The sequence below is a fragment of the Calothrix sp. NIES-2098 genome (assembly GCF_963875125.1).
Classification (GTDB): Bacteria; Cyanobacteriota; Cyanobacteriia; order Cyanobacteriales; family Nostocaceae; genus Aulosira.
The window spans coordinates 1,047,672-1,105,342 of sequence record NZ_CAWNKJ010000001.1 but is presented as its reverse complement, the minus strand read 5'-3'; the positions used below and the strand labels follow the sequence as shown (position 1 = coordinate 1,105,342).

39 protein-coding genes, 1 tRNA gene and 2 pseudogenes (2 of these 42 cut by a window edge) are annotated in these 57,671 nt (G+C 41.3%); 20 read left to right on the top strand and 22 right to left on the bottom strand.

What is annotated here, in order from left to right:
• Positions 1–76: the 3' portion of a hypothetical protein gene (locus tag AACU33_RS04595; RefSeq protein ID WP_096587249.1), read on the top strand. The gene continues 323 nt to the left of window position 1, outside the view; only the last 76 of its 399 coding nucleotides appear in the window; its start codon lies off the left edge, out of view; the stop codon is at positions 74–76.
• A 29-nt stretch (positions 77–105) separates the two neighbouring features.
• On the opposite strand, the gene AACU33_RS04590 is transcribed toward AACU33_RS04595, so the two are convergent.
• The 3 genes from AACU33_RS04590 to AACU33_RS04580 form a co-directional block, all read right to left on the bottom strand.
• Positions 106–981 (bottom strand): GNAT family N-acetyltransferase, encoded by an 876-nt coding sequence (locus AACU33_RS04590; protein ID WP_096587248.1) that lies wholly within the window; start codon positions 979–981, stop codon positions 106–108.
• Positions 982–1,021: 40 nt separating this feature from the next.
• On the bottom strand, positions 1,022–1,876 hold the full coding sequence (locus AACU33_RS04585) for a GNAT family N-acetyltransferase (RefSeq protein WP_339375763.1): 855 nt from the start codon (positions 1,874–1,876) through the stop codon (positions 1,022–1,024).
• Positions 1,877–1,948: 72 nt separating this feature from the next.
• A complete protein-coding gene (locus AACU33_RS04580; protein WP_096587246.1) occupies positions 1,949–3,700 on the bottom strand; it encodes a peroxidase family protein in 1,752 nt (583 codons plus the stop codon).
• A 903-nt stretch (positions 3,701–4,603) separates the two neighbouring features.
• Between AACU33_RS04580 and AACU33_RS04575 the strand changes: the two genes are divergently transcribed.
• From AACU33_RS04575 to AACU33_RS04565, 3 genes are read left to right on the top strand one after another with little or no spacing between them, the layout of a single operon-like run.
• On the top strand, positions 4,604–5,905 hold the full coding sequence (locus AACU33_RS04575; protein ID WP_096587245.1) for a cytochrome P450: 1,302 nt from the start codon (positions 4,604–4,606) through the stop codon (positions 5,903–5,905).
• Positions 5,906–5,924: 19 nt separating this feature from the next.
• A complete protein-coding gene (locus AACU33_RS04570) occupies positions 5,925–6,356 on the top strand; it encodes a hypothetical protein (protein WP_096587244.1) in 432 nt (143 codons plus the stop codon).
• A gap of 11 nt (positions 6,357–6,367) precedes the next feature.
• Positions 6,368–6,547 carry a hypothetical protein gene (locus AACU33_RS04565; RefSeq protein WP_339375762.1) on the top strand — a complete coding sequence of 60 codons (180 nt, stop codon included), beginning with the start codon at positions 6,368–6,370 and terminating at the stop codon, positions 6,545–6,547.
• 278 nt (positions 6,548–6,825) lie between these two features.
• Here the strand turns inward: AACU33_RS04565 and AACU33_RS04560 are convergent, their stop codons facing one another.
• Positions 6,826–7,908 carry a c-type heme family protein gene (locus AACU33_RS04560; RefSeq protein WP_339375761.1) on the bottom strand — a complete coding sequence of 361 codons (1,083 nt, stop codon included), beginning with the start codon at positions 7,906–7,908 and terminating at the stop codon, positions 6,826–6,828.
• Positions 7,909–8,079: 171 nt separating this feature from the next.
• On the opposite strand from AACU33_RS04560, the gene AACU33_RS04555 reads away from it, so the two are divergent.
• Entirely contained in the window at positions 8,080–8,688 is a 609-nt protein-coding gene (locus AACU33_RS04555; protein ID WP_096587242.1) for a YbhB/YbcL family Raf kinase inhibitor-like protein, read from the top strand.
• A 70-nt stretch (positions 8,689–8,758) separates the two neighbouring features.
• Here AACU33_RS04555 and hisG read toward each other — a convergent pair whose 3' ends face one another.
• Complete coding sequence (gene hisG, locus AACU33_RS04550; protein ID WP_096587241.1) at positions 8,759–9,403, bottom strand: ATP phosphoribosyltransferase; 645 nt, start codon at positions 9,401–9,403, stop codon at positions 8,759–8,761.
• Between the two features lie 77 nt (positions 9,404–9,480).
• Between hisG and rppA the strand changes: the two genes are divergently transcribed.
• Positions 9,481–10,170, top strand: a complete 690-nt coding sequence (rppA, locus tag AACU33_RS04545) for a two-component system response regulator RppA (protein ID WP_096587240.1) — start codon at positions 9,481–9,483, stop codon at positions 10,168–10,170.
• A gap of 69 nt (positions 10,171–10,239) precedes the next feature.
• Here the strand turns inward: rppA and AACU33_RS04540 are convergent, their stop codons facing one another.
• A complete protein-coding gene (locus AACU33_RS04540) occupies positions 10,240–11,271 on the bottom strand; it encodes a 1-acyl-sn-glycerol-3-phosphate acyltransferase (RefSeq protein WP_096587239.1) in 1,032 nt (343 codons plus the stop codon).
• A gap of 401 nt (positions 11,272–11,672) precedes the next feature.
• Positions 11,673–13,343 (bottom strand): dipeptide ABC transporter ATP-binding protein, encoded by a 1,671-nt coding sequence (locus tag AACU33_RS04535; RefSeq protein WP_096587238.1) that lies wholly within the window; start codon positions 13,341–13,343, stop codon positions 11,673–11,675.
• Positions 13,344–13,581: 238 nt separating this feature from the next.
• Between AACU33_RS04535 and AACU33_RS04530 the strand changes: the two genes are divergently transcribed.
• Both AACU33_RS04530 and pcrA read left to right on the top strand, forming a co-directional pair.
• Positions 13,582–15,942: a ComEC/Rec2 family competence protein gene (locus AACU33_RS04530; RefSeq protein ID WP_096587237.1), complete on the top strand. Its 2,361-nt coding sequence runs from the start codon at positions 13,582–13,584 to the stop codon at positions 15,940–15,942.
• Positions 15,943–16,098: 156 nt separating this feature from the next.
• The gene (gene pcrA / locus AACU33_RS04525) at positions 16,099–18,414 is read left to right on the top strand and encodes a DNA helicase PcrA (RefSeq protein ID WP_096587236.1); all 2,316 of its coding nucleotides are present in this window, start codon (positions 16,099–16,101) and stop codon (positions 18,412–18,414) included.
• Positions 18,415–18,456: 42 nt separating this feature from the next.
• On the opposite strand, the gene AACU33_RS04520 is transcribed toward pcrA, so the two are convergent.
• The 6 genes from AACU33_RS04520 to psbA form a co-directional block, all read right to left on the bottom strand.
• On the bottom strand, positions 18,457–18,750 hold the full coding sequence (locus AACU33_RS04520) for an antibiotic biosynthesis monooxygenase family protein (RefSeq protein ID WP_096587235.1): 294 nt from the start codon (positions 18,748–18,750) through the stop codon (positions 18,457–18,459).
• A gap of 66 nt (positions 18,751–18,816) precedes the next feature.
• Complete coding sequence (locus AACU33_RS04515; protein ID WP_096587234.1) at positions 18,817–19,467, bottom strand: retron system putative HNH endonuclease; 651 nt, start codon at positions 19,465–19,467, stop codon at positions 18,817–18,819.
• Positions 19,464–20,696, bottom strand: a complete 1,233-nt coding sequence (locus AACU33_RS04510) for an AAA family ATPase (protein WP_445291747.1) — start codon at positions 20,694–20,696, stop codon at positions 19,464–19,466. The genes AACU33_RS04515 and AACU33_RS04510 overlap by 4 nt, the downstream gene beginning before the upstream one ends.
• A 93-nt stretch (positions 20,697–20,789) precedes the next feature.
• Positions 20,790–21,704 carry a metallophosphoesterase family protein gene (locus AACU33_RS04505; protein WP_096587232.1) on the bottom strand — a complete coding sequence of 305 codons (915 nt, stop codon included), beginning with the start codon at positions 21,702–21,704 and terminating at the stop codon, positions 20,790–20,792.
• A gap of 135 nt (positions 21,705–21,839) precedes the next feature.
• The gene (locus tag AACU33_RS04500) at positions 21,840–23,231 is read right to left on the bottom strand and encodes a malic enzyme-like NAD(P)-binding protein (protein WP_096587231.1); all 1,392 of its coding nucleotides are present in this window, start codon (positions 23,229–23,231) and stop codon (positions 21,840–21,842) included.
• A 276-nt stretch (positions 23,232–23,507) separates the two neighbouring features.
• Entirely contained in the window at positions 23,508–24,590 is a 1,083-nt protein-coding gene (gene psbA, locus AACU33_RS04495) for a photosystem II q(b) protein (RefSeq protein WP_096587230.1), read from the bottom strand.
• A gap of 659 nt (positions 24,591–25,249) precedes the next feature.
• On the opposite strand from psbA, the pseudogene AACU33_RS04490 reads away from it, so the two are divergent.
• The 3 genes and pseudogenes from AACU33_RS04490 to AACU33_RS04480 all read left to right on the top strand — a co-directional run.
• Positions 25,250–29,587, top strand: a pseudogene (locus AACU33_RS04490) (amino acid adenylation domain-containing protein); the annotation flags it as partial.
• Between the two features lie 289 nt (positions 29,588–29,876).
• Complete coding sequence (locus tag AACU33_RS04485; RefSeq protein WP_096587228.1) at positions 29,877–32,543, top strand: hybrid sensor histidine kinase/response regulator; 2,667 nt, start codon at positions 29,877–29,879, stop codon at positions 32,541–32,543.
• Between the two features lie 162 nt (positions 32,544–32,705).
• A complete protein-coding gene (locus AACU33_RS04480) occupies positions 32,706–34,172 on the top strand; it encodes a hybrid sensor histidine kinase/response regulator (RefSeq protein ID WP_096587227.1) in 1,467 nt (488 codons plus the stop codon).
• 160 nt (positions 34,173–34,332) lie between these two features.
• Here AACU33_RS04480 and ftsE read toward each other — a convergent pair whose 3' ends face one another.
• Together ftsE and AACU33_RS04470 are read right to left on the bottom strand one after the other, a co-directional pair.
• Positions 34,333–35,076: a cell division ATP-binding protein FtsE gene (ftsE, locus tag AACU33_RS04475; RefSeq protein ID WP_096587226.1), complete on the bottom strand. Its 744-nt coding sequence runs from the start codon at positions 35,074–35,076 to the stop codon at positions 34,333–34,335.
• Between the two features lie 158 nt (positions 35,077–35,234).
• A complete protein-coding gene (locus tag AACU33_RS04470; RefSeq protein WP_096587225.1) occupies positions 35,235–35,990 on the bottom strand; it encodes a WecB/TagA/CpsF family glycosyltransferase in 756 nt (251 codons plus the stop codon).
• A 748-nt stretch (positions 35,991–36,738) separates the two neighbouring features.
• Between AACU33_RS04470 and AACU33_RS04465 the strand changes: the two genes are divergently transcribed.
• The 4 genes from AACU33_RS04465 to AACU33_RS04450 all read left to right on the top strand — a co-directional run bounded on the left by AACU33_RS04465 (position 36,739) and on the right by AACU33_RS04450 (position 40,202).
• Positions 36,739–37,455, top strand: coding sequence for a response regulator transcription factor (locus AACU33_RS04465; protein ID WP_096587224.1), 717 nt, complete (start codon positions 36,739–36,741; stop codon positions 37,453–37,455).
• A gap of 190 nt (positions 37,456–37,645) precedes the next feature.
• Positions 37,646–39,319, top strand: coding sequence for a SpoIIE family protein phosphatase (locus AACU33_RS04460; protein ID WP_096587223.1), 1,674 nt, complete (start codon positions 37,646–37,648; stop codon positions 39,317–39,319).
• A gap of 3 nt (positions 39,320–39,322) precedes the next feature.
• Positions 39,323–39,760 (top strand): ATP-binding protein, encoded by a 438-nt coding sequence (locus AACU33_RS04455; protein ID WP_096587222.1) that lies wholly within the window; start codon positions 39,323–39,325, stop codon positions 39,758–39,760.
• A 1-nt stretch (position 39,761) separates the two neighbouring features.
• Entirely contained in the window at positions 39,762–40,202 is a 441-nt protein-coding gene (locus tag AACU33_RS04450) for a hypothetical protein (RefSeq protein WP_096587221.1), read from the top strand.
• A 57-nt stretch (positions 40,203–40,259) separates the two neighbouring features.
• Here the strand turns inward: AACU33_RS04450 and AACU33_RS04445 are convergent, their stop codons facing one another.
• On the bottom strand, positions 40,260–40,706 hold the full coding sequence (locus AACU33_RS04445; protein WP_096587220.1) for a nuclear transport factor 2 family protein: 447 nt from the start codon (positions 40,704–40,706) through the stop codon (positions 40,260–40,262).
• A 344-nt stretch (positions 40,707–41,050) separates the two neighbouring features.
• On the opposite strand from AACU33_RS04445, the gene queG reads away from it, so the two are divergent.
• Both queG and AACU33_RS04435 read left to right on the top strand, forming a co-directional pair.
• Positions 41,051–42,025 carry a tRNA epoxyqueuosine(34) reductase QueG gene (queG, locus tag AACU33_RS04440; RefSeq protein WP_096587219.1) on the top strand — a complete coding sequence of 325 codons (975 nt, stop codon included), beginning with the start codon at positions 41,051–41,053 and terminating at the stop codon, positions 42,023–42,025.
• A complete protein-coding gene (locus tag AACU33_RS04435) occupies positions 42,000–42,635 on the top strand; it encodes an HAD-IA family hydrolase (RefSeq protein WP_096587218.1) in 636 nt (211 codons plus the stop codon). The genes queG and AACU33_RS04435 overlap by 26 nt, the downstream gene beginning before the upstream one ends.
• 60 nt (positions 42,636–42,695) lie before the next feature.
• On the opposite strand, the gene AACU33_RS04430 is transcribed toward AACU33_RS04435, so the two are convergent.
• Positions 42,696–43,070, bottom strand: a complete 375-nt coding sequence (locus AACU33_RS04430; protein ID WP_096587217.1) for a hypothetical protein — start codon at positions 43,068–43,070, stop codon at positions 42,696–42,698.
• 215 nt (positions 43,071–43,285) lie between these two features.
• On the opposite strand from AACU33_RS04430, the gene AACU33_RS04425 reads away from it, so the two are divergent.
• On the top strand, positions 43,286–43,816 hold the full coding sequence (locus tag AACU33_RS04425) for an orange carotenoid protein N-terminal domain-containing protein (RefSeq protein ID WP_096587216.1): 531 nt from the start codon (positions 43,286–43,288) through the stop codon (positions 43,814–43,816).
• A gap of 210 nt (positions 43,817–44,026) precedes the next feature.
• On the opposite strand, the gene AACU33_RS04420 is transcribed toward AACU33_RS04425, so the two are convergent.
• Together AACU33_RS04420 and AACU33_RS04415 are read right to left on the bottom strand one after the other, a co-directional pair.
• Positions 44,027–44,755: an ABC transporter ATP-binding protein gene (locus tag AACU33_RS04420; protein WP_096595132.1), complete on the bottom strand. Its 729-nt coding sequence runs from the start codon at positions 44,753–44,755 to the stop codon at positions 44,027–44,029.
• 312 nt (positions 44,756–45,067) lie between these two features.
• Positions 45,068–52,927, bottom strand: a complete 7,860-nt coding sequence (locus tag AACU33_RS04415; protein ID WP_339375760.1) for an SdiA-regulated domain-containing protein — start codon at positions 52,925–52,927, stop codon at positions 45,068–45,070.
• A 707-nt stretch (positions 52,928–53,634) separates the two neighbouring features.
• Between AACU33_RS04415 and AACU33_RS04410 the strand changes: the two genes are divergently transcribed.
• Complete coding sequence (locus tag AACU33_RS04410) at positions 53,635–54,204, top strand: hypothetical protein (RefSeq protein ID WP_096587215.1); 570 nt, start codon at positions 53,635–53,637, stop codon at positions 54,202–54,204.
• 119 nt (positions 54,205–54,323) lie between these two features.
• On the opposite strand, the gene ilvD is transcribed toward AACU33_RS04410, so the two are convergent.
• Positions 54,324–56,015 carry a dihydroxy-acid dehydratase gene (ilvD, locus tag AACU33_RS04405; RefSeq protein WP_096595131.1) on the bottom strand — a complete coding sequence of 564 codons (1,692 nt, stop codon included), beginning with the start codon at positions 56,013–56,015 and terminating at the stop codon, positions 54,324–54,326.
• A gap of 347 nt (positions 56,016–56,362) precedes the next feature.
• On the opposite strand from ilvD, the pseudogene AACU33_RS04400 reads away from it, so the two are divergent.
• Positions 56,363–57,003: pseudogene (locus AACU33_RS04400) on the top strand (Uma2 family endonuclease).
• 66 nt (positions 57,004–57,069) lie between these two features.
• Here AACU33_RS04400 and AACU33_RS04395 read toward each other — a convergent pair.
• Positions 57,070–57,154: transfer RNA gene (locus tag AACU33_RS04395), tRNA-Ser, on the bottom strand.
• Positions 57,155–57,310: 156 nt separating this feature from the next.
• Positions 57,311–57,671, bottom strand: the final stretch of a protein-coding gene (locus AACU33_RS04390; RefSeq protein WP_096587214.1) for a sensor histidine kinase. 1,364 nt of this gene lie beyond the right edge of the window; the window shows 361 of its 1,725 coding nt (coding positions 1,365–1,725); its start codon lies beyond the right edge, outside the window; it ends in the stop codon at positions 57,311–57,313.

Sequence of the window (57,671 nt, the reverse complement as noted above, 5' to 3'; positions counted from 1 at the left end):
TCCGATCGGTTTGGCGATTGGTACACTTTTAGGAATTGTTTTTGCTATAGGAATATGGAAATCTCAAAGTCGTTGATTAACTGTGGAAGCCTACAACAAATTTTCTTAACAACGCGCCGAACGAGGTAGCATAAACTTTTCCTTTTCTGCGGCAAATTTACCGCGTACCATCAACACAGCTTCATCAAGTACGTAAGGGAATGCTTGCAGATTCTCAAGATTGAGAAGTTCTGGACTAAAGTAAATCAACACCTCTTCAATGGGTTGAGGTATCCTATCGAGGATTTTCTGCAAAGGATATATCTGTGTTGTCACTAAATCAAAAAGATGAAGTCGAGTATCTTCAATTTCCATACAGGCAATTAAATCTAAATCTTTTGCATAATGCAAAGTACGACTTCCTTCATTCACAAAGAATACAGCTTTTTCTTTGACTACCCCAATTATGTGAGAAACGGGAACCCGCGTTTCCAAAAGTCTGTGCAGTAATCTCAAATCTGCGACATCTGCAACATCCAGGGTTCTCCAGCCATCAGTGCTACCTGTAGAACTACACTTCACTTTGAAGATATGTTCTTCAACTACGCGAAAACCAAAAGGTAGGTAAAATTCTGGTTGCGGTGTCGTCAATACTAAGGTTTCATAACGCCGATCGCAATATTCTAGTACTTCATTCATGACTTGGCGGTAATAACCTCGTCTGCGAAATTCCGGATGAGTAGCTACTCCATGAATTCCGCCTACAGTTACTCTCTGTCCCATAATTTGCAGAGGAATTTCTAACACTCCTACATGGGTAATGACTCGATCGTCATGAAAGCGAATAAACGGAGTCGAAGCAGCTTCCCAAGATGCACCCAGTTTTCTACCACATTCAGCTAAACTGCTGATGCCAGGGAATGTGATTTCCATTAACTCCATAAGCTTACTGCTGAGAGAAGGGTCAGTAGCAAATGATTGTTGGAAGCGATCGCAACTCATAGTTCAGATATGATGCAAGTGTTACAAAATTCATTCCAGGTTAGTTAAACAACACCAAGCCGAATTCCTCGCCAGTAGCTCGAAAACCAATACCGCGATAAGCTGCTTGTGCTGCCAAGTTTTCTCGTTGTGTAAATAAGATAGCCCGTTTTACTCCCTGCGATCGCGCTGCTAATAATGAACCAGCTACCACGCTTTTAGCATAGCCATTACCTCGTAAGGCTGGCGGTGTCCACACTCCACCAATCTGCACGATGTCGGGTAGGCGGGCGTTAAAGGCACTGTAAGCTACAGGAGTATTTTCTGCGACTAATACCCAATGCCTAGCTTTAGCTTGATACGCCTCGATTTCATCATAGAAAGATAAGCGCAAATCTGGTGTTTCTGCTTGTTTTAAAGCTTCCACATTATAAGCAGCGTACCATTCGCTGAGTAAATCAAATTCTTCTGGATGTGGCAATCGGCACTTTAATTTTCCCGAAGCTAAAGCTGGGGGTATCTGCAAATCTTGCAAATCTAAGGAAAATAATATTTCACTCTCATCTAGATGAGTTGGTCGATTGACAAGTCCCAAGACTTCCTTGGCGGCTGCGACTTGTGCAGCCGGGCCAGCGATTCCAGAAATGGCGCGATGAGATTGTGATACTGCTGCTTGCACTACTTCTTGGAGATACATTGGCGCTTGCACCACAACCATTCCATTCCAATAATGGGCAGCGACAGCAACTATCTCTGCATTTGCGATCGCTGCTACGTATGTTCCTTGAAACGTTGCGCCTTGGTCAAGCAACCCCGCCTCCCGCCAATTAGAACGCAGAAACATGGAAGTATCGATATGTTGCACCAGAAAATTCTCTAGCAACATTTCATCACCAGGTTGTAAGGTTCTTAGCATAGGCAGGGTGCAGGGTGCAGGGGGACAAGGAAGACAAGGGGGACAAGGAAGACAAATGACAAATGCCCAATACTAAACCCGACGCCAAGGGGCGAAACCATTTTTGACGCCAGATAAAGCAGGAGCCAAGCTAGGGAAGTGACGTTGCAGGACAGTTAATATACCGTTGTTGTCAATCCAGTCTAGACCGAACTGAGTATAAATTTCGGCGCGATAGTCTTTGGTAAAGAAGCGATCGCTCTTTAAGCGGCGAGAAGCCATTAAGATAAATACGCGAAATGCAGTATCGCTAAAGCCAAAGCCTTTGGGTAGGTCTTCGGCAAACATCCCTACAACTAAATCTACGCTGTTGATGTCATTGTTGTAGACTTCGCGCAGTTCTTTTGCCCAGGCTTGATTACTGGTAATCTCTTCAAAGGATTGGACTCGACCGCGACCAATGATTTCGCGGAAATCGTTGTAGCGAGGAACACCCCGTTCGCGATCGCGCAGAATATCAATCGCTGCTAAATCAAAAGTCTCGCCGTTGTCTCTGATGAGTTGCTGTAAGGCTTTGGGATAGTTATGTAAGGTAATTGCACCAGGATGGGCGATTCCTAAAGAATAAAATAAATCTGCTAATCCAATTTCTTCTACTACTCCCCTGGAACGTTTACCACCCACTTCAAAGAAATCGCCTTTGCGTCGCAATTTACCTGTTGTGTGCGAATAAAATTCAAATTCATCGGGAATTAGGGGATGTAACCGATAAACGGTGACAAATTCTTCGGTGATATAGTAGGGCGCTGTATGGTGATCGGTTGGGGAACCAATAATTCCACTGATTGTTTCATCATCGCTAACACGCCCAAACATCCGTTTGAAGTTTTGCCCAAGTAGTCCCCACCAATTAGCACTCATGGCAATTTGCAATGCTGGATGGGCGAGGATGCCAGGAGTCCATTCGACGGTATGAATTTTTGCCATCAATGCCGCGTTAATTAGTCGCGCATGGTCGAAGAGGTCGTCATCTTTCCATTCTGGGTATTGCTGCTTGAGGCGATCGCAGATGGTGTTATGCTCTCTGACAAACAGAGTATGCAATAAACTCAAGCCGATCCACCAGTTATCGTTGAAACCCGTGCGCTCGATACCAATTGCTGGATCGAGTGGTAATAGTCCATCATCACCAATAATTAGTTTGCCATCAACGTGCGATCGCAATTCATCGACCTTTTCGGGATGGCTACCATAGATTTGCGAACCATCCCACCAATGAGTCACTTTGTTAATAAATGTTGGCGGTTGTGCTTGCTCGCCTTCAGGACGGCTTTCATCTACTAGAGTTTCTTTAATTGCCATCGGTCGATGCTCTTGCGGCCAGGTATCATCCTCTGCAAGGGGAATGACGATTTTTTTATCTGGACGATTGTCGCCATGAGCAAACCAGTCATGGTTTTGGAACTGAATCCAAGCCGCAGCCAAGATATTTAAAGATGTTGCAGGAATAAATTCATTTCGCGTCATCAATCTCTGGCTGATGATGCGGGGATTGGGGTGAAGTAGATTTTTGCGATCGACTTTCACCTCTGTTAGTGGAACGTTTCGCCCTAAGCGAGTACCTACCATCCCCATTTCTGGATGCTTGAGGTCGTTAAAACTACCGTCTGCGGTGCGCGCCACCAAATGACGACCATCAGGGCTGGGTTGTGGATGTGGAAGTTTTTCTGTATCTGCAATTTGAGATGTATCGTGGAGGTTTTTTTGTCTCAGTTCTTTGCGAAACCCAGCTAATTTTATTAATGCTAATGGTGTAGGTAGGCGATGCCAGGGAATTCCAAACATTTTAACAAATTCCTTAAGTATGCTTTTAGACAATAATTTAAGATTTTGAGGCTATTATTACTTACACCTTAATTTCGTAATTTCCTTAAGGCGTAACTATTTTTTTAGATGCCGACTTCAGAAATATTAACTACTCCTGAGATTTATTAGTCCTCACAAGTGGAATTTATGCAACCTCAGATGCTAGAGCGTATCTACTCTATTTTGTTGCATTTTGTATAAATCAGTATTGACAGAGTTATGGGGTTTTATATCTATCACCCCTGTTTATCAAATTTATGCACAATTCTATAATTTTTTGAGAAAAATATTTTTTACTAACCGCCAAGTGCGCCAAGTGCGCCAAGGAGGAGACATAGAAGATTTGATGTATCTATGAGGAGTTATATATAGCAATCTTATAAGTGTTTTAAGCGCTATAGAAGGCTGCAAGCATTTATAGGCAGTACTTATAAACTGAACTGTTACTTACGAATGATTTAAAAATGCTATAGGTTAATATAGTTTTATTTTGAAAAAAGCTTGTGTCTATAGCAATTTACATAAAACCCTATTGGTAGGCAATGCTCGTGCTATCTGTATTTTTAGTCCTATCTAAAAGTTGGCATTATTAGGTGTTTGTAACAAAACAATAAGTTGATAATCTCATGAAGTTAGTTATCTTATAATACCTATCAAACTTACTCAAGTATCTTCAAATAGGAATATTACTCCTAGGGGTATTGTTAGATTATTCATCAGACTTAAGAATAGATTGTAGATAAAGATTCTGGCATTATTCCGCAATTGATATCATCAATAATTTCTGTATTAGAAATATAAAATCTGCGGAAAATGTTTTTCATGCTTTGTGTAATCAAATACTGTTTGCTACTATAACTACTTGCATCACACTAGCCTTATATGGACACATATCCTTCAACGAATGTCCTCGATATCTTGCGCCTCTTAGGAAATTTGACGGGTAAATTCCTCCAGAGTCCGCATCAGTTCAACGCCAAGGTGGTACTAACCAATTGGTTGAAAGGATTAACTATCAACTACAAAAGCGAGAACATCATTTTAGATTTTTTGCTCAAAAAAGTATTGCTGGTATCTGGGCGCGATTTATCAGCGCACATCCTCAAGGAAGCACCGTCTAGCAAAGGTTACATTGAAGGAACGCTGAAGAAAAAGGGGATGTCTTATCTCGCACCTGAGGCGTTGACAATCAGCCATGACGAACAATGGCAACGCTTACGTCCTTACAATGAAAAAGTGCTTTGCACAGGTGCCCAACATCATTATCAACAAGCTTTTCTCAATCAAATACATCGTGCTTTCTCTACGCCAGTATCCAGCATTGCGGAGATCAGGCAATGTATGGGAATGGCGATGTTGGGTATTGTATTTGGCGAGAATGTCGCGCCTGTGAGTTTAATCGAAGATATCCAAGTCTTGTTTAGCATGGTAGGCAACCCCATCAAAAGGATGCTGCGGGGAAAGCGCGAACAAGAACGACGGACAAAATTTTATGCTTGCTTAAGACAGCTATGGCAAGAAAGCGAACAATCTCATCAACCTTCACTACTGTCTATGGCACATCATATGCAACCCGAAGCTGATGAGGAAGAGTTGATAGAACAAATTCCCCACTGGATGTTTACGTTTACGGGTTCGGGTACGGATTTGTTGGTGAGGTCTTTGGCTTTGATTTGTTCTCATCCAGAAGTTTTACAGCGAGTGCAGGATGAAATCAATCGCCAGGGTTCCTTGGCGGAAACTTCGACAATTGCCCAATTAACTTATCTTGAAGCTTGCATACTAGAAACTGGTCGCCTTTATCCGCCGGTTACGCTGACGTTTCATCTTGCACCAGGCGGAGATGTTTTTAATAACCATCGGATTCCAGAAGGGATGGATATTCTGCACTTTTTCCCAATTATGCAACGGAATTTGGCTGGGAATCCAAGTGCTGATTTGTTTTTACCACAACGATGGCTAGATGCAACACATTCAGTTGATGCGCCTTATTCCAATTTATTTTTAAAAGGTGCGCGTAGCTGTCCCGGAAAAGATCTAATTCTGTTTGTATGTAAAAGTGCGATCGCAATTCTTCTGGAACAACAAAAACTCAGAGTTAGCAGCACTCAACTCTTGCAAAAACCTTTACCACTCTACTTTCCAGCGCAAGATATTCGCTTTCATACCCAGTTAAATCATTAATTTTATGAGGTTACAAGCAATGGCTATGACAACAGCAGACATGATGAATATGTCGCCTGCTGAATTAGACGAACTTTATCAAAACAGCCCTGTGGGCGAAATTCCCGACGGTCAAGGTAGAGGTACAGTTGTTTTTGTCACGGGAATTCCCAGCCGCAATATTTTGTCATGGCTTGTGAGGTTGCTGGCTTGGCAAGGAAAAGTGTTCGATCGCGATCGAGGTTACTTATTAAATCGCATCACTGCATTTGGCATGAAGTTAGTCAAAGCTAAAGTTTATCAGGGTGATAGTTGGTTTAGTAAAGGTGAAGCAATTATCCTAGATTATTCTCAAACCTCATTTATTGCGCAAAAAATCAGAGATGAAATCAGAGAAGTTTCTCCTGGGGTTTATCTCGGTCAAGCTTATTGGGGTAAGACGCGGGTGTTGTGTTTTGCATTGGAATTTTGAACTGTGATTTTATGCAAATATCCCAAGCTGAATTAGATGATTTGTACAAAAATAGTTCAGCAGGCGAAATCCCTGAAGGTTTTGGCAAGGAAATTGCTATCTTTACGGCTGGTGCTTGCTGGGGGAAGATTTTCTCGATCGCGCCACCTCAGAGTTACCATTTAAGCAATTGTGACAAGCGGACGTATTAACAATACAAGCCGATGTTTTAACATCACAGACCGACGCGTTAATATCACAGCCCGATGTTTTAACATCACAAGCCGACGCGTTAATATAACAACCCGATGTTTTAACATCACAGACCAACGCGTTAATATCACAGCCCGATGTTTTAACATCACAAGCCGACGCGTTAATATCACAGCCCGATGTTTTAAAATTGCCGTGCTGACCCTTGTCTTCCTTGTCTCCTTTGTCTCCTTTGTCTCCCTTGTCTCCCCACACTCCCCACACCCCCCACACTCCTCTACTCCTCCCTATCCCCCTCTCGCCTCATTTCCTTCGCCGCTTGCTGCAACTTCTGAAAATAATCGCTTTCAGCAATTTCCGCAACTTGGTGTATCCGTTTTGCTTGATCGATTTCCACGCGCAACTGTTCTACCTGCTCGGATAATTGCTGTTCGCGATCGCAAACTTCCCGTGCCATTTTTTGAAATACTCTTCCCAATTGTCCCAATTCATCAGTACGTTGGGCGATTTGGGAGAGTCCTTGCTGTTCCAAATCTCGGACTTCCGCAGCGCTAACCGTATCTCGGCTCATGGTTTGTGCAAGTTGAGCAATTGGTTTTAAAGGTTGAATAACTCTCCATTTAAGTAAGTAGTTGATGGAGATAATAACTAATGCAAAAATGCCAATAAATATGCTGATGAATAACAAAAGTGCTTTGCGCGCATTGGCAAACACTTCACTTGCAGGAATATAAATAATCTGAGTCCCAATAACTTGATTTAGCTTCCAGCCGTAACCGTTTTTTGTACCGTAGCGTTGAACGTGGCTTTGAGGCGCTATATCGGGGCTACTATGACACTTAAGGCAGCTAGAACTATTCACAACTAAAGGTTGAGCGCTGTAAAATAGCTGTTCCCCAGCTTGGTAGCGAAGATCGGATAAAGTTTTTAAAGTGCGATCGCTCTCAAAGCGTTCAACTAATTTTGCCTCAAATAAGTCAGCTTGGTCATTTAAATTTGTCGGGTTAAGCGTAGCTTGCTTATAAGTCAAATCTTTGTATTGCCAATTGACTTTAAAATTCTCCAATACCCTTCTCGCTGAAATGCTGGGTATAGTTTCGGGAATAAACTTAGTTTGAGAATCGGCAAGTTGCGTAATCAGTGGTGCAATATCATTGCTAGTATAACTGCTTACCGAATTAATAATATGCATTGCCATCTGTCCGCGTGCGTTCATCTCCACCAGCGCTTTTTGCTCCAGCGCTTTCGATAATGCAAATCCCCCAAGCCCAATTCCACTAATAAAAATTAGCGACAGTAGCAGTGTAAATTGAGACGCCAGTTTAAACCGAGCCAGCATTTGCGCAAATTCCATCAACATTCTTTTTTACCTATATATCTGGAGCCTATGAACTCAAGCAAATGTAGTAAGCATTATGAAAGCATTCACAGTTGCTACTCTGGGCAGATATACAGAAATCCTTATGCTAAAGCAGAATTATAAAATGAGAGATAATGCACAGTCTCAATCTCAAGATGGGGGTGCAGGATCGTGAGCAGCAGACGAGTTTTTCTGTTTCAAAGCTTCAGTATAATTTGGTTAGCAGAATTCTCTGCGATCGCTTGTAGTTCTGTTGGTAATAACAATACCCAAATTCCCCTCACCCCAAGCAATAAGTTACAAACGGAGGGAAAAAGCATGAAACTAGAAAGCAGCGTCTTTGCAGCTAATAGCTCCATTCCCGCTAAATATACTTGTGATGGCTCAGATATTTCCCCAAGTATAAGTTGGGATGAACCGCCCACTGGAACCGAAAGTTTAGCATTAATTGTTGACGATCCCGACGCACCGAGAGGCACGTTTGTACATTGGGTGCTTTATGATATACCTGCTACAGTGCGCCAATTACCAGAAAAAGTTGCTAGTACCAAAACTTTACCCAGCGGTGGAGTGCAGGGAAAGAATGATTTTGGCAAATTGGGTTATGGCGGCCCCTGTCCGCCTAGCGGTACGCATCGGTATTTTTTCAAACTTTATGCTCTAGATAAAAACTTAGGTTTGCAACCAGGCGCAACAAAACAGCAAATTTTGCAAGCTATGGACGGTCATGTTTTAGTAACAGCAGAGTTAATCGGACGCTACCAACGGCAGCAGAAATAGCTAAGAATTTTGCTAGAACATTCCCCTGAATCTGCTAATACTCAATTCAGGGGAGTAGATTAAAAGCTAATTAAACTGTAGCTAAAATATGCGATCGCACATCCTCTACCAATTTATGTAAATTATCTGTATTCAGGCGATAACTTAGTGGATGAGCAATCAACCTTGCTGTACTTTCATACAAAGTTGTAATTTCCACCAAACCATTTTCTCGCAACGTCCGCCCAGTAGACACCAAATCTACAATTGCTTCTGACATCCCGGTAATCGGCCCTAGTTCCACTGAACCATACAAAGGTACGATTTCTACAGGTAAATCCAAACTTTGGAAATATTCACGGGCGCAATTCACATATTTAGAAGCAACCCGACCATGAGCTGGTAAATCTAAAGGTGATTTATAAGGACTGGATGCTTTAACAGCTACAGACATCCGACAATATCCAAAATGTAAATCTACCAACTGTGCCACTCGCGGCTGTTTTTCGCGCAGCACATCGTAACCAATAATACCGAATTGTGCCTGACCATATTCTACATATACAGGCACATCCTGACCCCGCACCAACAGTCCTTTTGCTTGTCCGCTAGCATCAAGAATCTGAAGTTGGCGGTTCCCTGCGTCTAAAAAAGCGCTAAAATCCAATCCTACAGATTGCAGTAGGCGGATGCTATTCTTCAGTAGTTCCCCTTTCGGCAAAGCAACAGTCAACATGATCGTTCTTGGTATCCTTGGCATATCGGCGGTTCAATAATATTGAGAATATCTCGATATGCTGACCAATAAGCAGTATGAGAATTTTATTAGTTGATGACGAAGTAGAACTAACTGGCCCCTTAAGTCGCGTCTTAACCCGTGAAGGTTATAGCGTCGATGCAGCTTATGAAGGCATCAATGGCAGCAACCTGGCACAAACTGGCAGTTATGACCTGCTAATTTTAGATTGGATGCTACCTGGAAAAACAGGCTTAGAAATTTGTCAGGAATTACGCCGCCAAGGTAAAACCACTCCCGTGCTGTTTCTCACAGCCAAAGATACTCTCGATGACCGAGTTGAAGGTTTGGATGCAGGTGCGGATGATTATTTAGTTAAACCGTTTGAATTGCGGGAATTGCTAGCCAGAGTCCGCGCCTTGTTGCGTCGTTCTGGCGTGGAGATATACAGCGCAACACCAGGACGCCTGACTGTAGCTGATTTAGAACTAGATGTTGATAACCAAGTAGCTTATCGTCGAGAACGAGTGATTGAACTTTCTCAAAAAGAAAGCCAATTACTACAATACTTCATGGAACACTGCGGACAACTGCTGACGCACGCCCAGATTATGCAAAATCTTTGGCAAGATGAAGAACAGCCAAGTAGTAATGTAATTGCAGCCTTAATTCGCCTGCTGCGCCGTAAGATTGAAGGTGCTGGCGAAAGTCAATTGATTCACACCGTTTATGGCAAAGGCTACCGCTTTGGGAGTGGGGGAGAGTAGCGGGAGTGTGGGGAGTGTGGGGAGTGTGGGGAGTGTGGGGAGTGTGGGGAGAAATGAAATGACTGTTGACTATTGACTATTCAATAATCGATCGATTTGCAGTTGCAATTTTTCGCGAAATTTTTGAGCTTGTTGATAAACTGCTGTACGTCCTTTATCGGAATTTGTATCCAATCCTACTGGTTCCAACGGTTGAATAAAGTAACGCAGTCGAGTTTTCATTGCCCAAACTCCCATTGAAGGAAAGAGAATCAACAGCAGCATCAAAGGCGATAACGGTAAGAATGGTAATTTGAATAATCGTTGCAATTTTCTGAGATTTATCGTCCAAGGATGCAAATTCTCATTACCGATGCAAATGACTGGGAGAATGGGAACTTGATAGCGATCGCTCAACTGTATAAAACTGATATCAAACTTGTCTAATTGATAGCGTCTTCTCCAACCTTTCAACGGCCCGCGTAAACCTTCAGGTGCATACAGGACAATTTTACGCTGCTGCATCGCCGCTTCAAAAGCATCAAATTCTGCGCGCACACCACCTAAAACCCGCGACCATCCTGGCGGTAGCCACCAAACCATCCACGGATGCTCGAACAATGAAACGCCTGCTAGAGGTTGCACAGTCCATCCCCGTTCTTGACTTAATAGATAAGCCAAAGTCAAAAAATCCCAAGGAAAACTCATCCCTGCATGATTCATTGCCACAATAAATGGCCCTGTTGGCGGTAAATTTTCAATTTGCTGCAATTCGCCTTGAAAATAATGTTTCACAATAGGAGCTAGAACTTCTTCGCGAAAAGCTCGTTGATAATTTGGATCGAATTCGCCAACTTCTTTGCGTGGAGAACGACAGCCAAGACGCAACCACCGAATCAGCAGCGCTAGGTAAAATCCACCGGGCAACAAAAACAATATATATTCCAGCCAATTCCAACCATCTGGATCTTGATGGTAATGTTGCCAATGGCGATTAAATATAATTAACCAGCCTGGAGGATAACATAGGCAAAACCAATCAAACCAGCTAAATTTGTAGCCATCATTTGATGGCGTTTCTAGCTGAACATTGAGGATGTTCTCAGTGCTTTGGTTGCTCACAATTACTATGCAGTTAATTATTTAACAATGTATTTATAGCGTTTCTGATTCAGATACGGTACAAAATTCTATCGCGAGGTGTAGGGGCACGGCAGTGGAGCATACGTGTCAACTTAAGCTAAAAGCTATATACGGCGCGTGTTGTACAAAAACCCTCGCCCTCATCCCCTCACCCCTTCTCCCCCAGGAGAAGGGGAATTAAATCTCTTGCTCCCCTATCCCTGTGGGAGAGGGGCTGGGGGTGAGGGCGAAACCTTGCAACCAAGCGGGTTTCACGTTAAGTTGACACCAATGGACAGTGGACAAACCCCTAGGAAGAATCTATCTGTATAGAATATTGGTAAATTCGTATCAGCTACAACTATTGATATTTATATGTCAAAATTACGATCTCAAATTGACTAAGCTCTAGCTAGTAAGGGCGCAGCAGCTAACAGGGTTTTTGTATAAGGGTGTTGGGGATTAGCAAAAATTTGTTTGGTAGGGCCAAGCTCAACAATTTTACCGCCATTCATTACTGCGATGCGATCGCACAAAAATCTGGCTAACCAAAGGTCATGCGTAATAAACAAGTAGGTTAACTCAAATTCTGACTTTAATTGCAACATCAAATCGAGTACTTGTGACTGTACGCTAGCATCTAACATACTCACGGGTTCATCGCAGATTAACAGTTTAGGACGGGTAATCAAAGCACGCGCGATCGCAACTCTTTGCTGTTGTCCCCCAGATAAATCAGAAGGATAACGCTGATAATAAACTTCTGCTGGTGTTAAACCCACTTTTTGCAACATCCACAGTACTTCTTCTTTAGCTTTAGCAGCATCAGCAAGGTTGTGAATTAATAAAGGATCGCCGATACTTTGTCCCACCGTCATTGCTGGATTCAGACAAGCATGGGGATCTTGAAACACCATTTGCATTTGTCGCCGTGAAGAACGAATTTCTTGACGAGATAACGTAGTTAATTCCTTTCCTAAAAACTCGACTTTACCCGCAGTGGGACGGATGAGTTGCAAAATTGTCCGTGAAAGCGTACTTTTACCGCAGCCTGATTCTCCGACTAATCCTAAAATTTCTCCGGGATAGAGTTCTAAGTTAATCCCATCTACAGCTTTAATTGTCTGACTTTCCCCTTTAAAAATTCGTTCGATAAAGTTTGGTTCTATTGTGTAATGCTGCTTGAGTTCGGTAATTCGCAAAATAGGCGATTGTTCTTTAGGGTTGGGTAAGTTTTGTTGTTGATCGTTAGCCAGAATTAAATCTCCACTTTCATCTACCGCTTGAATATGTAAAGCCGCTTGTAAAAGCGATCGCGTATATTCATGTTGAGGTTGGCGAAATACCGATTGGGTAGAACCCATTTCTACCATTTTGCCGTTATACATCACGCCAATGCGATCGCAGTACTCTGCAACCATTGCTAAATCGTGAGAAATTAACAGCAAACCCATGTTTTCTTCACCGCACAGCCGCGTTAATTCCTGCAAAATCTGAGCCGAAACCGTGACATCTAAGCTGGTAGTTGGTTCATCAGCAACAATTAATTTTGGGTTGAGAAGCAAAGCCAAGGCGATAGCTACCCGTTGTCGCATCCCACCGCTAAACTCATGGGGAAACTGATTCCAGCGACTAGCGGGAATTTTTACCTTTTCTAAAGTAGCGATCGCTTTTTCTTTCGCTTGTCTGGCTGATAATTCTGGTGAGTGTGCTTGCAGCGTTTCTATACAATGCTTACCAATAGTCATCAACGGATCGAGACGCGTCATAGGATCTTGGAAAATCAGCGCCACCGCTTCCCCGCGAAATTTCCGCATTTCTTGAGGTGTTAAATCAAATACTCTTTTACCTTGAAATTTTACTAATCCTTCAATGCGGCTAGTTGGTGGTAGCAAACGCATCACAGCCCGTCCCAAGGTTGATTTGCCACAACCTGACTCACCTACCAATCCCATTCTTTCGCCAGCTTGCAGAGTGAAAGATACATCATCAACTGCCCATTTAAGTTCTTCTCCACTAGGCTGAGGATAAGCAACTCGTAGGTTTTCGACACTAAATAAAGCTTCACTCATAGTTATTTATCAGCCCTAAGCCACTTGTTTTTATAATTGCAAATTTAAGCTAGTCTATCAGATTAGCAAAAGTAGTTTCAGGGGTTTAAGTTGGGCACAGCTTTTTGATAGAGTTATGGCAAAAACTTCTATAAATCAAACCTGTGCTTCCTGAAACTCGAAATCACTGGCTCTACAAACCAAGCCCGCAGCTGCGGGTTTCATTTTATAGTCAGCAAACACTTCGATCGGGAGTTCTATGATTCAGGCTGGTGGTGTAATTATCTGTCTTGGCTATATTCTGGGGCTACTATTCACAGCTGTGCCTTGGGGTGGTGCGTGGATTTTGCTTTTAGGGATATTAGGCGCAGTAGTGTTGCGGCTACGTACTCTCAAGTCACGAAAACTTGCTCAAAAAGCAGAAAATGCTGGGACGAAGGCCAAACCCATATCTAGCTTTTGGCAAAATACTCCCGATCCTAGAGTATTGCTAGCTGCTGGCTTGGTAGGTTTGCTGGCTACCCTATATTTTCAATGGCAAGTCCCAGAACCAGGAGCAAAAGATATTAGTCAGTTTGTCCCACCAGGAAATAGTAGCAATCAAGAACAACTTGTGATTGTGCGCGGTGAAGTTGCCAGCACACCGCGCTTAACTCGCAGTCAGCGAGGGCAATTTTGGTTAGCAGCGACTCAGCTAGATGAAGTTAAAAAAGATGATGGCCCGGGAAGTGCCAGTAAAGGAGTAACGGGTAAATTGTATGTGACAGTGCCAATACTTCAGGCTACTGGCTTGTATCCAGGTCAAGAAATTGCGGTAACGGGAGTTTTGTATAAACCAAAAGCAGCGTCAAATCCGGGTGCTTTTGACTTTCAGAAGTTTCTCAAGCAAGAGGCGACATTTGCGGGTTTGACAGGTAGACAAATCAATATTCTAGATGAGGAGCCACCTAAATGGGGATGGTGGCAAGTTCGGGAGCGAATTGTGCGATCGCAAGTTCGCTGGTTGGGTATCCCGGAAGGGCCGCTGGTGAGTGCGATGGTTCTGGGTAGCAAAGCAGTAGATTTGCCCTATGATATCCGCGATTTGTTTGTCCAAGCCGGATTAGCTCATGCTTTAGCGGCTTCTGGTTTTCAGACTTCGTTGATTTTGAGCGTCATCTTACAGTTAACCAGGCGAGCAAAAAAGGGAACTCAATTTATCCTTGGTGGTTTAGGTTTAATAGTTTTCTTGAGTTTAACGGGTTTTCAGCCTGCGGTTTTAAGAGCCGTGATTATGGGTTTTGCGGCATTAGTAGGACTAGCTTTAAAAAGGAAGGTAAAACAGTTAGGCTCACTCTTACTAGCAGCTACCTTATTACTGTTATTTAATCCTTTATGGATTTGGGATTTAGGTTTTCAACTCAGCTTTTTAGCAACGCTGGGATTAATTGTCACAGTACCACCGATAATTCAACGCTTGGGTTGGCTACCACCTGCGATCGCATCTTTGATTGCTGTTCCTCTAGCTGCGACGATTTGGACTTTACCTTTGCAACTGTTCGTCTTTGGGGTTGTGCCTTCTTACAGTCTGTTACTCAATATTATTAGCACCCCATTTATTTCTATTCTCAGTATTGGTGGAATTATCAGTGCCTTAGCAGCATTGATTTGGCCGGAAGCTGGAAGTTTTGTGGCTGGAATCTTGCATTACCCCGCTGATTTGCTGCTCAAATTAGTGGAATTTTTTAGCAAATTACCAGGAAATTCAATTGCTGTAGGCAGTATATCTCCTTGGCAGATGCTAGCTATTTACACGCTGATTTTATTGGTTGTGCTGCTACGGTGGTGGCGACAACGCTGGTGGTTCGCTAGCTGTATTGCTATAGGTTTGGTACTGATTCCAGTTTGGCACTCTGCTAACAGCTTATTTAGAATCACTGTACTGGCAGCAGGCGCAGAACCGGTTGTAGTAATTCAAGACCGTGGAACAGTTACCTTAATTAATAGTGGAGATGAAGGTACGGGACGCTTTACCATCCTCCCGTTTTTACAACAGCAAGGTGTAAATCACATTGATTGGGCGATCGCCACTGATTTCCAAGATAATGAAAGTAGTGGGTGGTTGGAAGTCCTGCAACGTTTACCAATCAAAAATTTCTATACCTATCCCCCCAAACAAGACAAAGTTATTGAGACTCAGGTGATTCAACAGGAAATCCAAAAGCGTCAAGGGATTTTTCAACCCTTAGCAGTTGGACAAGCCATGACTGCTGGCCCCGTAGTAGCACAATTAGTTAACGACCAGTTACCAATTTTACAATTGCAAATACAAGGGCAAAATTGGTTACTCATGGGTAATCTCAAGTCTAAAGAGATTGCACAGTTAGTTAAATCTGGGGGTTTGGTTCCTCCCCAAGTGCTGTGGTGTGTTCCGGAATCTTTGAAAGATTTAGTTTTAGCCTTAGAACCACAAATTGCGATCGCATCTTCTGCTGACTTAGAACCAAAAGTTTTGTCTGAACTCAGCCAAAGCCAAACGAAACTTTTCTTTACAGGACGGGATGGCGCGATTCAATGGACGCCTGGGAGTGACTTTGAAGCTTTTATCCAGGCGACAGAAAACAAGTCTTCGGTTTTATAACTTTTATTTTCCCAAAGCCCGATCTGCTTTGCCTGCTGCTTTTTTTACTTTGTTGAACTCACGTTAAAATACCAATTGACTAGCAGCGACTCTCTCCTAAGAGATAATATGCGATCGCTGCGGCTTGCGTTTTAGTCATCTCAACTCCTCACTCCCATGTCCACAACTATTGACTTCCTTAGCCACCTTAACCCCAGCCAACGTCAAGCCGTAGAACATTACTGCGGCCCGTTGCTAGTTGTGGCTGGTGCAGGTTCTGGTAAAACACGAGCCTTGACTTACCGAATTGCTAACTTGATTCTCAAACACCGTGTAGCCCCCGAAAATATCTTGGCGGTGACTTTTACTAACAAAGCCGCTAGAGAGATGAAAGAACGGATTCAAAAGATATTTGCCGAACAGTTGGCGATGTCGGAATATGGTCAGCGTTTTGATTTGTTGACAGAATACCAACAAACTAAACTGCGATCGCAAGTTTATCGTGACACCATCAAAGATTTGTGGTGCGGCACTTTTCACAGTTTGTTTTCTCGCATCCTTCGCTTCGATATTGAGAAGTACCAAGACGAAAAAGGCCGCCGTTGGAGTAAAAATTTCTCGATATTTGATGAATCTGATGCACAAAGCTTGGTCAAAGAAATTGTCACTAAACAGCTAAACCTAGACGATAAGAAGTTTGACCATCGTTCTATGCGCTATGCAATTAGTAACGCCAAAAACCAAGGCTTTTCACCCCAAGAATTTGAGAGCGAGCAACCTAATTATCGCGGTAGAGTAATTGCTCAAGTCTATAGTTCTTATCAAGATAGACTGGCAGCAAATAACGCTCTCGATTTTGACGATCTAATTCTGATTCCTACTAAACTATTTCAGCAGAACGAACAAGTTTTAGGTTACTGGCATCGCAAATTCTCTCATATTCTTGTAGATGAATATCAGGATACTAATCGCACTCAATACGATCTCATCCGCCTGTTAGTGACAAATGGCGAAGATAGAAAGAGTGAATGGAATTGGCAAAATCGCTCGGTGTTTGTTGTAGGTGATGCAGACCAGTCAATTTACTCGTTTAGAATGGCTGACTTCACCATCTTGCTAGAATTTCAGAATGATTTCGGCGATGGTTTACCCGATGACGATACCAGAACAATGGTGAAGTTAGAAGAAAACTATCGCTCTTGTGAAAACATTCTGCAAGCTGCTAACGAACTGATTGAAAATAATACCCAAAGAATTGACAAGATTCTCAAACCAACGCGGGGTGCAGGCGAACAAATTTATTGTCACAAAGCTGATAATGAACTAGAAGAAGCCGATTTTATTATTCGTCAAATCCGCACTTTAGAATCTCAAAATCCAGAATTAAACTGGGGCAGTTTTGCAATTCTTTATCGTACAAATGCTCAATCTCGCCCCTTTGAAGAACTTTTGGTGAAATACCAAATACCTTACACAGTTGTCGGAGGAATGAGATTTTACGATCGCAAAGAAATTAAAGATGTTATAGCTTATTTAAGAGCGATCGCTAATCCTGCTGATACTGTAAGTTTATTGCGAGTAATTAATACTCCTCGGCGTGGTATTGGCAAAACCACCATTGATGCTTTGATTAACGCTTCCCAGCAACTTGGTACAACTCTTTGGGAAATATTATCAGACGAAACATCAGTTAATACCTTAGCTGGACGCGGCGCTAAATCTGTCAAAGCTTTTGCAGAAATGATTAGTCGTTGGCAAGGAGAAGTAGGAACGCTTCCTGCGGCGGAAATTGTTCAAGGTATACTTGAAGAATCTGGTTATGTGCAAGACTTACTAAGCCAGGGTACGGATGAATCGGAAGACAGAATCCAAAACGTTCAAGAACTTTACAACGCCGTACTGCAATTTCAAGAAGAGAATGAAGATGCTACTCTGCAAGGATTCTTACAAAGTACCGCCCTCAGTTCCGATTTGGATAACTTAAAAGAAGGGCAAACAGCAGTGTCTTTAATGACTTTGCACGCTTCCAAAGGTCTGGAATTTCCCGTAGTCTTTTTGGTGGGATTAGAACAAGGACTATTTCCCGGCTACCGTTCGCTGAGTGACCCTGCATCTTTAGAAGAAGAACGCCGTTTGTGTTATGTAGGCATTACCCGCGCCCAAGAAAGGTTATATTTATCACACGCCCGCGAACGCCGCCTCTATGGTTCACGAGAACCCGCCATGCGATCGCAATTTTTGGACGAAGTACCAGAAGAATTATTAACTACTGGTAATAAGATTCGTCAAACCTATACTAAATCTACTGCTGCTGTCAGCAATGGTAAGCAGAATTGGAAAGTAGGCGATCGCGTTTTACATAAAAGCTTTGGTATTGGGGAAATTACTCATGTTTTTGGAGAAGGTAATAAGCTTTCTGTAGCAATTAAATTTGCTAATTTGGGGCAAAAAATTATCGACCCCAGAGTAGCCCAGTTGCAAAAGGTTGATTAAGATAGCTATTCAATTTCAAGTATGGCAATCAGAGTGATTGAGCTATATTTCAACTTCTTCAAAATGCTCAACAGTGGGAAAAGGCTCATAAAAATGGTGTAGCAACTTTTTCCACTCTTGATACTCAGCAGAACCTCTAAATCCTACAGTATGAGATTCTAAAGTTTCCCATCTGACAAGCAATAGATATTTTCCATTAACTTCAATGCAGCGATGGAGTTCATGAGATAAATATCCATTCGTTGACGAAATAATCTTGGAAGCTGTTTTGAAAGCAGATTCAAATTCAGATTCCATACCAGATTTAACATGAAGCATCACTGCCTCAAGAATCATAAACTATTCCCTGTAAACTGAAGATTATGTAATTTACTATAGTGCGATCGCGTACATCATAGCAGATTAAAAATAATTCTTGAGTATATAGATAATTGCAGCACAAAATGGAGTATATTGCCCGTTGCTGTCAAGTTGATTGTAGCCCTCAGCAAGCTGCTGTATTTCTGCATCAGTCAAATCTTCAATACCAAGTAATGCTGCATCAATTGCTACTTTCCGCATATTTTGCAACTTATTAATATTGAGCGCTAGCTTCTCAATTGTTGTTTCAGCAGCAGCTTGTTTAGTTGGATCATCTGTCGGTTTAATCTCTCCCGAAGCAGGATATTTAAAGAAATCAGTGCAGTTTACTTCCAAAGGTGAAACCATCAGTTGTTTATCGTACCAATACTTTTTCTGATGCCCACAATGAACTGGAACGGGAGGTGGTTCTTCACTTTCTCCTTGACATGAAGCGATAAGATTTGTGTAATCTAATGCTAAATTTGGATAGGTAGTACGAGGCTTGAGATGTTCTATATGGCTTGTTGCTCTTGCAATCCGCATTCCACAATAACAACAAATGTATCCTTGTTCTTGTAGTAGGGAATCATGCACAATTGATTTTTCTGGTTTTTGAAAGTTATCATCCCAATTAGGTTTCCAATCATCATTTTCTAGAGCTTTCCAATCACTGAACTTTTTCGGCTCATGATTCTTTTTGATGTACTTCATCGATTGAGAATTTCCTTTCGTCGGATGAGTACATCTGCTCGCACAAACTCCGGTTCATCTGCTCCAATTTCGGCTGCTAATTCTTGACGCAATTTTCTTGCACCGTCCAGATTTCCTGCGTCAATCAACCTAAACAATTCTAAAAGACTTGTCTTAATTTTTTGTGGACGTTCTGGAACATCCATGAGGTCTTCTAGAATACGATTGCTATCTCTACCAAAAGAACTTTCTGGACGTTTAGCGATAACACCATTATCAGTCTTTTCTAAAATATAAATTCCTTCAGGTTTGACATGGCTAATTACCTGTGGGGAATGAGTAGTAACAATAAATTGACAATTGGGGAATGTTCTAGTTAAAGCTGGAATAATTTCTCGTTGCCATTTTGGGTGTAAGTGTAATTCAATTTCATCAATTAAAACGACACCACTACCTTGAAGCGGTTCTGGTAAACCTGGGTTAGCTATTGCCAAACGTCTTGCTAAATCTCCTACCATTGCTAATAAGCATTTCTCACCATCAGAGAGTTGATTAATAATGAGTTCCTGCCCATCTTTTGTTACAGTCATTCTTAAGGGAGAACGGCGCACTCGTAAGTTAGAAAAACTGGTTACTAATGAAGATATAGCTTGTCTAACTGCTTCTAATTGTGGATCTTGATAATCGCGCTTATCCCGCAGTAATTCACTTTCTAAATCTTCCCTATTCCTAAACCATTGAAAGAAGCTAGCAAAGTCTATTCTTTTTCCTGTAAGCGCTTGTTCATAGGCATCAATTTGGTTAAACTGAGTTTTATTGGGAATTTCTAAGCTAATATCAAGGACTGCACGATTGACGGGATAGTATACGGCTAATGGTAGGTTGTATTGAGGATCATTTTGCCAATATCGCCAAATTGTAGTAGCAACCGCTTTGACCATTTCGTGCCTTGAATCTTTAGATACTCCGTTACGACTTCGGGATATTTCCCAATTGTCTTCTGCGCCATCTAATAAAATAGTAATATTCAGACATGTAGATATGTCATTATTAGCAATATCCAATTCGCTAAATTTTTTTAATTCCTCTTCTGGAAAGTAACCTCCAATCCACTCCATAAAACGAGAAAGTAAGAGAGAAAGGGCATCAAGAATACTAGATTTTCCTACGCCATTGATACCAATAAGTACAGTTGCAACCGTCTGATCAAATTCCAGCGTTAAATCCCCGATTCCACGGAAGGATTGCATTTTTAGGCACTTGACTTTCATAGTTTTAATAACGCTGTATGTCATTTATTTGGTGGGCAATGCCCACCCTACATCGAATTATATAAACAAGAATTAAGTTGATTTTAACTTAATAACTCCCCGATCAAAAACGCGGTTATCAGTGCCAATACCGCTTAACTCTATTCTATCTGCATACACTTCATAGGCAGCAAAACTTAAATTACTAGTAGAATATTCTGTCCATTCATTTTTACCTACAGGACGATTACCTGCACCCGCGCCACAGATTAAGTAAGTTGTGCCATTAATAGAACGGGTGCGTTCATAATGGTGTTCGTGTCCGTTGATATAAAGTTGTACGCTGTATTTTTGAAATAAGGGAGTAAAGACTTTAATAAAATCTGCATTACTGCCATAAACTCCCGATGCATAAATTGGATGATGACCAAATACGACTTTCCAAGAAGCTTTGCTGAGGCTTAATTCTTTTTCTAACCAAGTTAGCTGGTTCTTCCAGTCAGCATTACCGTTAGTATCTAAAGCAAAAAATTGTATATTTCCGCGGCTAAATGTATAGTAGCGTCCCTTCATATTAAAGCCAGGATATTTAACTTCTAAATCGCCATTGGCAGTGCGAATATCGTGATTACCTAAACAAGCTTGAAATTTCACACCTCGCTTGAGCAATTCTCCATAAGGACGCTCAAACACTTCGCCAATTTTTTCAATTTCACCGTTGTTGTAAATGTTATCGCCAGCTAAAACTACTAAATCGTAAGGATTTTGTTTTTGATAAAGAGTCATCGCCCTAGCTACAGCATATTGTCCTTTTGCACCAGTACCTGTATCTGCAACTGAGACAAAACGTAGTAGCAAGCCCTTTTTGAGGGGATTGGCGGCGATCGCTTTATCCGATTCAGCAAAATCAGCGCTTTGATTACTTTGTCGAGTTAATATCCAGCCTAATCCCGTACCGATCGCACTCAGGCTACTTAAAAATAAAAATTGACGACGTTTAAGTTTCATAAATCATCAAATTCAATAAGTAGTTAGTTTAGCTTAAGTACACCTTACAGTAAAAAAGCTGAACTACTTATTACACGCTAAATTGCAATGCCAAATATTAAAGGGATGGGACAATATGCCCATCCCCTAAATTTATTAACTCTGAGCGACGCCTTCTTGACGTGCGGCTTGTTGCACAGCAGCAGCAACCGCAGTCACAACACGCTCATCAAAAACCGAAGGAATAATATGTTCGCGATCTAAATCTGAAGGCTTAACTAAGGATGAGATCGCACTTGCAGCTTCTAGATACATGGTGGCAGTAATTGTCTGTGCCTGACAATCTAAAGCGCCACGGAATACTCCCGGAAATGCGAGAACGTTATTAATTTGATTTGGATAATCGCTGCGACCGGTAGCCATAACAGCAACATCCTTGGTGACTAACTCTGGTTGAATTTCGGGAATTGGATTTGCCATTGCAAACACAATGGGATCTTTCGCCATCGATTGCACCATTTCTACTGTCAAAACCCCTGGGGCACTAACACCAATAAATACATCTGCTCCTTGCATTGCACCCGCTAGAGTACCTTGGGCTTTAACTGCAAATTCGCGTTTTTCTTCTGTTAAGTCAGTACGACTGCTAGAGAGAATACCCTTCGAGTCGCACATCCAAATTTTTTCGGCTCCAGCTTTGCGCAATAACCGCGCGATCGCAACTCCCGCCGCCCCAGCACCGTTAATCACAATCCGAATTTCTGCCATCGACTTATGTACGAGTTTCAAAGCATTAAACAACGCTGCCAAGGTGACAATTGCTGTACCGTGTTGATCGTCGTGGAAAACAGGTATATTTAATTCTCGCCGCAGTCTCTCTTCAATCTCAAAGCAGCGCGGGGCGGCGATATCCTCTAAATTTACACCCCCAAATACGGGAGCAATATTTTTGACTGTGCGTACAATCTCATCTGTATCTTGAGTTGCCAAGCAGATGGGGAAAGCATCAATCCCCGCAAATTCTTTAAACAGCATTGCTTTACCTTCCATCACAGGTAAAGCTGCGGCCGGGCCCAGATTTCCTAAACCCAAAACTGCACTTCCATCGGTGACAATAGCAACGGTATTTTTCTTGATGGTTAAGTTATAAACTTCCTCTGGATTTTGAGCGATCGCTGTACAAATCCTACCTACCCCTGGCGTGTAAGCCATCGCCAGGTCGGAAACACTTTTGAGGGGAATTCTGCTAGTAATGCTGATTTTACCGCCACGATGCAAATTAAAAGTGCGATCGTACACATTCAGCATTTGAATGTGCGGTAAGGCTTTGACTGCTTGCACAATGGTTTCAGCGTGTTCGGTGCTAGCTGCATCCACAGTAATGTCGCGGATTGACTCTTTGCGGGTTTGCTCGATTAAATCAATTTGCCCTAGCAGGCCGCCATTAGCCGCGATCGCCTGTGTAACTGACGCCAGCATCCCCACGCGATTGGGAATCTGCAAGCGGAGAGTCAAACTAAAACTAGAATTAGGAGTGAGGTCTGCCATTTTGCTTTTAGATTTTAAATTTCAGATCTTATATTGAATTGATTATTAAAAAACTCTTTGAAATCTTAAATGTCATATTTTACTAATCTGAGCGAGCCAGATTTTTGTAAATGTACCTAGCAACACCAAATATTTGCCTATCCCATCTGCGCGATCGCAAAGTAGAGAACGGTAAACCCTTGTGTAAACTGCTTTTGTTGCTCTGAGTGTATCTGTGATTTCATGAAAAAAGCGCCCTCTAGTCAGAGAGCGCTGTTAATTTATATTAACCTAGCTTTAACCGTGAATTGCGGAATTTAGTAACGCTACAGGCTCTACCTCACCCGCCGCCAAATCTAGCGGGAAGTTGTGAGCATTGCGTTCGTGCATTACTTCAATACCAAGGTTGGCGCGGTTAACCACATCTGCCCAGGTACTAACTACACGACCTTGAGAATCTAGCACTGATTGGTTAAAGTTAAACCCATTTAAGTTAAATGCCATCGTGCTGATACCCAAAGCTGTCAACCAGATACAAACTACAGGCCAAGCAGCCAAGAAAAAGTGTAAAGAACGAGAATTGTTAAAGCTGGCATATTGCCAAATCAAGCGTCCAAAGTAACCATGAGCCGCTACAATGCTGTAGGTTTCTTGTTCTTGACCAAATCTGTATCCATAGTTGATCGACTCAGCTTCAGTAGTCTCCCTAACTAACGAGGAAGACACCAAAGAACCATGCATGGCACAGAATAAAGAACCACCGAAAACACCTGCTACACCAAACATATGGAAGGGGTGGAACAGAATGTTATGTTCGGCTTGGAATACAAGCATGAAGTTAAAAGTGCCACTGATACCCAAAGGCATCCCGTCAGAAAAGCTACCTTGACCAATGGGATAAATTAAGAATACCGAAGTCGCCGCAGCTACAGGTGCAGAGTAAGCAACACAAATCCAAGGACGCATTCCTAGACGATAGCTTAACTCCCATTGCCGACCAAGCCAACAGAAGATTCCAATCAGAAAATGTAAAACAATGAGTTGATAAGGGCCGCCGTTGTAGAGCCATTCATCCATCGAAGCTGCTTCCCAAAGTGGGTAGAAGTGCAAACCGATAGCATTGGATGTGGGTACAACAGCACCAGTAATGATGTTATTACCGTAGAGCAAAGAACCTGAAACTGGTTCGCGAATGCCATCAATATCGACGGGTGGTGCCGCTATAAAGGCAATAATGAAACAAATCGTCGCAGTCAATAAAGTGGGAATCATTAGAACACCAAACCAGCCAATATAAAGCCGATTTTCAGTGCTAGTAATCCACTGAGTAAACCGATCCCACTGGTTGCCGCTTTCGCCTCTTCTTAGAGTTGTGGTCATGGCTATATCGTTTTTAAATTAACAACAACAATCTGTCTCAATTCAACAGAATTGAGAATTTCTGCTGTTTTCAAAGATGGTTGCCAAATACCTTCTCCCTACTCACTGGGACTCTCTTAAATCGCCTCACACCATGACATATTACTTATCCATTTCCCTAGAGAGACGGTGTGAAATAAGGGAAAATTTTTCTCGGCTCTAATATCAGGTTGTACATAAATTTTTTGTATTTATCAATAATAATTTCATGAAGTTTTATTACTATCTATTTTCAAGGCATTTCGATATCAATTCTTTAAGAGTGCGATTAATAACTTCAAATTTTTTTTGTAACCAACGCTTTAATTTAACGGGTAATCACTTAAAAATTAACCAAAGGATGACAAAAATCTTTAATAAGGCACTTTATGTTATTTCCCGTGCCATTACTCATGCTATCAAGCCAATTTGTTTAATAACATGAGAAATAAAAATTCTTCCTCATGCTTTATCGAGGAAGCTAATGTAATTTTTCAAACATATCTATGAGTCTAAGTCAACATTGACTAGACGGCAAACAATTTAGAGGATGCACTACCACAGACTGTAAAGGTCTACTACCGAGTACTCTAAATATCTTTATTTCAACATTTGGTTATATGGAAAAATCCGTGCCTTGCGATCTGAAAAGTAATTCCATTCATCAATTAGTAGAATTTCAGGTATCGCAAACCCCTGATGCTGTAGCAGTCATTTTTCAAGAGCAAAAATTAACATATCAACAGCTGAATCAACAAGCTAATCAACTAGCCCATTACCTCAGAACCTTAGGAGTTAAACCGGAGACATTAGTAGGACTTTGTGTAGAGCGATCGCTTCTAATGTTCGTAGGGTTGCTAGGTATACTCAAAGCTGGTGGAGCTTATATACCCATCGATCCGAGCTATCCCCAAGAACGCTTAGAATTCATGCTAGAAGATTCCCAGATGCCAATACTTGTAACTCAAAAGCATCTGCTCGAGCAATTACCAAAGCTGGAAAATGTACGGGTCGTATGTATAGATACTGATTGGCAAGAGATTACTCAATACAGCAAAGAAAATCCCGATAGTAAAGTAACTGCCGAAAATTTAGCTTACACCATCTATACTTCAGGTTCTACAGGTAAACCCAAAGGGGTACAGATTACCCATCGTGCCGTCATAAATTTCCTCAGTTCTATGCGGCAAGAACCAGGGTTGACCCAAAAGGATATCTTATTAGCGATTACGACAATTTCTTTTGATATCGCAGTTTTAGAAATCTTTTTACCTCTGATTGTAGGTGCTCACATTGTCTTGGTTAGTCGTGAAGCAGTTGCTGATGGAAAACAGTTATCAAAAATTTTGACTGAATCTGAAGCTACAATCATCCAAGCTACCCCAGCAACTTGGCGTCTTTTGCTGGAATCCGGATGGCAAGGTAATAAGCAACTGAAAATATTGTGTGGTGGCGAAGCCATGACTCTTGAGCTTGCTCATCAATTGCTGGAAAAGGGTGGCTCTTTGTGGAATATGTATGGGCCTACGGAAACCACGATCTGGTCGATGCTATGTAAAGTAGAGTCTGGTAGCAGCTTTGTACCTCTAGGTCATCCCATTGCTAACACACAGATTTATTTGCTACAAGAGCCAGCACGCCGCAAGCACGATCCACTGAAACTTGCTCCTGTTGGTGTACCAGGTGAAATATACATTGGTGGTGGTGGAGTTGCACGGGGGTATCTCAACCGTCCAGAATTAACCCGTGAAAGGTTCATTCCCGATCCCTTTAGTAACGAGCCAGGGGCACGCCTCTACAAAACTGGGGATTTGGCTCGTTATCTACCAGATGGAAATATTGAGTTCATGGGCCGGATTGATTATCAAGTTAAGATCCGTGGCTTTCGAGTTGAATTAGGAGAAATTGAGACAGCTCTTAGCAAACATCCAGCCGTGAAACAAGCAGTAGTGATTGCTAGAGAAGATCGACCAGGAAATAAACGCTTGGTCGCTTATGTTGTTCCTAAAATTCTCCAAGATGAGTTGGAGTCATCACAACCAATCAATCATTGTTCTACTGAGCAACTTCAGGAATGGAAGAAGGTGTGGAATGCTAACTACACCAATTCTCCAGAAGACTGGGCTGGCTGGAATGATAGTTTTACTGGTCTACCCATACCCACCAATGAGGTGCGTGAATGGGTAGACACAACAGTTGAACGCATTCTCTCTCTAAATCCGCAGCGAGTATTAGAGATTGGATGTGGAAAGGGACTACTTCTATTTCGCATTGCTCCTCACTGTAGTCATTACGTAGGTACTGATATTTCGGCAGAAGCTATCCATCATATAGAGCAGCAACTGCGAACTGTTCAGCAAGATTTGTCGCACGTCAAGGTATCCGAAGGCGCAGCCCATGAACTTGAAGAATTAGAACCAGCTAGCTTTGATACGGTGATTATCAACTCTGTAATTCAGTACTTCCCTAGTGTGGATTATCTTTTGCAGGTCATTGAGAAGATTGTCAAGTTGATTAAACCAGGAGGGCAAATTTTTATTGGTGACGTTCGTAGTTTACCGCTACTAGAAACTTTTCACAGCGCAGTTCAACTCAGCCAAGCTATTTCTTCTCTTTCCAGCCATCAACTCCAGCAGCTAATCAGAGAACGAATTCTCCACGAGAGAGAACTAGTACTTCATCCAGATTTTTTTTCTGCTGTAAAGCAACATATCCCTCGGATCGGTCATGTTCAAACCTTACTCAAACGAGGTCAATCTCAAAACGAACTGATTAAGTTTCGCTTCGATGTCATTCTTCATATAGAGACTAATATATATCCGCACGCAGAGGCGTTATGCTGGGATTGGCAACAACATAATCTCTCACTTCAAATAATTTGCCAATTACTCCAAGAGCAACAACCAAAAACTATCAAGATTACCAATGTGCCTGATGCCCGGATTTTCCTAGATGTAAAAGCAGTGGAATTATTAGCTAGTACTAATAAACCGAAAACAGTAGGAGAGTTACAACAATCTTTGCAGCAATTTTCTCACGAGAATGGGGTACATCCAGAAGAATTTTGGCATATCGGTCAATATATTCCTTATGGTGCCCATATTACTTGTTCTGAGCACGGGAATCCTGGTACGTATGATGTAATATTGCAAAGTCAATTGGAAGCAACAGACCAAAGGGATATTTTGATGTTGCCAGAGCAAATAGTGGAATTGAAGCCTTGGAATGACTATGCTAATAATCCTATACAAGTAAACGAGAAAATTAACTTAGTTCCCAATTTACAAGCTTTTCTCAAGGAGAATCTACCTGACTACATGGTTCCTTCAGCATTTGTAGTGATGGAGACTCTACCCCTAACACCAAATGGAAAAGTAGATCGGCGATCGCTTCCCAAGCCTAAAAAAAACCGAGCAATTTTCACGGGGGGCTACATTGCACCCACCACTTTGCTTGAAAAGCAACTTGCTGAAATTTGGTCTGAGGTATTAGACATGGAGCCGATCGGCATCTATGATAACTTCTTTGATCTCGGAGGGCACTCTCTATTAATAGTTCAGTTGCTGTCTCGTATAGAAAAAACGATGCTAATAGAGTTACCTCTGTCCTATGTTCTCAAGGAGCCAACAATAGCTGGATTTATCAAAGCAATTCATACGTTGGAGTCCGCTAACTATGACAAGTTTATAGAAGAAGAAACTCAGGTGGATTGGGAAAGTGAAGTTATCTTAGACCCAACAATTCAGCCTCAAGAAGAATTCGTAGAATTTACAACTGAACCAGAGCATATCTTTTTAACCGGAGCAACAGGTTTTTTAGGTGCCTTTCTTCTGTACGAACTTACACAACAAACAACAGCAAATATTTACTGCCTAGTTCGCGCTTCTAATATTGAAGATGGTAGGCAAAAAATTAAAATCAATCTAGAAAGTTATATGCTTTGGAGCGATAAGTTAAGTTCTAGAATAGTTCCTATAGTAGGAGATTTATCAAAGCCACTATTAGGATTAACTGACGAAAAATTTAAAGATTTAGCTAGTAAGCTCAATCTAATTTATCATGCTGGGGCATTTGTAAACCTAGTTTATCCTTACAGAGCATTGCAATCTACCAATGTATTAGGAACCCAAGAAATTTTAAGATTAGCTTCTCAGGGAAAAGTCACTCCTGTTCACTTTATCTCGACTATTGATGTACTTAAGCCTCTCATCTTTCATCAGAGAAAGGTGATTCGAGAAAATGAGCGTTTGGTACATGGTGGAGAGCTAACCAGGGGTTATACACAAACTAAATGGGTTGCTGAACAGCTAGTCATCGCAGCCCAATATCGGGGAATTCCTGTTTGCATCTATAGACCAGGAATGATTTCAGGTGATAGTCAAACAGGTGCCTATCACACAAACGACCTGATGGCCAGAATCATCAAAGGTATGATCCAAATGGGAACTGCACCAGATCTGGATAAATCGGTCAATATAACACCTATAGACTACGCCAGTAAAGCAATAGTACATCTATCAAAACAACGAGAATCTTTAGGGAAAGCCTTCCATATTGTCAACTCTCATCCATTGCCTTGGAAGCAGCTTGTGAATGAAATCTGCAATTCAGGCTACTCATTGCAAGTACTACCATATGAAAAATGGCAAGCAGAGTTACTTCAACTGAATAAATCTCAAGACAATGTTTTGATCCCAATTAGATCGTTGTTTACCGAAAAGCATACTCAAACCCAGATGACCTATTGGGAAACATTTCTGCTAACTTCTCAAGCTTTTGACTGTCAAAATACCCTAATGGGTATGCAAAAGACTTCTATCGTCTGCCCCCATGCTGATAGCAAGCTTTTGAGTACTTACTTTTCGTACTTCATAGAAAGTGGTTTTTTGCAACCTGCTATTAGCAGTAATGAAGACGATAAATCAGCAGTACAGGAATTGTGGAAACAGCAAGCCAATCGGATAATGAAAGTAGGATAGGTAATACTCCTAATTCTTCTACAATTGCATTCTCAAGTTTTCAGCAATAATTTCTACAATTATTGATCTGGAAATTAGAAACCAGTAAGTTTTGATTTGTAGTACGGAAGTTAAGCGAACAATTATCTAAGACATTCTCTCCTAAGATGTAGCAGATTAAGCGATTTTAGACTTCTCTTAAAAATTATCTCGCAATTGTTATTCTACTCAGTTATCGGGGAAGTCTTAATTATAAGAACTGAGTAAATATCAGCAAGCAAGATCATGCAGCTTCAACAAGGTAGTAGCTATGACCATTAAGAAAAAAATCATACATAACTCTATTGGTTCTAGGCTATTTTTCTACGTATTGAGTGGTGCCTTAGTAGGATTAGGTAGTATGTCCTACTTCTTCTATCAAGCACTAGAAAGCCGAGCTAAGGATGAAATTAAAGGTAATTTGAGTACACAAGTTAAGTCAGTTGAAGGATCGTTGGCTAGAGTAGAACAGTCCATGCGTAACTTATCTGCTGCGGTTAAAACTATGCAGCATCAAGGAGTTAAAGATCCACAAACCTATAAACAATTAGTTTTTGATATTTTCCAAGAACGTTCACCTCTAACAATGGGCCTTGGTATTGGGCAAATGCCTTACCAACTTGTGCCAAATAGTGAATGGTATTGGCCATACTTTCTTATCGATCAAAAAACTCCTGGTCAGATAGGCAAAGTTTTATCAAAGCCTTACGATCATATCCGTTATGCAGAACTTTTTAAGGAAGATAACTACCCCAAACAAATTTATTTTCAGACAGTTGTAAAAGCAAGAAAAGATATCTGGTATGAGCCTTATAAATGGTATGGGCTGACTTTAACAACTTACACAGGCCCTATTATTGACGATCGTAAAAATTTAATTGGTGTGACGGGTTTAGATATAAATGTAACAGCTATAGGTGAAAAAGTAAGAGTGCCTGTGACCAAAGGAGGCGGTTATTTTGTTATTTTAAGCGAACACGGAAATTTGTTGGCATATCCTCCAGAACCAGAAAAAGCTAAGTCATTGGCAACTTATAAAGACATACCAGAGTTGAGAGATATCTGGCAGAAGATTGAAACTGATGATGATGGATTTGTTCAGGCAAAGGGTAAATATTGGGTATTTCAAAAGGTGAAAGGAACAAACTGGTTAATGCTAGCAGTAGTACCCCAGTCAGTTGTGTTAGTACCAGTATTATCTATTGCAGTTGGGGGTGCTTTAGGTGCTGGTATGGTGTTAGCGCTAGTAGTCACTTTATTTATCCGCCAACTCAATAAACGTTTGCAACCCATTCTTGAAGAGTGCCGGAAGTTAGCAGAAGCTGATGTCCAAAGGGCAATTCGTTTAGGACAAAATGGTACAGTGGCTGCTAATAATTACAAAGTTCAAAATTTTGAGTCCCAGGATTCTGATGAAATAGAAATTTTGGCGCAGTCTTTTAAGCAAATGACAGTTCAATTAAAAGAGTCATTTGAGGACTTAGAATTCCGAGTTGAGGAACGTACAGTTGAGCTGAAGGAAGCCAAAGAATTAGCTGATAGTGCCAATCGAGCTAAGAGTGAATTCCTTGCTAACATGAGCCATGAGCTACGCACGCCTCTAAATGGAATTTTAGGCTATGCACAAATTCTGCAAGCCTCAAAAAATATGACGGAGAAACAGCAGAAAGGCATCAATATTATTAATCAATGTGCCTCACACCTGCTTACCCTAATTAATGATATTCTCGATCTCTCCAAAATCGAAGCTCAGAAAATGGAATTGTATCCTACAAGTTTTCATTTTCCTTCTTTTCTCCAGGCAGTTTTGGAAATTTGCCGAATTAAAGCCGAACAAAAGGGTATTAACTTTGTTTATCAACCTGATGAGCAACTGCCAATTGGTATTCAAGCTGATGAAAAACGCTTGCGCCAGGTTTTAATTAATTTACTAGGCAATGCGATCAAGTTTACTGAAAAAGGTAATGTTACATTTAGAGTCAAGTTTCAACATAGCAAAAATCGTTTAAAAAACCAACCATCAACGTACCACATTCGCTTCGTAGTAGAAGATACTGGTGTAGGTATGACTAGCGAACAATTAGAAAAAATATTTTTACCTTTTGAGCAGGCAGGTAATGTAAAAAAACAATCAGAAGGAACGGGATTAGGGTTAGCTATCAGTCAGAAAATTGTTGCTATGATGGGTGGAACTATAGAAGTAAAAAGCCAACCAGACAAAGGTAGTATCTTCTGGTTTGATGTAGAAGTTCCTGAAGCAATAGAATGGGTAGATAAATCTAAAGTTTCTCAACAAGGAACAATTCTTAGTTTTAAAGGTGAAAAAAGAACAATTCTTGTAGTAGACGATCGGTGGGAAAATCGCTCTGTATTAGTTAATCTATTGGAACCCATTGGCTTTGAAATTGTAGAGGCGGAAGATGGTCAAGAAGCACTATTGAAAATTGCTAACTTTGTACCTGATTTGATAATTACTGATATTAATATGCCAGTCATGAATGGATTGGATATGATACAAAATTTGCGCAACTCTCTAAAGGGCGAAGATTTAAAGATAATTGTATCATCAGCAAGTGTGTTTGACTCTGATAAGCAGAGGAGTTTAGATGCTGGCGGTGATGATTTTCTGCCTAAACCTGTGCAAGCATATGAGCTATTTGAAAAATTACAGAAGCATCTAAATTTAGAATGGATTTATGATGTTAATTCAACAATGTTTGCGATAACAAAAGAAATAGTTATTCCTCCAATTGAGGAACTACAATATTTATATGAGTTGGCTTTAAAAGGTCGAATTAAAGCGATACAAAATCAATTAAATAAACTAGAGGAGAAGGATATAGCTTTTAAACCGTTTATTCAAGAAATTCAAGAGTTAGCTCAAAGTTTTCAAATAGAAAAAATTCAATTAATTCTAGAGAAATATATAAAAAATTAAAGTGTATATGTATAAATTGCGCTTGTTTTTATCTACTTTTATTAAGTTCGTATTTACAATATTAGTGATTGCTAAAATCGGCAGTATCTTCATAATTTCCTCAGATTTTTAGTATAAAAATTATTGAGTTAGCATTAATTATTTAAATAGCAAGTTTAAAAAATGCAAAATTTAGAGACCAATTTAATATTAATCGTTGACGATACTCCTACAAACTTAGAAGTCCTTTCAGAAGCCCTAACAGAGGCAGGGTTTGATGTGGCAGTTGCGACTACAGGAGAAGGTGCGATTAAGCAAGTTGAATACGATCCACCAGAACTGATTTTGTTAGATGTAATGATGCCAGGAATTGACGGATTTGAAACATGCTCTCGATTAAAAGCAAATCCGAAAACTCAACATATTCCGATAATTTTTATGACTGCCCTTGCTGATACAATAGATAAGGTTAAAGGCCTTTCTTTAGGTGCTGTTGATTATATTACTAAGCCGTTTCAGCAAGCAGAGGCATTAGCCCGGATTCAAATTCATCTAAAGCTGCAAAATATTAGTAGAGCTTTAGAGAAACAAAATGCACTTCTTCAAGAAGAAATTGAAGAACGAGTTACGGCCGAATTGGCGTTACAGAAACTTACTCAAGAATTAGAGCAAAGAGTAGCAGAAAGGACAAAAGAGCTATCTCAAGCACTGCATAATTTACAAAAAGCTCAAGTTAAGCTAATAGAGACAGAAAAATTAACTACACTAGGTCAGTTAGTTGCAGGTGTGGCACACGAAATTAATAATCCAGTTAACTTTATACATGGCAATCTTGAACATGCCAGTTGCTATATTAGAGATTTGTTAGAACTAATCAACCTCTACCAGACTCACTTTCCTCATCCCACTCTAGAGATAGTGAATAAAATCAAGCAAATCGATCTTGAGTTTCTCAGATTAGATTTACCAAAAATCGTCTCTTCGATGGCAGTTGGAACTCAAAGGATTCAGGAAATAGTTCAATCTTTCCGCAATTTCTCTCGCCATGATGAAGCTGAAGTCAAAACAGTAGATATTCACGAAGGGTTAAATAGTACACTGATGATGGTTGACCATCGCTTGAAGGCGAAACCAGGCTATCCAGCTATTCAAATAATTAAAGAATATGGTAATTTGCCTTTGGTTGAGTGCTTTGCAGGGAGAATGAACCAGGTATTTATGAATATCCTTAGCAATGCAATTGATGCTTTAGAAGAGTTAATGGGGAATACCGAGAGTTTTGGTTCTACCCTATCGCCGACGATTCGGATTCATACGGAGATGATAGGAAGCGATCGCATTGCTATTCGGATTGCTGATAATGGGCCAGGAATCACAGCAGCAGTTCAAAAGCGATTGTTCGATCCCTTCTTCACAACTAAACCTGCTGGTAAAGGAACAGGGTTAGGAATGTCAATTAGTCATCAGATTGTAGTTGAAAAACACAATGGCTCGTTGTACTGTATCTCTAATCTGGGAAAAGGTGCAGAGTTTGTGATTGAAATTCCAATTCACCAAAAAAACTTGTCTGCTTCTATTTGGTGTGAAAGTCTGGATTTATCTCAAAACTCTATACAGAGTCAAGCATCTCCCTTTATAGCACAGATATAGGCATTACCTAGCAGCATGGATGATACTTACAGCAGAGAAGTTAGGGAAAATGCCTAGCATCTGTAATTTACATATTAAGTAATATTGCCTATTCATGTGATGAATACGCTCCTATTTACAAGAAACTGATTTTTTAGATTCATCTAAATTAATCTTGCTACTATTTGCGAGATAGGTGTCCATTGCGAACTTGTACTACGGGATGATTGCACCTGCGAACTAATTGTTCATCGTGGGTAGTAACGATTACTGTTGCGCCAAAAGAATTTAACTTTTGGAGAATCTGTATTACTTGCCAAGAATTATCAGGATCGAGGTTTCCTGTGGGTTCATCTGCCAAAAGCAGTGGTGGTGTTCCAACGATCGCCCTAGCAATACTCACCCGTTGTTGCTCTCCACCAGAAAGTTGATCTGGAAAGCAATCAACTTTAGAAAGCAAACCCACCAGCTTTAATGTAGGTTCTAAACGACGTTGAATTTCTTTGCGGGTATAGCCTTGAGCTTGCAGTACAAAAGTCACATTTTCTGCTACTGTGCGTTGAGGAATCAGTTTATAGTCTTGAAACACGATCCCAATACGTCGCCGCAACAATGACAAGCGATCGCCTCGCATATCAGCCATGTTGCAATCATCTACAATCACTTGTCCCTGGCTTGCTAACTCTTGACCATACAGCAATTTTAATAAAGTTGATTTACCAGAACCGCTGGGCCCTGTAATAAATAAAAATTCTTTCTTTTTTACTTCTAAGTTTATATCCAACAAAGCATGACAGCCGTTGGCATAAGTTTTTGTCACAGAACACAATTGCAAGATTGCTTTATTGCTGCTGTGCTTTTGGCGATCGCTATCTTCTGAATCAACAAATTTTTGATTTGTTGGCTGAGTTGTTAATACTGGCATTGCTGAATTGTTAGGAACAGATGAGATACAAAATAATGATTCCCAGGTATAGCCTGGGAATCACAAATTTCTAACAAAAATCTCAGATTTTTGAGCACCTTAATAATAAGTAATTATTACTACTGACAACTTTGAATTCAGAAATTTCATGCCAGTAACTAACTAATTGCACCTCTTGCAGTCAAGCGATAAACAAAAGCTTTAAGGGCAAACTCTGGCAAAGCCAACATCCGCCGCCAGCGCCAAGGCTCTTGATAAAGGCGATACAGCCACTCTAGATTATTATTGCCCAACCAAGCCGGAGCGCGAGTTTTTGTCCCAGACCAAATATCGAAACTGCCACCAACACCAATCCAAATTGCTTGCGGGCATAAATGGCGGTTTTTCGCAATCCATAACTCTTGACGCGGTACTCCCAAACCCACAAAAATCACTTGTGGCTGCAATTTGCTGAGAGTTTCTCGCAATTTTTCTTCCTCTTCTAGAGAATGGTAGCCGGAGTGAGTACCTGCGATGTTTAAGCCAGGAATTTGTCGCTGGCAGAACTCTGCCGCCTTTGCAGCAACCCCAGGTGCACCTCCATAGAAAAATACCTTAGCGCTTGGGTGCTGTTGTCCTAGTTGTCGTAAGAGTGTTTCTGCTAGTTCAATACCAGGACAGCGTTGCACTTTTTGCCATAATAGCCATCGCAAATACAGAACTACTCCTGCGCCATCGGGAATGACTAACTCAGCATTTTTAATCACTTTAGCTAGGCAACTATTACGCTCTGCCTGCATTGTCATTTCTGCATTGAGCGTTACTACATGAGTTCCTCTACCTTGTTGCAGGCATTCTAGTAACCAGCTTGGATAGTTAGCCATCACATGAACTGGTATTCCTAACACTGAAAACGCTTTAGGCGGTTTAGACATAGCTGATTTTTACTTAGCCTCACACCACAGTCTCTCGAACGTTAGTTTATCAAATTTTTTAATATATTGCCTGTGGTAATTTTAGCAACAAGTAATTCGTTTTTGGCATCGATAAGACTAAGTAAATTATTGTCTGGAACTAATTTTCAAGATTATATAAAGACTGTCTATTAATTAGATGTAGTAATAAATATAGCTTATATAAGAGCGATCGCAAACTTGGTATGTATTTTCAGAAAATTTCTACTAAGGCTAATCATCGATTAAAACCTAAGTAAGCAAAAATTTTTGCTGGTTTTGACTATGAGTAGTTCTTAAACATCACGCAAGCCCGATCTCAACCAGTATACTCTTAGCATAAGGTAGTTAGCGTTCAGCTATCTCCTTTTGGGGAGTCTACTCTAGCCAAAGTCACTAGGAGGTAAATAGTTCGCCTGCAATCCAACCATATTTGGATATAGCTTGCTTTCTCTATGAGCTTTTGTCAACTTATATCAATAGCAAGCATAATGCAAATACATAGATACGAAACACCGATCGCTAGGGTTTATCCCCTTGATTTTATTATTGAATAGTAATGTCCCCTAAGGAAGTGAATGCCTGTGGTACTTGAAACGCTTATGCGTGTCAAATATACTCACAAAGCCCTTCTACAGTTTTGTACAAATCTCTTACAACTGCATCTTCTACAAGTTTTGAGTAAACTCGGTTTTACAAGTTAAGGTAGTGTAACGGGCGGAAGTTGACTATGAGTAGAATTCGTATTGCTCTAATTGAAGATCATGACCTTACCCGTGTGGGTATTCGGACAGCACTACTGCAAAAAGAAGAAATTGAAGTTGTAGGAGAAGCTGCCAATGCTGTGGAAGGTTTGAAAATGATCAAAACACTACAGCCCGATATTGCAATTGTGGATATTGGCTTACCGGATAAAGATGGCATTGAGCTGACACGTGAGTTGAAGTCTACTACTGGGGCTGAGTTAAGAACAAAGGTATTAATCTTGACACTACGTGATAATAAAGAAGCAGTACTAGCCGCTTTTGCTGCTGGGGCTGATTCTTACTGTATGAAAGATATTAAATTTGATAATTTGCTGGAAGCAGTAAGAGTAACTTACAATGGCAACGCTTGGATCGATCCGGCGATCGCCAGGATTGTATTACAACAAGCACAACAAAATCCAGGTAAACAAGACACAGTATCATTAAATACAAAAAATTCCATTGTAAATGCTGATTCTGGGGAGAATCAAGAGCATATAGATCCTTATATCCTTACGGAGAGAGAATTAGAAGTGTTACAGTTAATCGTCGAAGGTTGCAGCAATGCAGCGATCGCAGAAAGACTTTTTATCACGGTAGGGACAGTGAAAACTCACGTCCGGAATATTTTGAATAAGCTATGTGCTGACGATCGCACTCAAGCGGCAGTTCGCGCCTTGCGTTCTGGGTTAGTAGGGTAAGTTTGATTTTAGCAATTCTAGCCTTCTACTAGTAGATTTCCAGAGAGATTTCTAGCTTTGACATAAATATTCCATCAAAAGTGGGTAACTTCTCTATATAGAGTTAGTTTTTGATTATGTCATTATTTATTAAGTGTGATAAAAACTACACTAATTTGTCATTCAATTATTTAAGAAGTTAAAGTCAAATATGACTGAAATAGAGGTATCCAAACTGAAGCTCATGGTGGTAGATGATGAGCCGGATAACTTAGATTTACTCTACCGCACTTTTAGACGAGATTTTGAAGTATATCAAGCTAGTCACGCCCGTAGTGCGCTGGAAATATTGGATAAAGAAGGCGAGATGGCTGTGATTATTTCTGACCAAAGAATGCCAGAAATGAACGGGACTGAATTTCTTAGCCACACAGTAGAGCGTTTTCCGGATACAATTCGCATTTTGCTGACTGGTTTTACTGATGTTGAGGACTTGGTTGATGCCATTAACTCAGGTCAGGTATTCAAGTACATTACCAAACCTTGGAATCCTCAACGGTTGAAAGCGCTGGTTGAACAAGCTACTGATACCTATCGTTTAGTTAAGCAACGTACCCAAGAGTTACGCCGTGCTTTGCGGCGAGAATCTTTGTTTAATGCTGTCACCACAGCCATCCGCGAGTCTTTGGACTACGACAGTATGTTGCAGAAAATTGTCGCAACTATTGGAGAAACATTTGAAACTACTTGTTGCTTCCTCAAACCAGTAGAGGGAGATTGCTTTACACCAGACCTCTTCTCCTACCACGATCCTAATTTCAATAGCTCAAATTTCGTCTTCGACCCTGGCTGTTTCATTGAAAAAGTGCTGGAAACTCGTCAGTACCACCTCATTCAAGGTACAGATGACGGGAACCATTGTCACCAACTAGTTGTACCCTTGTCTTACCAGCAACACTTACTTGCTGTTCTTGTGCTTTACCAAAAAGGCAGCGATCGCTTGTGGCAAGATGAAGACATTCAACTGATTGCGGGCGTTGCCGAACAAGCCGCCTTAGCCCTTTCCCAAGCCAAACTATACCAGCGTCTTCAAGAAAAACAGCAACAAATTAGAACTGAATTAGAAGTTGCCCGCCAAATTCAAAATAACCTGCTACGACAAAGTTTACCTGAAATTAAGGGTGTGAAAGTGCAAGCTTGCTGCTATGCCGCACGGGAAGTAGGAGGGGATTTTTTTGAAGTGTTTGTTCATCCGAAAGGGAACTTATGGGTAGCAGTAGGTGATGTTTCTGGTAAAGGTGTCCCAGCAGCTTTGTTTATGGCTAGTGCGATTTCGGTGTTACGTCGAGAATTATCTCAAGAAACACCAGCCGAGCCAAATATAGTTATGCAGAATCTCAATCATGCTATGTGCGATGACTTAATTGGCAACAATTGCTTCATTACTCTCGTCCTAGCGTGTTATAGCCCAAGCACTAAAGAACTAGTTTATGCCAATGCTGGTCATATCTATCCCTTACTTTGGTCGTCACCTACGACTGCGGATGCACAACCCAATTATTTAAAAGTCCGTGGTGTTCCCTTAGGTATCTTACCTAAGTGGCAAGCAGAGTCTGGTCGTTTAGTACTGAATACCCATGATACTTTGCTATTAGCAAGTGATGGAATTACTGAGGCAAAGGTATCAAATAATGTATTTAACTGTAAAAATGTTGAAGATGGCAGTCAAGGATTTAGCCGATCTATGCTAAATCAAGACGGTCTTTGGCACCTTTTGCAACAAGAACCAAAACCACTTTCTCTTAGCAATTTACTCACTCGTATCCAAGCGAACAACCCAGTTCAAGAAGACGATCAAACTATACTTTCATTGGAGGTCTTGTAAGTAATGAAAAGTGAGCTGCACGTACCAAGTGACTTAAATTTTTTAAACATCGTCGAAAACTGGTTGCTGGGATGCTTGAAAATCCAGCTAGGTGAATCGGTAGATTGGTCACGGCAATCCAGTCGTTTGCGACTAGCTTTGGTAGAAGCCTACTCTAATGTAGTGCGTCATGCCCACAAGGAACAGGCTAATTTGCCAGTGTTACTGCGTTTAGAACTAAAAAATCGGGATCTCGCTTTAGAGGTGTGGGATTATGGTGAAGGCTTTGATATGTCTACTTATTTAGCACCAAACCCTTTAGAAAAGCAAGAAGGTGGCTATGGCTGGCTGATTATGAATCGGTTGATGGATAAGGTAGAGTATCAGTTGCAGGTAGATGGTGCTAACTGTCTCAAATTAGAAGCTACCTTACCAGAGCTAGTTAATTCAACAGCGGAGTGAGTTGTATCGATTCGCAATTGGGTATTGCCAGAATTGGCTGTTTAGTTTTAGACATTGGTTAGAAGGAATTGACCCCAGCCCTCACTACTGGGTTGCGGTAAATGGAGACAGTCATCTAACAGTAGCTATTCCTGGGTTAACGGTGTCCAGCAAGAACGAACTAAAGCAATCTATCGAAGAATTCCGCGCTCTCCAGCCAGGAGAAAAGATGGCTTTGACAAGAATCGCCAGTACTTGCCAGATTCACTGTGTGAGTTCCAACTGCTACGCGGTGGAAACTGAAATCAATGATGCTCCTGTATGGCACTTATTCGATCGAGAAACTTTAGATAGTTTGTTGATGACAGCACACCCTGATTGGCAATATGCGCCAACAGATGTTGAGTTAGGTAGAAAGTTGTTACTCAAATCTTTTCAGGGAACCAGTGCTAGCAAGAAGTAAATTACTCTAAAACTTATGCAAACCCAGCGTGGTAGCAACCTACGCTGGCTGTTTACTTTAATCGCGACGTAAAGCGATTAATTCTTGAGGAGAAGCTAAGAGTTTAATTTTCGCTTCTTTAATTTGCTGTTCTTGGTTCAGGATAAATAGCCATAAAACATTAACACCACACCAAGATGTTAGGGCTTTGCCTGCTACCTGAATTTGAATTTGCTCGTTTTCTAAAATCTCAGTAATTCCCTTGTGCGGATCTGCTTTAATATCTCTAGCCTCTTGTTCTAGATAAGTCGCGATCGCATCTGGCCCCACAAAACCAGATTCAAATGGTGGATACATTACACCATCTTCAGCAAACAAGGCAGCCGTAGCGGTAAATTCTCCGGCGTTTAAAGTTTGAAAGTAACGCAGAATGCTAGTTTCTGTGATTCCCTCTATATAAAATTCTCCCGTGACATTTTCCCCAGCAGTTGCTTGTGTCGTAGCTTTAAATTCAGCAGCTGTCATAGAATTACCTTTATTACGCTAGCTGAAAATTAATTTCATGCCAAAAGCCAGCAAAAAGAAAGCTGCTAATGGGATAGATTGTTAGGTTCAGTCTAACTCTACCTTTGGATGGAGGCTAGAAACTAATTGAAGAATGCAGAAACCAGAATACAGAAATTAGAATCAATTAGTGGGGTTCAGATCCCTATAAATTCTTGAGTTGTATAGAATTCATATTGCATTATTTCTTCACAAATCAGAAATAAAATTTACATGTGGTATCTATAGTAAATTAAATACACACCTATTGACTGTGTGGAGTATAAATGAAGTACCGCTATGTGGGCAAAATTTAGATAAGATAAATGAATCACTCTGCCATAACCACAAGCGATGTGGTCAAGCAAAAGGCTAAGGAGTTGGGATTTGATAAAGTAGGAATTGCTGCTGTAGAAGGGGTAGATCAGACAGCGGCACAGCAGTTGCAAGCGTGGATAGCACTAGGTTATAACGCTGATATGGAATGGATGGCTAATCCAAAGCGTCAGGATATTCGTTTAGTCATGCCAGAAGTGCGATCGCTTGTTTGTGTAGGTCTCAATTACTACACACCACATCAACGTCCTGAAGGTGAAGAATACGCTAAAATTTCTCGTTATGGCTGGGGAAGAGATTATCACAAGGTGATGCACAAGAAACTCAAGGCACTGAGTACTTGGTTACAATCGCTTGATCGAGGTATTCAGGCTCGTTATTACGCAGATACAGGCCCCGTACAGGATAAAGTTTGGGCACAAAGAGCTGGTATTGGTTGGCTAGCCAAAAATGGTAACGTAATTACGCGAGAGTATGGTTCTTGGGTTTTTTTGGGAGAAATTCTCACAAATCTGGAACTAGAAAGCGATCGCCCATCATCCGAACATTGTGGAACCTGTACTCGCTGTCTTGAAGCTTGTCCGACTGGTGCAATTACCAAACCCTATCTAGTAGATGCTAATCGCTGTATTGCATATCATACGATTGAAAATCGAGCCGAAAAATTACCTGAAACAGTTAAATCTCATTTACAAGGCTGGGTTGCAGGTTGTGATATCTGCCAAGATGTTTGTCCGTGGAATCTACGTTTTGCCCAGAACACTAATGTGGCAGAATTTAATCCTTATCCTGGGAATCTGGCACCCAAGCTGATAGAATTAGCAGAAATCTCAGATGAGGAGTGGGAACAGAAATTTCCAGCATCAGCCTTGAGGCGGATTAAACCAGAAATGTTACGACGTAATGCCCGTGCTAATCTTGACGCATCCAGGCAAAAGAATGACTCAGAAAGTAATTATCTTTGATTTTGATGGCACGATTGCAGATACAGTAGATGCGCTTGTCAGCATTGCTAATCGTTTGGCTTTAGAGTTTGGTTATGTACAGATAACTCAACAGGAGTTAGCTCTACTACGAAATTTAACTTCGAGGGAAATTATTAAATACTCTGGTATCTCTGTGTTTAAGATACCTTTTTTAGTTAAAAAAGTTAAAGCAGAATTAAAAAATAAGATTCATGAATTTAAACCTATTCCAGGAATTCAAGAGGCCTTAATCGAACTTAAATCTCAAGGTTATAAATTAGGAATCATCACGTCTAATTCTAAAGATAATGTGCATGAATTCCTTAAATGCAATAATTTAGCTAATTTATTTGATTTTATCTACTCAGGAGTCACAATTTTTGGCAAAAGAACTATCATTAATAATGTATTACGGCAAAAGCAGCTAAAACCAAATGAAGTCATTTATGTTGGTGACGAGACCAGAGATATTGAAGCATCAAAGAAAGCCAATATCCAGGTAATTGCAGTAACTTGGGGGTTTAATTCATCAGAAGTTTTAGCCAAACAAAAACCAGATTTTTTAATTCATCATCCCAGCGAACTTTTAACGGTTTTAAATAATAAATAGTCAGTAGTTATATTTTTAATTGGAAATATAACTACTGACTTTTGACTATTTTAAGTAGACTTAGTTTTTTGATTGACCTTTCTCAAAAGCTTTTTGCACTAGATCGTCATCAATGCTAGTTGCACCCTCTGTTTTAGAACCAGCAACATCTTTAGCCATATCTGCATAATCATCAGGATTACCTGTTGCTTGTGCTTCTAGCTTGACTTCTTCTGGTTTTGAAACTTGTTGTTTAGGCGCTGTTGCTGCTTCAGCTGCTTTAGCACCCTCGCCTGTACGGTCGATATCACTTACACTAAATTCCTTTGCAGCGGCGTAATCAGCTTCAAAATCTACCGTTGGCGCTTTTTCTTCACCAGCAGCTATATTTTCAGCTGCTAATTGTGCGTCATGGGTAGGAGCTTCGTTAACATTGGGCTTTACTTCATCAGGCATAAATCACTCCTAGGTATTTCTTCACTTGCTGAAGTCATCGTATCAAAGTCAGCCTTAAAAACATTGGTACCTTTAGAGATATTCTTACTTCTATTAAAAGATAGATAAAAACTGCAAGTTGCAATTAATAAATCTCTTTCTCTTGGCAGTGGATTCTAATTGTTAAACTCTGTTAACCCTAAGTTTGATATGTTAAATTGCCTTGGAGATAAACAATGACCGCTAGCCAAGATAAAAACGTTTCTCAAGCTTTGACAAATGAAACTCAAAAAGTAGTAGAAGCTTTTAATGCTTTAGATACTGATGCCAAACTAGCATGGTTTTATTTTGTTTATGAAAAAATGGGGGATTCAATCACTCCAGCTGCACCAGCGGCGGCTGAACCCAACTTAGCTCCTATTTTACTAGGAGACTATTTGGATTTATCAGATGAAGAGCAATTGGCTATTATGCGACAAATTGTGAATCGCGAAGCTACAGATTATTCCCGTGCTTATGGTGCTTTAAAAGAAAATAATCAATTGTTGGTTTGGTATGCTTGGGCTGTAGCTATGGGAGATAAGGTAGTCGATCTCCCAGAGGACTATGAAACTACAGATAGAATTGACAATTTACTTTCCCAACTTGAAGGATTAGATTTTGAAGGTCAAATGTCCGTGCTGCGAACGATCGCAGGCAATATGGGCTACAGTGATGTTAAGCCAGTTGAAACACAAGCACAAACTGGTAAAACACCAAGTTTGTAATTTATAGCAATATCAAGGCTAATAACAACGAATCAGTTATTAGCCATAAAAATATAATTTTTAATGCTGAATAATAGATTTATTTTGATAATTAATTCATCATTAAATAAACATAAATTATCCATTTACCAAATACTATCCTGATTTAATATTTTTCACTTCTTCTCAATCGATATTTTATAGATGAAGTTTTTAGGTAATCATCGTAATTTACGTTGCAGCCAAATGAGTTAAATCAGCAGGAGTAAGGTGGGAGTGTATAACTTCACCGTCGCGGAACCAAACTATGCGTTGGGTTTGACGGGCTACATCTGGTTCATGAGTAACCATAACTACTGTAATACCACTGGCGTTCAATTCACTAAAGATATTTAAGACTTCTTGAGTCGTGCGTGAATCTAGTGCGCCAGTGGGTTCATCGGCTAGAAGAACGACGGGACGATTGACAATGGCACGGGCGATCGCTACTCTTTGTTGTTGTCCACCAGAGAGTTGAGTGGGTTTGTTGTTGAGGCGCTTTTCTAAGCCTACTCGCATCAAAGCTTCAGTAGCGCGATCGCGTCTTTCGGTGATATTGATTCCAGCATACGCCATCGGTAACATGACATTTTCTAAGGCTGTGAGTTGGGATAATAAGTGAAATTGTTGAAAGACAAACCCTAGTTTTTTGTTGCGAATGTGCGCCAATGCTTTATCGTCCATTTGCGCTACGTTAATGTTATCTAGATAGTAATTTCCAGAGGTGGGGCGATCCAAACAGCCGATAATATTCATGGCTGTGGATTTACCTGAACCAGAAGGCCCCATAATTGAACAATATTCACCTTCATCAATAGTCAAATTCACATTATTTAGTGCTTTAACTTCGGTTTCACCACTACCGTAGATTTTAAAGATATTTTCTAAACGAATGATTGGTGATTTGTTGTCATTTCTCATTGATCGATAGCCCATAGTTAATAGTCATTTGTTATATTCTCACTTGCACGTCCTTACCTGTCCTCATACCTCTTCTCTATATTCTTTTCCTCTTCTATTTCTAGGATAGTATTTGCATTTGACATTTGATATTAACCATTTGGAGAAGTCTAATAGAACGTATTAAGAGGATTTACTCATAAAAAACAAAAATAGCGGTAATTTTTGAATTACCGCTACGCAAGTATCAGGTTTTTGGTTGCATTTTGCTTAAGTCTTAATTAAATAACCAGCAGTGACTACACCGCTACAAACGCGATCGCTATGACTTTGCTATGCAATCACAGTAATATCGCTACTGGTAAGCATAGCCCTATTCGTTAACTGGGCTATTTGAATTTGTGTTGTGCTACCGATTCCATCTGCGTCAAAGAATAGGTTCCCTGTACTTGAATTGTAGATAAAGCGATTGCTCGGCGTATTAGCACTGGTACCAGACCAGAACAAGCTGGAGTTAAGTACACCTGGTAGTTGGCTCAGTCCGAATTCCGACTTGGAGATAACAATAGAGTCAACTCCATGCACAAAGTCAGTGATAGTGTCGAATTCACCAGTACTTTTACCAGTTAAATAAAAGCGATCGCTACCATTACTACCAGTCAGGAAGTCGCTTCCTTTACCTCCAACTAAGAGATCATCACCATTTCCACCTATTAAAGTATCATTGCCGCTATCACCATATAAGGTGTCGTTACCATTTCCGCCATCAAGGCTGTCGTTGCCGTCATTACCGTAGAGAATATCGTTGCCGTTTTCACCATTAAGGCTGTCATTGCCAAGACCACCATAGATAGTGTCTTCACCGTTACCACCTTTGAGTGAATCATCACCAGCTAAACCTCCAATCAGATCTTTTTGGTTTGTGCCTGTGAGATTATCCTGATTTAAAGTACCAAAAATTCCAGTACTAATACGGTTTACAGTCAAGTTGACGGTTGCTGTGTCAGTACCACCTTTACCATCGCTGGCGGTATAGGCAAAGCTATCACTACCAGAAAAGCCAATGTCAGGGGTATAGGTGAAGGTATTATCCTGATTTTTCACCACCGTACCGCCATTAGGATTAGTAAAGCTGCTAATACTGAGTGGATCGCTATCTGGGTCGCTATCATTCGCCAGAACATTAATTGTAACTGGCTTAATATCACTAGTAGTGGCGCTATCATTGTTAGCCACTGGTGCTTCATTCACATCGGTGACGCTCAAAGAGAAACTAGCAGTAGCATCAGGATTATTGCCTACTGTCGGGTCATCAACTGCAACTGTAACTTTGTAGCTTGATTTGCTTTCGTAATCGAGGTTGGTTCCCGCTTTGAGATACAAAACAGAATTGTCGATTTCAAAGAAGCTAGCATCTGCACCCGTTAAACTCAGGTTATTTGTACCCAGTGCATCATCTGCGATCACAATATCTGCCACTCTGACTCGGCTAATAGTATCACTGTTTTCATTGATACTATTAACTTGATTATTGAGGTTGACTGCTTTTGGTGCTTCATTAACATCATTGACAGTCAAAGTGAAGTTTGCAGTAGCATCCGGAGTATTACCAACTGCGGGATCGTCAACAGCAACCATAACGTTGTAGCTAGATTTACTTTCGTAATCGAGGTTGGTTCCGGCTTTGAGATACAAAACAGAATTTTCGATTTCAAAGAAGCTAGCATCTACACCAGTTAAACTCAGGTTATTTGTACCTAAACCATCATCTGCGATCGCAATCTCTGCCACTTTCACCTGGCTACTAGTATCACTGTTTTCATTGATACTATTACGCTGATTATTCAGGTTAACTGCTGTTGGTGCTTGATTAGCTAGTAAGTTAAACCTAGCGACGCTGGGGTCATGGTCGCTATCCTGGTCGGAAAACTCGGAATTGATATGTACTACATCATACCCGTCGAGTTTATTGAACAAGTTGTTACTTACCAGGATATGATCTAGAGTTTGAGCATTACCTTCAAAGTTGTAGGTATAACGCTCATTTGCGGGTAGAGTTTCAATTAAAGCACTAAGTCCGGCACTTTTGAGCGTATTCAGGGGATTAGAGAACTCGAAATCATTCAAGTCACCTGCTACAACCACATTGGCGTTAGGGTTAATCGCCAGAATACTCTGCACAAAGTTTTTCACTATTGTGGCTTGCTGCTGGCGCTGTACTTCGCTGCTGAGTGTTGGTGGTTGATTCGGCCCGTATAAAGGTTGATCGCCACCTTTAGAGTTAAAGTGATTGCCGATGACATATACAGTCTGACCGTTGAAAGTAAATTCTCCAACTAACGGCTTACGACTGCTATTAAAAGCGGAGTTTGTTGGGTCAACTAAACCAGGACTAGCAGAAAGTGTAGCAGTACCTCCGACATTGCTAACTATAGTATTGGAGGTAGAAGTACCGCCAGGACGGTCTACAAAGCTGACACGATTGGGGTTAAACAAGAAACCTACGCGGATATTACCACCAGGTTCACCGCCATTAGTATCATCTACTGGGTTAATTTGCCGATATTGATATGTGGGGCCACCAGCAGATGCGATCGCATTAATTAATGTTTGGTAAGTAACGCTGGCATCAACTACGCTATCATTCGTCGCCCCATTATTGTCTTGAATTTCTTCCAGAGAAATAATGTCTGGAGATTTCAAGTTATTCACAATTCTGGCAGCCAAGTTGTTGAACTTGGTAGCACCATCACCAGGATCGAGGTTTTCAACGTTGAAGGTAGCAACCGTTAGTTGGCTGGACGTAGCAGTAAGATTAGTAACTTCCTTGGTTAGGGTACTGGGCGTAACTACAGTCGGTGCAGTAGTTGGCAGGACTTCGTAATTGTTAAAGTTGTAGTCTACTACACCGACAATTGTGCCAAACTTAGCACCCACACTGACCTTGGGTGTTCCGCCAGAGAACAGATTGTCATCAATTTGAATGCGTTCCGGGTTGAAATCGGTTTGGTTAATTAAGCTACCGCCTCTAGCGGTTTTACTAGTAGCGTTGACTCCGTTATCTGCTAACACCCAAACTTCGCCAAAGTCGTTAGTGGGGCTAGTGGCAACTGGGTTATTGATTTGCACCCGCATTCCTTCTAGGCTTTCATAGAAGTCAATGCCATCATTCGCCGGATCGAAGCTGCCATTGGTTTCTACATTAGTAGAATCGTCTTCAATTACTGTTGTGGGGATGGTGCGACCACCGTTGCCCAAAAAGATTGCAGCAGGCAAGCTATTACCTGAAGATAGCTTATTGATTGTGGGATTGATAATTTCCGTAGTAGTCACGTTGTTAGCATTGCTACCAGGACGGAATTCAGAAACCTTACCACTTACCTGGATGTAATCGCCTACTGCAACTGTAGGAACAGAACTAGTAAAGACAAAGATGCCTTCGGAAGTGCGATCGTCGTTATCGGGGTTGGGGTCTTGTAAGTAAAATCCGTTGCTAGCTACGGCAATAACAATACCTGGAACATTGGTGACGTTCTGACCATTGAGAGGTGAAATATGCCCTGCTCCCTGGATATCATGGATGCGAGCACTAGGAGGTAGATCGTCATTATTGATAGTTAACACTGCGGTAGGCTGCTTAGTGCCAATGACTGTACCTGCACTGGGATTCACCAAACTCAAGTTAACGGTTTCGTTGGCTTCTGGTGTGAAATCTCCCGCGATCGGAATCTGCACATCCTTGTACGTCTCACCGGGGTTGAACGTAACCGTAATTGGCGTGTTGTTATAATCAATTGCTGCGTTGTAGGTATCCGGGTTGAAGATTGCCAGTAGCTGTCCCCCTTCTACCTGCGATGTTGTAACCCCTGTAGTGTAGTGGGCTTGGTCAGAAGTCAAGAACCAACCGGGGCCTAGAATGTCTTGAACATCAATAATTCCAGAAGATTCTTCATCATTATTAAACGGTGAAGTTGCAACTTTACCAATATCTCCAAAGCGATCGGGATCGTGTTTTGCAATTTGTTTTAGGGTGTCTGTGGCAATGTCATACTGCCAGATCCTGCCATTGTGTGCTGCACCACCCACATCTTCTTGCAGCAAGATGTGACCGTACTTATCAATGGTGATATTGTCAAACATATTGACTTTTACACCATTGACTGTATCACCATCAACTAGCAGGTCGATTGTCCCCCCAGCATCTGGATTAGTAATATCATCGAAGGTCAAGCGCCATAGGCGGGTCTGCCCAATCTGAGTTCCGACTCCATCTGATACCTGATCAAGGCGATCGGTGGTGGCGAAGAAGTATTGGCGAGGATCGAGGGGGTTCCATGCGCCGTCTTCGGGGCGGGAGAATGTCGTTGAGGCGGTGCTGCTGAGGGTAAATCGAGTGCTACTGATGATATTGGTGGCGCGAGTTGTGGCATTAGCAATTTCCGCAGAGTTACCCACAACGTTGATAAACTTGAGGGTGCCGTTGGTAAGACCAGCTTTGTCAACCTCAGTACCCGTGCTTTGCTTTGTACCGACATAAACGGCAACCGCATTATTCATAATGCCAGTACCGCCATCGTTGTTGCCGATGACGATAGTTTTGTCTTGAGCATAGGGATTGGCAAGAGCATTTTCCCACCCCCCCACACCTGACAAACCAGAACCATTGGTAGAAAGATTAAACTTGCCGAGAATGTAGGCTTTCCCCGCATCAGCCCCAGTGACAACCGTAGCAAATTGATAACCTGTCGCACCGCCTTCTTCCCCATTCATGAAAATTCGCGCTTGAGATCCAAGTCCTGTGTTGGGGTTGTAGAAAGCTGTGACAGCGGGGAGGTCAGCAGAGCAAAAGCGGTTGATTGCCAGGGTGATGGGAGCAGTAGTGTCAACACTTTGAGTGGTAGAGTTCCAGCCATAGATTTGCTCGATCAAGTCCTCACCAGAAACGACTTGGAGAGTACTCTTGTCAATGACAAACTTGGAAACATAAGCACCTTTTGCACCACGATCCCGCACTACGCCATTCGTGTTCCCTAACTCATGATTCATTAGCACAGTAAAGGTGCCATCGCCATTGTCGAAAGCTCCCAAACCATCAGGAATACCGTCCATTCCGTAGGTGCCACCGCCCACTTTAGGTACGGTGTCGTCGGGATTAGCTCCTGTGTTGTCTGTGGTGAGAAGGGATATTACCTTTACACCCGATGCGACAGGGAGGATGTAAGGGGTCGAGCCAGTGCTAGGCCCTTGAAGGGTACTTTGCACAGGAGCAGAAAGACCGCTACCTGTTGCCGTGCCGTCACTTAGCTTTAGCTGTACGCTATTCGTGCCAGATACATCGCCAGTGCGGTAAATTCGCACTGTGGCGTTGGTAGAGAAGCCAGGTGTATTGCCCTCTGCGATACTGTAGCTACCTGTACTGAAGTTGAATACAGGAGAAGCTGGTGAAGGAGCAGCAATTGTAGCTGGAGACCCGATTTCATTGATATCGTTCACTGCAACAAAAGCACCATTTTGTCCGATGGTACTTAGTTGCGAGATAGCCGCATTGTTCAGACCAGGTGAATTGTCGAAGGTTGAGAATGGAGCACTTCCTGGGGAAGCACTAAAGGTGACATTAGCTTGTAATGTGCCACTGCCGTCAAATAGGTTAACGGCATCCCCCGATGTACTTAAGCCAACCCCTGAACCAGAGTAAGTGCCAATTTGCAGATTCGCGGGCGCGTTAGCACCAAACCATAAGGCTTTGAAGTTCTGAATGACTCCCGGATCGGAACTTTCGATGAAGATAACCGACTCGCCAGCAGCGATGTTAGTGATGCCATTGAGGGCAACTGCTGAACCGAAGGAATTAGAGTTATCATCTATCTTCCAACCAGTGATATTTACCGCACTGGGGCCAGTATTTGTCACCTCAAACCAATCGGCAGCAAGGGGGCTATTGCCACTCGACCAAGGAGCCACTTCAGTAATCTTCAGTGAGGTACTGGCAGAACCTTCATTGACAACATCGGTAATATTTAGGGTGTAAGGTGTGCTTACATCTGGGTTACTGCCAACGCTTGGATCGTCTACATTGATATTGATGCTATAGCTGGTCTTGGTTTCGTAATCTAGAACGGTTCCGGCTTTGATGTATAATCCAGTGCTATCAACTTCAAAGAAGTTGGCATCAGATCCAGTCACCGTCAGATTATTGGTTCCCAGCCCATCATCAGTAATAGCAATATCTGCTACTTTAATCCTTGTTGTAGTACTGGTATTTTCTGCGATCGCATTAACCTGATTTTTCAGCGCGATCGCGGTTGGAGCTTGATTTGGCACTGAAGACGGTGCGTAGACCCAGAGTTGTGGGTGGTTGGCATCGCCGCCGCCATTTTCATTAACGACATATAGAATACCATTGCGATCCATCGTCAGACCTTCATTAGTCTGGTCTGTCACAGACAACGGATTATCTGGGTCGCCGATAATCGTTAGTGAACTTTGAATATTTCCAGAGCGATCGATGTTGACAATTTTGCCCGACTCTTGACTCAAGATCAGCAGATTGTTGTAATCTGGCGTTCCACTTAAAGCCGGCAGGTTGGATAGAGCGAAAACATCTGAAAAGTCTGCGAGGTTTGCCAGAGCCGGATTGAAAAGGTTGGTTGAATTGTCTGTTGTCGGCGAACCGTTGGTTGCAGTACCCGCATTAAAATCGATGCCTGTTTGTAAAATTCCTTCTGGATTTAACTCTTTTACAGCAATGAATCCGCTTGTCAATGGGTCGTAGGAGATGCCTTCAATCCCAATATTGCCAACTGTTGTACCAAGCTTGACGGTTTGAACGTCAGATCTTTGCAGCGTGCCACCTGCAACATACGTAAACAAGTTAGCTTGTCTGTAGCGCTCTTCGGTGAGGACAAATTTGCCATTGCCAACGTAAGTTAATCCTTCCGTATCATAAAATTCTGTGCCTTGGGGACTACTGCCAGGAGCTAATGTCATGGAGTTGATTAGCTGTCCGGTTTTTGTAACCTGAACAATCGATGTCCCACCATCCCCAACAACAAACAGCGTGTCCGTGTCCCAGTTGTAGGTCACTGCTGAGGCTTCTTTGGCAAGCAAACTGTTGGCTGGTGCAGCAGTACGGGTTGGTTCAGGTAAATCATACCGACCAATCCGGACATACTTAGACAAATCTACAACGCTATCGTTGTCGGTAATTGTAATGTTTTGAGTCGTTACATTTCCCAAGGCAATTCCAGAAGAGGGGTTGCTAATGCTCAGAGTTGCGGTTTCGGTTCCCTCAAGTTGTGTATCATCAGCAATCTTGAAAGTCACAGTACCTGTTGTCCGACCGTTGGGAATTGTGATAGTGACGGCATTCGTCGTCGTATTATTGAGGGCGTAGTCATCTGTTGTGATGTTTGTGCCGCTTACACCTAAAGTAACTGTCTGATCCCCAGAAACCGCACTAGCGGCTGTGACAGTAACAGTAATTGCTGTTTGCTCTGCTTCAGAACCTGTGTTAGGACTAACCGAAAGAGTAACGCTAGGTATTGTCGTGATGGGAGATGAAGCCAGTGTGGTGAGGTCGTAGGGTGTTGTCTCCCGTTGGGTGAAGTTACTAGCAGTACTCAGATCAGAAATAGTCTGAGAGTATACATTTGAGGCATTGGTGAAGATTGCATTGTCGAGATTAGCAAGGTCGAGAACCTGACCTCCAGAAATTGTCGGGATGTTGGATGCTTGCGCTGAACCCGAACCATAAGGATTAACGCCAAAGTCAATAAAAGTAATCAGCGTGGGTGTGCCAGTCAAGTATGTCCCACTTGTAACTGTATAGACAGTGAGTGAATCACCACTTGTGGAAAATGATAAATTGGTGGTGTTATTACTGCTATTAGGAAGAAGTGTCACAGTTCCGGCAGCACCGCCACCATTGAGAGAGACCGATGGAGGATTACCACTGCCAGCATTAATCAGGATGACACTACCCGCAGCGATTCCCCCAGCCGGTGCTGTGTACTGAAGGAAACCTTCCGTTGCCCGAAACGTTGTGTTTGCGGCATTCGTGGGTGAGATGTAACCACCATCAGTTACATAGAACGTATCACCAGGACCAATTGCTTTTAAGGCAAGGATTGCAAACTGATCTGGATCGGTAGAATTTACGCCAACAAAAGCGATATCGCCAGGATTAACTGCCACAGATAAAATCTCCTAGTTGATGAACTTAATGAACAAAGAAACTGAATAAAAACATCAAGAAAAACGAGCTACATTTATGCTGTAAATGCAGCAATCACAGAGTTGGTTTGGCACAGATAGAAATATTTGCCAGCCAGCGATCGCAATATCACCTGGATTCAAATTTATAGGTGCCATAATTTAGTAAATAGATGGGAGAAAATACGCTGGTTCAGCAGGCGTTTCAACGATCAATTAAGATGCACAAAATAGCGACCTATTCTTAAACAGGCCGTACTGCGTCTAATATTCTTCTGTTCATTACAAAAATTTAGCGCTTAGTAGTTTAACTCGTGTAAATAGTTACCCGGAATTTACTGAACTAAGATTAAGAAAAGAATATGAATAGGTAAATTCACCAAAGTTTTACAAATATCTGAATTAATTAAAATACAAGTAAAATTATTTAAAAAATAAAAAAGGAAGCAGATCGCCTCTACAAACATGGTTACTATTACAGTGATATAGCTACTTCTAAGTATGAGAGTTACCGAAAATTTACTGAATCAAGGTTAGTAAATTTTCATAAATATGATGCTTTTACTTTAACAATCAGGATTGGTATAGCTGCTAATTGTTTCCGGAATCCGCATTTTTACCGTTGTGGTTCTTTTTTGACAGCATGAAAGCAACTAAGTTTCCTAGTTTGAGAAATCAGAGTGCAGTCTATGAATGACAACAAACAACAAAGCGGTTTTTGGACAAGCTTATCTGGCATTTTGACAGCTTTAGGTGGAGGAGCAGGAATTGCAGCTATTCTGACAATTGTAGTCCAAAGTATACATCCATCAACACCAACACAAGCTAATACTCCATCTACAAATGCTGCTACTTCTTCACCTGTCTCTCAACAGACGGAGGGAAAATTTACAGTGGAAGCTAAGAAACCACTAGGTACAGCTTTTGTTAATAAGTACTCTTCGAGTCGAACATTTCACTTCTTTGCTACAGGTAAGTGGACATATAACTCTAATTTAGAAGCTAATAGTGCTGATGGAAATAATCACTTTCCTAAAGCTACTCAGAATTACAATTTGCCTGGTTTTCCAGAGGGGTCTTTGATAGTTCGTCAGAAAGGAGAATACTATTTTGTAGGTTCCCAGAAAACATTGGAATTAGATCCAAATGAAACAGTTTTATTTACAATTAATGATACTGGTGATAGTAATAATGGAGCAGCGTTCGATGATAATAAGGGATTTTTAAAAGTCGAGTGGAATTGTGAAGATTGTAAGTAGCAATTTTGGTAACGATCTCAAAATAAACAAATTTCAAATCTCCCAAAAAAGCTGGCTCTATAAAATAGAGCCAGTTACTTATATTCTCAGAAAATTTACCAAAACTCCGCAAGTAATAACTAATTATCAAACAAATCTAAATCAGTAACTGCACCAAGACTGCTAGAAGCTACTAATTTGGCATATTTAGCTAGCACACCTTTGGTATAACGAGGTGCAGGAGGTTGCCAATTGGCACGACGACGAGCTAATTCTTCATCGGAGATGTTCAACTGTAATAAACGCGCAGGGGCATCAATTGTGATGCGATCGCCTTCTTCCACAAGAGCGATCGCACCGCCAACGGCTGCTTCTGGTGCAACGTGACCTACTACCATGCCGTAAGTACCACCAGAAAATCTTCCATCGGTAATTAATCCTACAGAATCGCCCAAACCAGCACCAATAATTGCTGATGTAGGCGCTAGCATTTCCCGCATACCAGGGCCACCTTTAGGCCCTTCGTAACGGATAACAATCACATCACCAGCTTGAATCTTCCCAGCGAGAATTGCATCTAAACAGGATTCTTCCGATTCAAATACTCGTGCAGGCCCGGTAATTGTTGGCTTTTTCACTCCTGTAATTTTAGCTACAGCACCTTCTGTTGCTAAATTACCTTTAAGAATAGCTAAGTGACCTTGGGCATACATCGGGTTATTCCAAGGACGAATAACATCTTGATTTGCAGGTGGTTCGTCTGATACATCTGCTAAGACTTCGGCAATTGTTTGACCGCTAATAGTAATGCAATCTGGGTGTAACAGATCGTGTACCAGTAGCATTTTCATGACTTGGGGAATCCCACCAGCTTTGTGTAAGTCTGTAGCTACATACTTACCGCTTGGTTTTAAATCGCACAAAACTGGAACGCGACCACGAATTTCTTCAAAGTCATCCAAAGTGAGTTCTACACCAGCAGCACGAGCGATCGCTAAAAAATGCAACACTGCATTTGTGGAACCACCGACTGCCATAATTACAGAAATGGCATTTTCGATAGATTTGCGGGTGATAATCTGGCGGGGTAAAAGTTGGTTGCGAATCGCTTCTACCAATACGAATGCGGATTTTTCTGTACTGTCAGCTTTTTCTGCGTCTTCCGCTGCCATTGTGGAAGAATAGGGTAAACTCATCCCCATTGCTTCAAAAGCAGAAGACATGGTGTTAGCCGTGTACATCCCACCGCAGGAACCAGCACCAGGACAAGCACGGCGTTCGACTTCTAGCAATTCATTCTCGTCAATTTTGCCAGCGCTGTATTGACCTACAGCTTCAAAAGAACTGACAACAGTTAAATCTTTGCCATTGTAATGTCCGGGTTTAATTGTCCCACCGTAAACAAAAATAGCAGGGATATTCATGCGGGCGATCGCCAGCATTGCCCCTGGCATATTCTTATCACAACCACCAATCGCCAGCACACCATCCATACTTTGCCCAGTACAGGCTGTTTCTATCGAATCAGCAATTACTTCTCGTGACACGAGGGAATATTTCATCCCTTCAGTTCCCATCGAAATGCCGTCACTAATAGTTATTGTGCCGAACACTTGTGGCATTGCTCCAGCCGTTTTTACAGCAGCCTCAGCTCTTTGCGCTAGTTGATTTATCCCCATATTACAAGGGGTGATGGTGCTATAACCATTGGCAATACCAACAATGGCCTTATTAAAATCTTCATCCTGAAAACCAACTGCACGCAGCATAGCGCGATTAGGCGATCGCTGTACCCCTTGGGTCACAACCTGGCTTCTCAAATTCTCCGACATCTTTTTTCCTTCTATGCCTTTAATCGCAACAGTTGCGATTGTGTTATCTGATTTTCTCATGCCCAGGAATTTTTGAGAGAGCGATCGCTATGCTAAAACATTAGAATTTGTGTCTTCTAGTTAATCAAAAGCAATTAAAAATCAATATAACTTTAGCTAAATTATTTAATGAAGGCGAAGGAAAGAACATCCAAACAATTTATGAACTCTCACCACTGCAACTAACTAGAAGTTTCTGAAGCTTATTGAGCAAGTGGTTGAGATTGATTTGAGTGAATATTATATTAGTCATATAGGTAAAATTTTAGAAATTTTAGCTAGTATTCTGACAGAAGAAGTCTTGTAATATGCTTATCCAGTCAACTCCTGTCGAACGAAGAACAGTGCTATATAACGTTAGCTGGGAAACCTTTGAAGCCTTATTAAGAGATACAGGTGAAGATAGAGGCTCTAGATTTGCCTATGACTGCGGCACTTTAGAAATTATGACCCCACTGTTTGAACATGAAAACCCCAAAAATAATTTTGGTAACTTTATCATTACTCTAGCTGAAGAATTAGAAATTGAAATTAGAAGTGCTGGTTCTACAACATTGAAGTGAAGAATTGTAAATCGGGGAATAGAACCGGACAATTGTTCTACATTCAAAATGAATTAGCTATTAGAGGTCGGGAATCACTAAATTTAGAAATTGATCCACCACCTGACTTAGCAATTGAGATTGATATTACCATTAGCTCAGTTAATAAATTCGGGATTTACTCCGCCTTGGGTATAGCTGAATTGTGGAGATATGATGGGCAAAATTTAAAATTTTATCAGCTAGTTGAAAGACAATATATTGAGTGTGCATTTAGTATTGCTTTTTCCATAGTGTCAGTAAGCGATATCAGCAGATTTATTCAACAGAGTAAAACTATGGGCGAAATTGCTTTACTAAAATCCTTTCGTGCCTGCGTTAGAGAGAAGTTAGGACAGTTAACTTAATCTTCAATCTAGTTTGTCTTTCTCTCAATAGTTCAAAGATTAAGGTTAATAATATAGAAATTTAAACGGAGAGGGGGGGATTCGAACCCCCGTTGGGTTGCCCCAAAACGCATTTCGAGTGCGTCACCATGAACCGCTCGGACACCTCTCCAGCTATTGCTTCACAGATTGAAGTATCTTTTCTTCATCTAAAACTGTGAATTATCGGAAATGCGAAAGCATAACCTAGGCAATTATAACATCACAATAGATAAAGCGATCGCTCTCCACAAACCCGCAAAATTCGAGTGTGAGCAACTACGCTAACTTACTCCTTTACAGTCAAGGGCAAGCGAACCGTAAAAGTAGAACCCACTCCAATCTGGCTTTTAACGAGAATTTCACCACCCATCATTTGGCAAAAGTGGCGGCTAATTGCCAAACCTAAACCTGTACCACCATACTTTTTCGTAGTTGAGGTATCTCCTTGGATAAAAGGTTGAAATAACTGTTTTTGCTGACTTTGTGACATGCCAATTCCTGTATCCTTCACAGTGAAAGTAACGATCCCAGCAGGAGATGTCTGTGATAAGTCTCCTTTTTCGCTCTTAACTCTTAGCGTTACTTTGCCGTTGGTTGTAAATTTAGCAGCATTGCTGAGTAAGTTTAACAATACTTGCCGCATTCTT

Excerpts from the sequence above, each read along its gene's own strand:
- AACU33_RS04590 (WP_096587248.1), bottom strand. The coding sequence starts at position 981 with ATGAGTTGCGATCGCTTCCAACAATCATTTGCTACTGACCCTTCTCTC.
- AACU33_RS04585 (WP_339375763.1), bottom strand. The coding sequence starts at position 1,876 with ATGCTAAGAACCTTACAACCTGGTGATGAAATGTTGCTAGAGAATTTT.
- AACU33_RS04580 (WP_096587246.1), bottom strand. The coding sequence starts at position 3,700 with ATGTTTGGAATTCCCTGGCATCGCCTACCTACACCATTAGCATTAATA.
- AACU33_RS04575 (WP_096587245.1), top strand. The coding sequence starts at position 4,604 with ATGGACACATATCCTTCAACGAATGTCCTCGATATCTTGCGCCTCTTA.
- AACU33_RS04570 (WP_096587244.1), top strand. The coding sequence starts at position 5,925 with ATGGCTATGACAACAGCAGACATGATGAATATGTCGCCTGCTGAATTA.
- AACU33_RS04565 (WP_339375762.1), top strand. The coding sequence starts at position 6,368 with ATGCAAATATCCCAAGCTGAATTAGATGATTTGTACAAAAATAGTTCA.
- AACU33_RS04560 (WP_339375761.1), bottom strand. The coding sequence starts at position 7,908 with ATGTTGATGGAATTTGCGCAAATGCTGGCTCGGTTTAAACTGGCGTCT.
- hisG (WP_096587241.1), bottom strand. The coding sequence starts at position 9,403 with ATGTTGACTGTTGCTTTGCCGAAAGGGGAACTACTGAAGAATAGCATC.
- rppA (WP_096587240.1), top strand. The coding sequence starts at position 9,481 with ATGAGAATTTTATTAGTTGATGACGAAGTAGAACTAACTGGCCCCTTA.
- AACU33_RS04535 (WP_096587238.1), bottom strand. The coding sequence starts at position 13,343 with ATGAGTGAAGCTTTATTTAGTGTCGAAAACCTACGAGTTGCTTATCCT.
- AACU33_RS04530 (WP_096587237.1), top strand. The coding sequence starts at position 13,582 with ATGATTCAGGCTGGTGGTGTAATTATCTGTCTTGGCTATATTCTGGGG.
- pcrA (WP_096587236.1), top strand. The coding sequence starts at position 16,099 with ATGTCCACAACTATTGACTTCCTTAGCCACCTTAACCCCAGCCAACGT.
- AACU33_RS04520 (WP_096587235.1), bottom strand. The coding sequence starts at position 18,750 with ATGATTCTTGAGGCAGTGATGCTTCATGTTAAATCTGGTATGGAATCT.
- AACU33_RS04515 (WP_096587234.1), bottom strand. The coding sequence starts at position 19,467 with ATGAAGTACATCAAAAAGAATCATGAGCCGAAAAAGTTCAGTGATTGG.
- AACU33_RS04510 (WP_445291747.1), bottom strand. The coding sequence starts at position 20,696 with ATGCAATCCTTCCGTGGAATCGGGGATTTAACGCTGGAATTTGATCAG.
- AACU33_RS04505 (WP_096587232.1), bottom strand. The coding sequence starts at position 21,704 with ATGAAACTTAAACGTCGTCAATTTTTATTTTTAAGTAGCCTGAGTGCG.
- AACU33_RS04500 (WP_096587231.1), bottom strand. The coding sequence starts at position 23,231 with ATGGCAGACCTCACTCCTAATTCTAGTTTTAGTTTGACTCTCCGCTTG.
- psbA (WP_096587230.1), bottom strand. The coding sequence starts at position 24,590 with ATGACCACAACTCTAAGAAGAGGCGAAAGCGGCAACCAGTGGGATCGG.
- AACU33_RS04485 (WP_096587228.1), top strand. The coding sequence starts at position 29,877 with ATGACCATTAAGAAAAAAATCATACATAACTCTATTGGTTCTAGGCTA.
- AACU33_RS04480 (WP_096587227.1), top strand. The coding sequence starts at position 32,706 with ATGCAAAATTTAGAGACCAATTTAATATTAATCGTTGACGATACTCCT.
- ftsE (WP_096587226.1), bottom strand. The coding sequence starts at position 35,076 with ATGCCAGTATTAACAACTCAGCCAACAAATCAAAAATTTGTTGATTCA.
- AACU33_RS04470 (WP_096587225.1), bottom strand. The coding sequence starts at position 35,990 with ATGTCTAAACCGCCTAAAGCGTTTTCAGTGTTAGGAATACCAGTTCAT.
- AACU33_RS04465 (WP_096587224.1), top strand. The coding sequence starts at position 36,739 with ATGAGTAGAATTCGTATTGCTCTAATTGAAGATCATGACCTTACCCGT.
- AACU33_RS04460 (WP_096587223.1), top strand. The coding sequence starts at position 37,646 with ATGACTGAAATAGAGGTATCCAAACTGAAGCTCATGGTGGTAGATGAT.
- AACU33_RS04455 (WP_096587222.1), top strand. The coding sequence starts at position 39,323 with ATGAAAAGTGAGCTGCACGTACCAAGTGACTTAAATTTTTTAAACATC.
- AACU33_RS04445 (WP_096587220.1), bottom strand. The coding sequence starts at position 40,706 with ATGACAGCTGCTGAATTTAAAGCTACGACACAAGCAACTGCTGGGGAA.
- queG (WP_096587219.1), top strand. The coding sequence starts at position 41,051 with ATGAATCACTCTGCCATAACCACAAGCGATGTGGTCAAGCAAAAGGCT.
- AACU33_RS04435 (WP_096587218.1), top strand. The coding sequence starts at position 42,000 with ATGACTCAGAAAGTAATTATCTTTGATTTTGATGGCACGATTGCAGAT.
- AACU33_RS04430 (WP_096587217.1), bottom strand. The coding sequence starts at position 43,070 with ATGCCTGATGAAGTAAAGCCCAATGTTAACGAAGCTCCTACCCATGAC.
- AACU33_RS04425 (WP_096587216.1), top strand. The coding sequence starts at position 43,286 with ATGACCGCTAGCCAAGATAAAAACGTTTCTCAAGCTTTGACAAATGAA.
- AACU33_RS04420 (WP_096595132.1), bottom strand. The coding sequence starts at position 44,755 with ATGAGAAATGACAACAAATCACCAATCATTCGTTTAGAAAATATCTTT.
- AACU33_RS04410 (WP_096587215.1), top strand. The coding sequence starts at position 53,635 with ATGAATGACAACAAACAACAAAGCGGTTTTTGGACAAGCTTATCTGGC.
- ilvD (WP_096595131.1), bottom strand. The coding sequence starts at position 56,015 with ATGTCGGAGAATTTGAGAAGCCAGGTTGTGACCCAAGGGGTACAGCGA.